58 protein-coding genes, 2 tRNA genes and 1 pseudogene (1 of these 61 running past the window's edge) are annotated in these 56441 nt (G+C 71.6%); 48 read left to right on the forward strand and 13 right to left on the reverse strand.

Annotated features, from left to right (window positions below):
* Window positions 1–417: 417 nt before the first annotated feature.
* Window positions 418–954 (reverse strand): MarR family transcriptional regulator, encoded by a 537-nt coding sequence (locus tag ACFWBW_RS22780; RefSeq protein WP_327253600.1) that lies wholly within the window; start codon window positions 952–954, stop codon window positions 418–420.
* A gap of 123 nt (window positions 955–1077) precedes the next feature.
* Between ACFWBW_RS22780 and ACFWBW_RS22785 the strand changes: the two genes are divergently transcribed.
* Complete coding sequence (locus ACFWBW_RS22785; protein WP_385375335.1) at window positions 1078–2358, forward strand: MFS transporter; 1281 nt, start codon at window positions 1078–1080, stop codon at window positions 2356–2358.
* A 72-nt stretch (window positions 2359–2430) separates the two neighbouring features.
* On the opposite strand, the gene ACFWBW_RS22790 is transcribed toward ACFWBW_RS22785, so the two are convergent.
* On the reverse strand, window positions 2431–4251 hold the full coding sequence (locus tag ACFWBW_RS22790; protein ID WP_385375337.1) for a SpoIIE family protein phosphatase: 1821 nt from the start codon (window positions 4249–4251) through the stop codon (window positions 2431–2433).
* Between the two features lie 147 nt (window positions 4252–4398).
* Window positions 4399–5805, reverse strand: a complete 1407-nt coding sequence (locus tag ACFWBW_RS22795; protein ID WP_385375149.1) for an NAD(P)/FAD-dependent oxidoreductase — start codon at window positions 5803–5805, stop codon at window positions 4399–4401.
* Between the two features lie 330 nt (window positions 5806–6135).
* Here ACFWBW_RS22795 and ACFWBW_RS22800 point away from each other — a divergent pair, with 330 nt between their 5' ends.
* Window positions 6136–6936 carry a TetR/AcrR family transcriptional regulator gene (locus tag ACFWBW_RS22800; protein ID WP_385375151.1) on the forward strand — a complete coding sequence of 267 codons (801 nt, stop codon included), beginning with the start codon at window positions 6136–6138 and terminating at the stop codon, window positions 6934–6936.
* A gap of 317 nt (window positions 6937–7253) precedes the next feature.
* Window positions 7254–9281, forward strand: a complete 2028-nt coding sequence (locus tag ACFWBW_RS22805; RefSeq protein ID WP_385375153.1) for a sigma-70 family RNA polymerase sigma factor — start codon at window positions 7254–7256, stop codon at window positions 9279–9281.
* 250 nt (window positions 9282–9531) lie between these two features.
* Here the strand turns inward: ACFWBW_RS22805 and ACFWBW_RS22810 are convergent, their stop codons facing one another.
* Window positions 9532–11856, reverse strand: a complete 2325-nt coding sequence (locus ACFWBW_RS22810) for an asparagine synthase-related protein (protein WP_385375155.1) — start codon at window positions 11854–11856, stop codon at window positions 9532–9534.
* 683 nt (window positions 11857–12539) lie between these two features.
* Between ACFWBW_RS22810 and ACFWBW_RS22815 the strand changes: the two genes are divergently transcribed.
* The 4 genes from ACFWBW_RS22815 (at window position 12540) to ACFWBW_RS22830 (ending at window position 18207) form a co-directional block, all read left to right on the forward strand.
* A complete protein-coding gene (locus tag ACFWBW_RS22815) occupies window positions 12540–14090 on the forward strand; it encodes a sporulation protein (RefSeq protein ID WP_385375157.1) in 1551 nt (516 codons plus the stop codon).
* Window positions 14091–14171: 81 nt separating this feature from the next.
* Window positions 14172–15371, forward strand: a complete 1200-nt coding sequence (gene lhgO / locus ACFWBW_RS22820) for an L-2-hydroxyglutarate oxidase (protein WP_385375340.1) — start codon at window positions 14172–14174, stop codon at window positions 15369–15371.
* A 621-nt stretch (window positions 15372–15992) separates the two neighbouring features.
* Window positions 15993–16814, forward strand: coding sequence for a tRNA (guanosine(46)-N7)-methyltransferase TrmB (gene trmB, locus ACFWBW_RS22825; protein ID WP_385375159.1), 822 nt, complete (start codon window positions 15993–15995; stop codon window positions 16812–16814).
* A gap of 43 nt (window positions 16815–16857) precedes the next feature.
* A complete protein-coding gene (locus ACFWBW_RS22830; RefSeq protein WP_385375161.1) occupies window positions 16858–18207 on the forward strand; it encodes a PrsW family intramembrane metalloprotease in 1350 nt (449 codons plus the stop codon).
* Here the strand turns inward: ACFWBW_RS22830 and ACFWBW_RS22835 are convergent.
* The 3 genes from ACFWBW_RS22835 to ACFWBW_RS22845 all read right to left on the reverse strand — a co-directional run bounded on the left by ACFWBW_RS22835 (window position 18158) and on the right by ACFWBW_RS22845 (window position 20940).
* Window positions 18158–19219 (reverse strand): M23 family metallopeptidase, encoded by a 1062-nt coding sequence (locus tag ACFWBW_RS22835; RefSeq protein ID WP_385375163.1) that lies wholly within the window; start codon window positions 19217–19219, stop codon window positions 18158–18160. The two genes, ACFWBW_RS22830 and ACFWBW_RS22835, sit on opposite strands and share 50 nt — an antisense overlap.
* Window positions 19220–19511: 292 nt before the next feature.
* The gene (locus ACFWBW_RS22840; protein WP_385375165.1) at window positions 19512–20693 is read right to left on the reverse strand and encodes a PP2C family protein-serine/threonine phosphatase; all 1182 of its coding nucleotides are present in this window, start codon (window positions 20691–20693) and stop codon (window positions 19512–19514) included.
* 173 nt (window positions 20694–20866) lie between these two features.
* A tRNA-Met gene (locus ACFWBW_RS22845) sits at window positions 20867–20940 on the reverse strand.
* Window positions 20941–21120: 180 nt separating this feature from the next.
* Between ACFWBW_RS22845 and ACFWBW_RS22850 the strand changes: the two are divergent.
* Window positions 21121–21360 (forward strand): annotated as a pseudogene (locus ACFWBW_RS22850) (response regulator transcription factor); the annotation flags it as partial.
* A 59-nt stretch (window positions 21361–21419) separates the two neighbouring features.
* Here ACFWBW_RS22850 and ACFWBW_RS22855 read toward each other — a convergent pair.
* Window positions 21420–21521, reverse strand: a tRNA-Lys gene (locus ACFWBW_RS22855).
* A gap of 835 nt (window positions 21522–22356) precedes the next feature.
* Between ACFWBW_RS22855 and ACFWBW_RS22860 the strand changes: the two genes are divergently transcribed.
* On the forward strand, window positions 22357–23328 hold the full coding sequence (locus ACFWBW_RS22860; RefSeq protein WP_385375167.1) for a LuxR C-terminal-related transcriptional regulator: 972 nt from the start codon (window positions 22357–22359) through the stop codon (window positions 23326–23328).
* Here ACFWBW_RS22860 and ACFWBW_RS22865 read toward each other — a convergent pair.
* Window positions 23325–23729 (reverse strand): hypothetical protein, encoded by a 405-nt coding sequence (locus ACFWBW_RS22865; protein WP_385375169.1) that lies wholly within the window; start codon window positions 23727–23729, stop codon window positions 23325–23327. The genes ACFWBW_RS22860 and ACFWBW_RS22865 overlap by 4 nt on opposite strands.
* A gap of 207 nt (window positions 23730–23936) precedes the next feature.
* On the opposite strand from ACFWBW_RS22865, the gene ACFWBW_RS22870 reads away from it, so the two are divergent.
* From ACFWBW_RS22870 to ACFWBW_RS23020, 31 genes are all read left to right on the forward strand, one after another.
* On the forward strand, window positions 23937–24224 hold the full coding sequence (locus tag ACFWBW_RS22870) for a hypothetical protein (RefSeq protein WP_385375171.1): 288 nt from the start codon (window positions 23937–23939) through the stop codon (window positions 24222–24224).
* Window positions 24225–24443: 219 nt separating this feature from the next.
* The gene (locus tag ACFWBW_RS22875; RefSeq protein WP_385375173.1) at window positions 24444–25205 is read left to right on the forward strand and encodes a hypothetical protein; all 762 of its coding nucleotides are present in this window, start codon (window positions 24444–24446) and stop codon (window positions 25203–25205) included.
* Window positions 25202–26020 (forward strand): hypothetical protein, encoded by an 819-nt coding sequence (locus ACFWBW_RS22880; protein ID WP_385375175.1) that lies wholly within the window; start codon window positions 25202–25204, stop codon window positions 26018–26020. The genes ACFWBW_RS22875 and ACFWBW_RS22880 overlap by 4 nt, the downstream gene beginning before the upstream one ends.
* Window positions 26021–26258: 238 nt before the next feature.
* Window positions 26259–26450 carry a hypothetical protein gene (locus ACFWBW_RS22885; protein ID WP_266533264.1) on the forward strand — a complete coding sequence of 64 codons (192 nt, stop codon included), beginning with the start codon at window positions 26259–26261 and terminating at the stop codon, window positions 26448–26450.
* Complete coding sequence (locus ACFWBW_RS22890) at window positions 26447–26791, forward strand: hypothetical protein (protein WP_385375177.1); 345 nt, start codon at window positions 26447–26449, stop codon at window positions 26789–26791. The genes ACFWBW_RS22885 and ACFWBW_RS22890 overlap by 4 nt, the downstream gene beginning before the upstream one ends.
* On the forward strand, window positions 26788–27570 hold the full coding sequence (locus ACFWBW_RS22895; RefSeq protein WP_385375178.1) for a hypothetical protein: 783 nt from the start codon (window positions 26788–26790) through the stop codon (window positions 27568–27570). The genes ACFWBW_RS22890 and ACFWBW_RS22895 overlap by 4 nt, the downstream gene beginning before the upstream one ends.
* A 4-nt stretch (window positions 27571–27574) precedes the next feature.
* Window positions 27575–27724 carry a hypothetical protein gene (locus ACFWBW_RS22900; protein WP_385375180.1) on the forward strand — a complete coding sequence of 50 codons (150 nt, stop codon included), beginning with the start codon at window positions 27575–27577 and terminating at the stop codon, window positions 27722–27724.
* 155 nt (window positions 27725–27879) lie between these two features.
* Window positions 27880–28323 (forward strand): helix-turn-helix domain-containing protein, encoded by a 444-nt coding sequence (locus ACFWBW_RS22905; protein ID WP_385375182.1) that lies wholly within the window; start codon window positions 27880–27882, stop codon window positions 28321–28323.
* Window positions 28323–29555 carry a PBSX family phage terminase large subunit gene (locus tag ACFWBW_RS22910; RefSeq protein WP_385375343.1) on the forward strand — a complete coding sequence of 411 codons (1233 nt, stop codon included), beginning with the start codon at window positions 28323–28325 and terminating at the stop codon, window positions 29553–29555. Before ACFWBW_RS22905 ends, ACFWBW_RS22910 begins: the two co-directional genes overlap by 1 nt.
* Window positions 29556–29628: 73 nt before the next feature.
* Window positions 29629–30048 carry an HNH endonuclease signature motif containing protein gene (locus ACFWBW_RS22915; RefSeq protein WP_385375346.1) on the forward strand — a complete coding sequence of 140 codons (420 nt, stop codon included), beginning with the start codon at window positions 29629–29631 and terminating at the stop codon, window positions 30046–30048.
* Window positions 30035–31510, forward strand: coding sequence for a phage portal protein (locus ACFWBW_RS22920; protein ID WP_385375184.1), 1476 nt, complete (start codon window positions 30035–30037; stop codon window positions 31508–31510). The genes ACFWBW_RS22915 and ACFWBW_RS22920 overlap by 14 nt, the downstream gene beginning before the upstream one ends.
* Window positions 31511–31527: 17 nt before the next feature.
* Window positions 31528–33783: a phage minor capsid protein gene (locus ACFWBW_RS22925; RefSeq protein WP_385375186.1), complete on the forward strand. Its 2256-nt coding sequence runs from the start codon at window positions 31528–31530 to the stop codon at window positions 33781–33783.
* Window positions 33784–33792: 9 nt separating this feature from the next.
* Complete coding sequence (locus ACFWBW_RS22930; protein WP_385375188.1) at window positions 33793–33963, forward strand: Rmf/CrpP fold protein; 171 nt, start codon at window positions 33793–33795, stop codon at window positions 33961–33963.
* 45 nt (window positions 33964–34008) lie between these two features.
* The gene (locus tag ACFWBW_RS22935) at window positions 34009–34641 is read left to right on the forward strand and encodes a hypothetical protein (RefSeq protein ID WP_385375190.1); all 633 of its coding nucleotides are present in this window, start codon (window positions 34009–34011) and stop codon (window positions 34639–34641) included.
* A gap of 18 nt (window positions 34642–34659) precedes the next feature.
* Window positions 34660–35670, forward strand: a complete 1011-nt coding sequence (locus ACFWBW_RS22940) for a major capsid protein (RefSeq protein ID WP_328620806.1) — start codon at window positions 34660–34662, stop codon at window positions 35668–35670.
* Window positions 35670–35918, forward strand: coding sequence for a hypothetical protein (locus ACFWBW_RS22945; RefSeq protein ID WP_385375192.1), 249 nt, complete (start codon window positions 35670–35672; stop codon window positions 35916–35918). The genes ACFWBW_RS22940 and ACFWBW_RS22945 overlap by 1 nt, the downstream gene beginning before the upstream one ends.
* 2 nt (window positions 35919–35920) lie before the next feature.
* Window positions 35921–36319: a hypothetical protein gene (locus ACFWBW_RS22950; protein ID WP_385375194.1), complete on the forward strand. Its 399-nt coding sequence runs from the start codon at window positions 35921–35923 to the stop codon at window positions 36317–36319.
* Window positions 36313–36633: a hypothetical protein gene (locus ACFWBW_RS22955; protein ID WP_385375196.1), complete on the forward strand. Its 321-nt coding sequence runs from the start codon at window positions 36313–36315 to the stop codon at window positions 36631–36633. Before ACFWBW_RS22950 ends, ACFWBW_RS22955 begins: the two co-directional genes overlap by 7 nt.
* Window positions 36630–36977, forward strand: a complete 348-nt coding sequence (locus ACFWBW_RS22960; protein ID WP_385375198.1) for a hypothetical protein — start codon at window positions 36630–36632, stop codon at window positions 36975–36977. Before ACFWBW_RS22955 ends, ACFWBW_RS22960 begins: the two co-directional genes overlap by 4 nt.
* Window positions 36974–37405 (forward strand): minor capsid protein, encoded by a 432-nt coding sequence (locus ACFWBW_RS22965; RefSeq protein WP_385375200.1) that lies wholly within the window; start codon window positions 36974–36976, stop codon window positions 37403–37405. The genes ACFWBW_RS22960 and ACFWBW_RS22965 overlap by 4 nt, the downstream gene beginning before the upstream one ends.
* Window positions 37406–37416: 11 nt before the next feature.
* Window positions 37417–37938: a phage tail tube protein gene (locus ACFWBW_RS22970; protein WP_385375202.1), complete on the forward strand. Its 522-nt coding sequence runs from the start codon at window positions 37417–37419 to the stop codon at window positions 37936–37938.
* On the forward strand, window positions 37938–38426 hold the full coding sequence (locus ACFWBW_RS22975) for a hypothetical protein (RefSeq protein ID WP_385375204.1): 489 nt from the start codon (window positions 37938–37940) through the stop codon (window positions 38424–38426). Before ACFWBW_RS22970 ends, ACFWBW_RS22975 begins: the two co-directional genes overlap by 1 nt.
* 233 nt (window positions 38427–38659) lie before the next feature.
* Window positions 38660–41068 carry a phage tail tape measure protein gene (locus ACFWBW_RS22980; protein WP_385375349.1) on the forward strand — a complete coding sequence of 803 codons (2409 nt, stop codon included), beginning with the start codon at window positions 38660–38662 and terminating at the stop codon, window positions 41066–41068.
* Between the two features lie 3 nt (window positions 41069–41071).
* Window positions 41072–41980 (forward strand): phage distal tail protein, encoded by a 909-nt coding sequence (locus tag ACFWBW_RS22985; RefSeq protein ID WP_385375207.1) that lies wholly within the window; start codon window positions 41072–41074, stop codon window positions 41978–41980.
* A gap of 12 nt (window positions 41981–41992) precedes the next feature.
* A complete protein-coding gene (locus ACFWBW_RS22990; protein WP_385375210.1) occupies window positions 41993–42976 on the forward strand; it encodes a hypothetical protein in 984 nt (327 codons plus the stop codon).
* An 81-nt stretch (window positions 42977–43057) separates the two neighbouring features.
* Complete coding sequence (locus tag ACFWBW_RS22995; protein WP_385375213.1) at window positions 43058–44095, forward strand: hypothetical protein; 1038 nt, start codon at window positions 43058–43060, stop codon at window positions 44093–44095.
* Window positions 44095–44976 (forward strand): hypothetical protein, encoded by an 882-nt coding sequence (locus ACFWBW_RS23000; protein WP_385375216.1) that lies wholly within the window; start codon window positions 44095–44097, stop codon window positions 44974–44976. Before ACFWBW_RS22995 ends, ACFWBW_RS23000 begins: the two co-directional genes overlap by 1 nt.
* A 35-nt stretch (window positions 44977–45011) precedes the next feature.
* Window positions 45012–46559, forward strand: a complete 1548-nt coding sequence (locus ACFWBW_RS23005) for a phage tail protein (protein ID WP_385375219.1) — start codon at window positions 45012–45014, stop codon at window positions 46557–46559.
* 111 nt (window positions 46560–46670) lie between these two features.
* Complete coding sequence (locus ACFWBW_RS23010; RefSeq protein WP_385375222.1) at window positions 46671–47552, forward strand: peptidoglycan-binding protein; 882 nt, start codon at window positions 46671–46673, stop codon at window positions 47550–47552.
* Window positions 47553–47630: 78 nt separating this feature from the next.
* Window positions 47631–47894 (forward strand): hypothetical protein, encoded by a 264-nt coding sequence (locus tag ACFWBW_RS23015; RefSeq protein ID WP_385375225.1) that lies wholly within the window; start codon window positions 47631–47633, stop codon window positions 47892–47894.
* Complete coding sequence (locus ACFWBW_RS23020; protein ID WP_385375228.1) at window positions 47891–48145, forward strand: hypothetical protein; 255 nt, start codon at window positions 47891–47893, stop codon at window positions 48143–48145. Before ACFWBW_RS23015 ends, ACFWBW_RS23020 begins: the two co-directional genes overlap by 4 nt.
* 597 nt (window positions 48146–48742) lie before the next feature.
* Here ACFWBW_RS23020 and ACFWBW_RS23025 read toward each other — a convergent pair.
* Together ACFWBW_RS23025 and ACFWBW_RS23030 are read right to left on the reverse strand one after the other, a co-directional pair.
* Window positions 48743–48949, reverse strand: coding sequence for a hypothetical protein (locus tag ACFWBW_RS23025; protein WP_385375230.1), 207 nt, complete (start codon window positions 48947–48949; stop codon window positions 48743–48745).
* Window positions 48946–49383: an ATP-binding protein gene (locus ACFWBW_RS23030; RefSeq protein WP_385375233.1), complete on the reverse strand. Its 438-nt coding sequence runs from the start codon at window positions 49381–49383 to the stop codon at window positions 48946–48948. The genes ACFWBW_RS23025 and ACFWBW_RS23030 overlap by 4 nt, the downstream gene beginning before the upstream one ends.
* Window positions 49384–49634: 251 nt before the next feature.
* On the opposite strand from ACFWBW_RS23030, the gene ACFWBW_RS23035 reads away from it, so the two are divergent.
* From ACFWBW_RS23035 to ACFWBW_RS23065, 7 genes are all read left to right on the forward strand, one after another.
* Window positions 49635–50486 carry a Scr1 family TA system antitoxin-like transcriptional regulator gene (locus ACFWBW_RS23035; protein ID WP_385375236.1) on the forward strand — a complete coding sequence of 284 codons (852 nt, stop codon included), beginning with the start codon at window positions 49635–49637 and terminating at the stop codon, window positions 50484–50486.
* 13 nt (window positions 50487–50499) lie between these two features.
* Complete coding sequence (locus tag ACFWBW_RS23040; protein WP_385375352.1) at window positions 50500–50691, forward strand: DUF397 domain-containing protein; 192 nt, start codon at window positions 50500–50502, stop codon at window positions 50689–50691.
* Between the two features lie 308 nt (window positions 50692–50999).
* The gene (locus ACFWBW_RS23045; RefSeq protein ID WP_385375240.1) at window positions 51000–51446 is read left to right on the forward strand and encodes a hypothetical protein; all 447 of its coding nucleotides are present in this window, start codon (window positions 51000–51002) and stop codon (window positions 51444–51446) included.
* Window positions 51443–52282 carry a hypothetical protein gene (locus ACFWBW_RS23050; RefSeq protein ID WP_385375243.1) on the forward strand — a complete coding sequence of 280 codons (840 nt, stop codon included), beginning with the start codon at window positions 51443–51445 and terminating at the stop codon, window positions 52280–52282. Before ACFWBW_RS23045 ends, ACFWBW_RS23050 begins: the two co-directional genes overlap by 4 nt.
* On the forward strand, window positions 52239–53738 hold the full coding sequence (locus tag ACFWBW_RS23055; protein ID WP_385375246.1) for a B12-binding domain-containing radical SAM protein: 1500 nt from the start codon (window positions 52239–52241) through the stop codon (window positions 53736–53738). Before ACFWBW_RS23050 ends, ACFWBW_RS23055 begins: the two co-directional genes overlap by 44 nt.
* Window positions 53735–54385 (forward strand): dTMP kinase, encoded by a 651-nt coding sequence (locus ACFWBW_RS23060; RefSeq protein WP_385375249.1) that lies wholly within the window; start codon window positions 53735–53737, stop codon window positions 54383–54385. The genes ACFWBW_RS23055 and ACFWBW_RS23060 overlap by 4 nt, the downstream gene beginning before the upstream one ends.
* On the forward strand, window positions 54382–54825 hold the full coding sequence (locus ACFWBW_RS23065) for an NUDIX domain-containing protein (protein ID WP_385375252.1): 444 nt from the start codon (window positions 54382–54384) through the stop codon (window positions 54823–54825). The genes ACFWBW_RS23060 and ACFWBW_RS23065 overlap by 4 nt, the downstream gene beginning before the upstream one ends.
* A gap of 58 nt (window positions 54826–54883) precedes the next feature.
* On the opposite strand, the gene ACFWBW_RS23070 is transcribed toward ACFWBW_RS23065, so the two are convergent.
* Window positions 54884–55084, reverse strand: a complete 201-nt coding sequence (locus ACFWBW_RS23070) for a hypothetical protein (protein ID WP_385375254.1) — start codon at window positions 55082–55084, stop codon at window positions 54884–54886.
* A gap of 148 nt (window positions 55085–55232) precedes the next feature.
* Here ACFWBW_RS23070 and ACFWBW_RS23075 point away from each other — a divergent pair, with 148 nt between their 5' ends.
* The gene (locus ACFWBW_RS23075; protein ID WP_385375258.1) at window positions 55233–55931 is read left to right on the forward strand and encodes a hypothetical protein; all 699 of its coding nucleotides are present in this window, start codon (window positions 55233–55235) and stop codon (window positions 55929–55931) included.
* Between the two features lie 407 nt (window positions 55932–56338).
* Here ACFWBW_RS23075 and ACFWBW_RS23080 read toward each other — a convergent pair whose 3' ends face one another.
* Window positions 56339–56441, reverse strand: the 3' portion of a protein-coding gene (locus tag ACFWBW_RS23080; RefSeq protein ID WP_385375261.1) for a hypothetical protein. It continues 458 nt past the right edge of the window; 103 of the gene's 561 nt are visible here — the last part of the coding sequence; the start codon falls outside the window, past its right edge; its stop codon occupies window positions 56339–56341.

Below are 56441 nucleotides of genomic sequence, written 5' to 3' on the forward strand. Positions count from 1 at the left end.
TGGCGTTGATTTTTGGCACGCTGTTGAGTTCTCAAGGAACGGACGCTTCCTTTGTACTCACCCTCAGTAACAATTACTGGGGCTTTCCTCCGGGCGCTTCCTTCGTTCTTGTGTCTCCGACTCTATCAGACTCTTTCGGGCCTGACTCCCAGTCAGCGGGGTTTGCCTTCCGGGCTGTTGGGCCCTTCCGACTCCCGAACTCTAGTGGATTTCCCGGGCGATTCATAATCGACCTTCAGGAATGAATTCGGGCATGCCGAATGCGTTCCCAGTGGGAGATCTTGCTGAGTTGGGTGCCGCAACGAGGCGGCGGGATTCGCTGTCTCCGAAACCTTTCGGCTCAGGGACAACTCGAAGAACCTTACGGATCCACGGGGGCCGTGTCAACCCGGCGGTCAGGGCCGGGTGACTAGGCGGTCAGTGCGGGGACTGGAGGTCCTCCACGCGGTCCAGGAGGCGGGTGAGCATGTCGCCCAGTACGCCTCGCTCCGCAGTGGAGAGGTCCTGGAGGAGGTCCTCCTCGAAGACCGTCGCCGCGCGCATCGCGTCCAGCCACTTGCTGCGGCCTTCCGCGGTGAGCTCCACGATCACGCGGACGCGGTTGTTCTCGTCCCGCTCGCGCGTGACCAGTGCTTCCGCCGTCATGCGGTCGATCCGGTGGGTCATCGCCGCCGGCGTGAGGCCCAGCTGCTTCGCGAGCTCGCTCGGTCCCATCCGGTACGGGGCTCCGGAGAGGACGAGGGCCTTGAGGACCTCCCACTCCGCGTTGCTGATGCCCAGGGCCGCCGTCTGGCGGCCGTAGGCGACGTTCATGCGGCGGTTCAGGCGGCTGAGGGCCGAGACGACCTTCTCGACCTGGGGGTCGAGGTCCTGGAACTCGCGCTGATAGACGGCGATCTGTTCGTCGAGGCTCGGCTCGTGGACGGGCGCAGTGCCGTCGGGGGTGTCACCCATGGTTCGAAGTATGGCACGGGGCCGTTGGCGTCTAACTCCTTCGGTGTGTAGTGTTAAGGATCGAACTTTAGGTATGAAGTCTTCAGGCTTCAGTAATCAAGGTGGTGAGAAGTGACCAGGGTGATGGGCGCTGCGATGCGGAGGATCCAGGCCGGGAACGCGTTGACCGCGTTCGGTATCGGCTTCACGGTTCCGTTCCTCTACGTCTACGCGGCGAAGGTGCGAGAGCTGGACCCCATGTGGGCGACGGGAACGTTCATGGCGTTCGCCCTCGGTGCGCTTCTCGCGCTGCCCTTCACCGGACGGGTGATCGACCGGCGCGGTCCGGTCCCCGTGGTCATCGGTGCGGCCGTCGTCGCCTCGTTCGGCGCACTGTCGCTCGGGCTCTCCACCGGTGTGGTCGCGATCCTGCTCTCCGCGCTCGCGCTGGGCGCCGGCCAGGCCGTCATGCAGCCCGCGCTGGCCACGATGATCGTCCGGTGCTCCACCCCGTCCACCCGGACCCGTGCCTTCGCCCTGCAGTTCTTCATGCAGAACCTGGGTCTGGGCATCGGCGGTCTGATCGGCGGGCTCATCGTCGACGAGAGCCGTCCCGGCAGCTTCACCCTGCTCTTCAGCATCGAGGCCGTGATGTTCCTGGTGCTGGCCGGGGTCATCGCCACCGTGCGGATGCCGCAGGTGCCGGGCATCAGCACGGCGCTGGCCAAGGACGCGGCCCAGGCGGGCGGCGGCTGGAAGCGGCTGATGCAGCACAAGGCGATGGTGCAGTTCTGCATTCTCGGGTTCGTTCTGTTCTTCGCCTGTTACGGACAGTTCGAGTCGGGTCTCGCCGCCTTCGGTACCGAGGCCGCCGGGATCTCCCCGTCCACGCTCGGTTTCGCGCTCGCCGCCAACACCGGTGCGATCGTGCTCGCGCAGTTCGTCGTGCTGCGGCTGGTGGAGAACCACCGCCGGTCCCGTGTGATCGCGCTCGTCGGTCTGCTCTGGACCGTTGCGTGGATCATCGCCGCGTTCTCCGGGCTGGGACACGGCAGTGCGGTCATGGCCGCCGCCGCGTTCGTGACCACGTACGCCCTCTTCGGCATCGGCGAGGCCATGCTGTCGCCGACGCTCGCGCCGCTGGTGGCCGACCTGGCGCCGGAGGGTTCCGTGGGGCAGTACAACTCGGCCTTCGCGCTGGTCAAGCAGCTCGCTCTGGCGCTCGGGCCGCTCGGTGTGCCGCTGGCCGCGGGTGTGCCGATGCTCTACATCGGGATCTTCGTCCTGGTCTCGCTCGGCATCGCCGTGCTGGCGCTGCGGCTCGGCAAGCAGCTGACCCCGGTGCAGGACAACCCGTCGCTGGCCGGTAGCACCATCGTGGTGAAGCGGGTGAAGGACGCCGCGCCCGAGCCCGTACACGCGTAGGGAAGTAGAAGTAGGAGTAGGAGAGAAGGCCCCGGTCCTTTGGACCGGGGCCTTCTTCGTTTTGGTGTGCGGTTACGGGGCCTTGTCCGGGAGGGCGAACTCGCACCAGACGGCCTTGCCGCCGCCCGGGGTGCGGCGGGAGCCCCAGGCCGAGGCGATGGTGGCGACGATGGAGATGCCGCGGCCGGTCTCGTCGGCCGGTTCGGCGCGGCGGCGGCGCGGGAGGTGGTCGTCCCCGTCGGTGACTTCGATGATCAGCCGGCGGTCGGTGCGGCGCAGGCGCAGGCGCATGGGCGGGGTGCCGTGCTGGAGGGAGTTCGCGACGAGCTCGCTCGCGGCCAGGACGCCCAGGTCGCAGAGCTCCACCGGGAAGCGCCAGGAGGCGAGGACTCCCTGGGCGAAGGCGCGGGCGCGCGGGGCTGCCTCGATGCCGCCGAGGAGCTCCAGGGCGGCGTTGTGGAAGAGCTCGGCGTCGGCGCCCGTGCGGGCCGGCTGCTGGAGCACCATCACGGCGACGTCGTCGTCGTGGTCGGCGTCTACCCCGAGGGCGCGCATCAGGCGGTCGCAGATGACGGCGGGGGTGCCCTGGGCGCCGGAGAGGGCACGCTCCAGGGCGGCGACGCCTTCGTCGATGTCCTCGCCGCGGCGCTCGACCAGGCCGTCCGTATAGAGGACGGCGGTGGAGCCGGGGCCCAGCGCGATGGTGCCCGAGGTGTGGAGCCAGCCGCCGGTGCCGAGCGGCGGACCGGTGGGGTCGGCGGCGCGGCGGACGGTGCCGTCCTCGTCGCGGACGAGGATCGGGAGGTGGCCGGCGGAGGCGTACGCGAGGAGGCCCTCGTTGGGGTCGTGGACGGCGTAGACGCAGGTGGCGATCTGGCTGGCGTCGATCTCGGCCGCCAGGCCGTCGAGGAGCTGGAGGACCTCGTGCGGTGGCAGGTCGAGGCGGGCGTACGCACGGACGGCGGTGCGGAGCTGGCCCATGACGGCGGCGGCGCGGACGCCCCGGCCCATGACGTCGCCGATGACGAGGGCCGTGCGGCCGGCCCCGAGGGTGATGACGTCGTACCAGTCGCCGCCCACGGCGGCCTCGGTGCCGCCGGGCTGGTAGGTGGCGGCGACGCGCAGGTCGTCGGGCTGTTCGAGCTCCTGGGGGAGGAGGGAGCGCTGGAGGGTGACGGCGGCCTCGCGCTGGCGGCGCTCGCTGGCCCGGAGGCGTTCGACCGCCTCGGCGTGGTCGGTGACGTCGGCGAGGTGGATCAGGACGCCGGTGCCGGTGTGGGCATGGGCTTCCGGTTCGCTTTCGGATCCTGTGCCGGTGTTTGTGTGGGCGTGGGATCCGTCGGCCTTGGTCTTGGGGAACTCGATCGGGGTGCAGGTGACCGTGTACGAGCTGGTGCCGCCGGGTGCGGTGCGGTTCTTGGCCGTACGGGACTTGCCGCTGCGCTGGACCTGGTCGAGGAGCGGGAGCAGGCCGAGATCGCCGAGCTCGGGGAGGCCCAGGTGCGCGGGGGCGCCGGGGGCGCGGGCGCCGAAGCCGGCGGTGTAGGCGTCGTTGACGTAGGCGACGCGGTGCTCGGGGCCGTGCACGAGGGCGACGAGGGCCGGGAGGCGGTCGAGGACGTCGCGTACGGAGAGCTCGTCGAGGGAGGGTGCGGGGGTCGCCGTACCGTCGGCGGCGGCCGGGACGCAGCCGACGCCGGGGACGGAACCGGTGCCGCGGACCGTGGGGTCGGCGGGGCAGCCGTCCGGGCCGGTCGCGGAATGGCCCACGGCGCCGCGGGCGGCCGGGACCGAGCCCTCGCCCCGTTTGGCCTGGGCGGCGGCGTGTTCGGACCGGGCGGCGGCGCGACGCTGCGTTCCGGGGAACCGGGCGCTCCAGCGCGTGAAGTTCACTGCGTTCAAGCCTCGTGGTGTCGCTCGTGGTCGCTGTGTCACTCGGTGGCGATCGGGTGGCACTCGGATGTCACGCTGATGTCACTCTGTGCAGGTGTGAGCCCACCTATGGTCACACGTCCAGTGTGACCGAGGGGACTGACAGCATCAGCCTTCGCTCTTCTTCGGGGGGTCCTTGGGGCCTCCGCCCGCTGCGAGTTCGAATTCTGCCCTGGGGTGTTCGAGGGATCCCAGCGAGACGATCTCACGCTTGAAGAGTCCGGAGAGCGTCCACTCGGCGAGCACGCGCATCTTGCGGTTCAGGGTCGGGACGCGGCTGAGGTGGTAGGCGCGGTGCATGAGCCAGGCCGGGTAGCCCTTGAGCTTGCGTCCGTAGATGTGGGCGACGCCCTTGTGGAGCCCGAGGGAGGCCACGGATCCGGCGTACTTGTGGGCGTACTCGGTGAGGAGTCCGCCGCGCAGGGACGAGACGAGGTTGTCGGCGAGGACCTTGGCCTGGCGGACGGCGTGCTGCGCGTTGGGGGCGCAGGGGACGCCCTTCTCCGGGGCGGTGATGTCGGGGACGGATGCGGCGTCCCCAGCGGCCCAGGCGTGCTCGACGCCTTCGACGGTGAGGAAGGAGGTGCAGGCGAGGCGGCCGCGGTCGGTCTTGGGCAGGTCGCTGGCGGCGAGGATCGGGTGCGGTTTGACGCCGGCGGTCCACACGACGGTGCGGGTGGGGAAGCGGGCGCCGTCGCTGAGGACGGCGATCCGGTTCTCGCAGGATTCGAGCCGGGTCTCCAGACGCAGGTCGATGCCGCGGCGGCGCAGTTCGCGGATCGTGTACGTGCCCATCTCCGGGCCGACCTCGGGGAGGATCCGGTCGCTGGCCTCGACCAGCACCCACTTCATGTCCTCGGGCTTGACGTTGTGGTAGTAGCGGGCGGCGTAGCGGGCCATGTCCTCCAGCTCGCCGAGCGCCTCGACGCCCGCGTAGCCGCCGCCGACGAAGACGAAGGTGAGGGCGGCGTCGCGCAGGGCGGGATCGCGGGTGGAGGAGGCGATGTCCATCTGCTCGATGACGTGGTTGCGCAGGCCGATGGCCTCTTCCACGGTCTTGAATCCGATGGCGTACTCGGCGAGGCCCGGAATGGGGAGCGTGCGGGAGACGGAGCCGGGGGCGAGGACCAGTTCGTCGTACTCGATCTCCACCGGGCCGCCGCCCTCCTCGTCGGTGGCGAGGGTGGTGACGGTCGCGGTCCGGGCGGCGTGGTCGATGTGCCGGGCCTCGCCGATGACGATGCGGCATTTCGGCAGGACGCGGCGGAGCGGGACCACGACGTGGCGCGGGGAAATGGAGCCGGCGGCCGCTTCGGGGAGGAAGGGCTGATACGTCATGTACGGCTCGGGAGTGACCACCGTGACCTCGGCCTCGTCGGTTCTCAGCTTTCGCTGGAGCCGGAGCGCCGTGTACATGCCTACGTAGCCGCCGCCGACGATGAGGATCCGCGTACGGGGCGGGGTACCGGGGGCCGTGCCCCGGGAGTTAGCAGCCTTCACTGTCCCATGACGCATCGTGGCCGGGAGTTTGTCCACAGGCCCGACAAATTGTGTGACCGGAGAGGACGGCGGGGCGAGGTGGTCGGGGGGTGCGGATGGAGGGGAAGGTGCGCAGGTCAGGTGGTACGGAATGAGTGATTCCGGAGGCTTCGAACGGAAAATTGGGGGTGAATGCTCCGATCGGGCGGTGGTCCGTCCGGGGCTGCCTCTTCTGAATTGACTCTGGCTCAACTATGTTCGTAACTCGTCGAGGAGTAGGACCAGGGCCCTCATGACCGTGGCCCCCCTCGACATGAAGGCGGGGAGTGTCTCCGGGGGGAGACAAATGATTACCGGGGGATACATATGAACATTTCCGATTTCCATGCTTCTGCCACCGCTCTGTCGTCGGCCGCTTCCGCGACCGACGGCCATGGACGGCTGATGGCCGGCGGCGCCACCACACACGGCGTGGGTCGCTCCACGCCGCTGCGCGTCGACGCACAGCGCAATCTCGAACACGTACTTCGCGCGGCCCGCGAGGTCTTCGGCGAGCTCGGTTACGGGGCTCCGATGGAGGACGTCGCACGACGCGCGCGGGTGGGCGTCGGCACCGTGTACCGGCGGTTCCCCAGCAAGGACGTCCTGGTCCGGCGGATAGCCGAGGAGGAGACCTCGCGGCTGACCGAGCAGGCTCGCACGGCTCTCGGCCAGGAGGAGGAGCCGTGGCAGGCGCTGTCGCGCTTCCTGCGCACCTCTGTCGCCTCGGGTGCCGGGCGGCTGCTGCCTCCGCAGGTGCTGCGGGTCGGCGGGCCCGGTGAGGACGGGGCCGACGGGGTCGACGGCGAGGCCGCACGGGTTCCGCACCAGCGTCAGGTCGTCGCGGTCGGCGGTGCGCCCGACCTGCGGGTCGTCGGCGCAGCGCGGACCGGCCTGGACGACGAGCCTTCGGAGGACGCGGGCGCGGGCGAGCTCCTCGAGGTCGTCGGCCGCCTCGTCGACCGGGCCCGGGAGGCCGGTGCGCTGCGCGCCGACGTCACGGTGGCCGATGTGCTGCTGGTGATCGCGACGGCCGCGCCCGCGCTGCCCGACGCGGCTCAGCAGGCGGCGGCTTCCGCCCGGCTGCTCGACATCCTGCTCGAGGGGCTTCGGTCCCGGACGGCGTAGGGCGGGGGCAGCGTAGGCCTGGGGCGATGTAGGCCTGGGGCGATGTAGGCCTGCGGCAACGTAGGCCTGGGGCGGCGTGGGTCGGCTCAGGCGGCGGGCGGCACAGGCTCGGCGCACGTCGGCGGGCTTGTTCCGGTGGTGGGCGTCAACCGGCTCCTTCCTGGGGAGCTCTCGCTCGAACGGGTGAGGCTCCGTACGGCGATTCGTCGGGGCTTGCCCGGATGAGTGGAAGGTGTGGAGACCGGTTCGGCGCGTGCCCGCCGTGTGACACGCTGGATCGGTGGACCGGTTGAGTGTGTCGTGCGAGGGCTTCCGCGATGAGCGTTGACGGGCGGGAAGAGCCACACGGTGGCGCCGGCGGCGAAGTCGAGGCGGGCAGCCTGCCCGCGCGCCAGGTCCCGGCGCAGCGCGAACCGGGCGGCCGCCATGCCGCCGGGGCGAGCGGAGAACTCCCGCCCTCCGACGGGGACTTGATCGCCCGGATGCGCGGGGGTGACGACGGCGCCTACGAGGAACTGTTCCGCCGCCACTCCGATGCCGTGCGCCGCTATGCCCGCACCTGCTGCCGCGACGGGCACACGGCCGACGATCTGACGGCCGAGGTGTTCGCGCGGACCCTCCAGGCCGTACGGGGTGGTGCGGGTCCGGACCAGTCGGTGCGCGCCTACCTGCTGACCACCGTGCGCCGGGTCGCCGCCGCCTGGGCGAAAACGGCCAAGCGGGAGCATCTGGTCGAGGACTTCGCGCTGTTCGCGGAGCAGGCCTCCGGGTCCGGCGACGGCGCGGTCGGGCTGCCCGGTCGGGCGGGGGACGACACCCTCGAACTCGGCGCCGATGTGCGCGCCATGCACGAGGCCGAGCAGACCCTCGCGATGCAGGCCTTCCGTAGCCTGCCCGAGCGGTGGCAGGCGGTGCTCTGGCACACCACCGTCGAGGAGGCTTCGCCGAGCGCGATCGCCCCGCTCTTCGGGCTGAGCGCGAACGCCACCGCGGTCCTGGCCAGCCGGGCCCGCGAGGGCCTCAAGCAGGCGTACCTCCAGGCCCATGTGAGCACCGCGCTGAGCTCCGGCGGGGACTGCGCCCGGTACGCCGACCGGCTGGGGGCCTACGCCCGCGGCGGCTTGCGGATGCGGGCGGAGCGGGGGCTGCGCAAGCACCTCGAGGAGTGCGCCCGCTGCCGGCTCGCCGCCGGGGAGCTCAAGGACGTCAACGCGGGCATTCCCGCGCTGCTGCCGGTCGCCGTCATCGGGTGGTTCGCCGCCGGGTACGCGGCCAAGGCGGCCGGAGTGGTGGCCGGCGGGGCCGTCGCCGCGGGTGGTGCCGGGGCCGCTGCCGCAGCCGCGGGCGGGTCCACCACGGCCGGGGCCGGAGCCGCCGGGGCCGGGGCCGCAGGTGGAGCCGCCGGGGCCGGGGCCGCAGGTGGAGCCGCCGGGGCCGGGGCCGCGGGTGGAGCCGCCGGTGGAGGCGGGGCCGGTGGGGTCGGCGGAGCCGTGGCTTCGGAGGGCCTGGGGTTGCCGGCCAAGGCGGCCATCGCCGCCGGGGTCGTGGTGGCCGCGGCCGCCGGCGTGGTGTTCGCGCTGGCCGGTGACGACGCCGCTCCGACCGTCCGTGCGAACCCGGCGCCGGGCGTGGCCGTGCCGGTGCCGCGGAGTCCGGACCCCTCCGTGCCGGAGCCCGGCCCGTCGCAGGCGGAGCCGCCGGCGGCGCGGGGATCCGTACCGCCCCCGAAGAAGCAGACGCCCCCGCCGCCGGCGGCCGTCGCGCCGACCGCACCCAAGCCCTCGCGGAGCGCGGAGCGGTCCTCACCCGCTCCGAGTCCCAGCCGGGCTCCGAGTCCGAAGCCAAGCCCCACGCCGAGTCCCGTACCGCCGCCCAGGCCGACGCCGCCCAAGCCTTCGCCGCAGGCCCCGGAGGGGTTCCGGCTCTCCTCGCTGGGCCAGTCCGCCTACGGGAACCACGACGGCCCCGAGATCGAGACCTGGCGGAGCAGCTGGGTGTGGCAGCGCTGGGCGCCGGTGATCGGCGGACAGCGCTTCACGCACGGGATCACCGTCAACTCCCGCTCCTCCGTGGAGATCACCCTCAACCGGAGGTGCGTCGGCTTCTCCGCGCGGGCCGGCGTGGACGGCATGTCGCTGCTCACGAACGGCACGGTCCGCTTCTCCGTGTACGCGGACGGGCAGCGGCTGTGGCAGTCCGGCGCATTGGGCTACGAGGACCCGGCGGCGAAGGTGTCCGTCTCGCTCTCCGGGCACGAGACGCTGCGCCTGGTGGTGGAGCGCGCCGGGGGCGGCCGCCTGCCGACGCTGGCGAGTTGGGCCGACTCCGTCATCAGCTGCCGCTGAGGTTCCTCGCGGTCGAAGGCCGCGGTTCCGCCACGCACCATGCGCGCCCGTGCAGGGAACTCGGCCGGGGCCGTCGCACTCAGGGACCGAGGGGGTTGCCCGCCCGCCCCGGCCGGGACAACCGTGAACGTGCCCGGCCCAGCACTGGTCGGGCTCGCAACCGGCTTACGGCGCAACTCCGTTGGGGTGTCGGCGCCGGCCCGGTGGCCCCGCCGACGGTGGTCCCTCTGGCGAGCCTTGGGGCCCGCGGTCAGGACAGCGCCGGGCGGCGGAGGGGGACTCCCGTGGGCACGGCCCGGCGGCGGGGGGTGGAGGTGCCGGTCCAGCAGGTGCCGCGGCGGGCCAGGAGGCGGGTCAGCCACAGTTCCATCGAGACGAGTTCGGCGAGGCCGTCGAGCGGGACCGGGCGGCCGTCCGCCGCGTCGAGGAGGGCCTGGCGGACGACCCGGGCTTCGATCAGGCCCGCGTCCGCCAGGAGGGGGGACGCGAAGAGGGTCAGGAGCCGCGGAAGGGCCGCGCGCAGTCCCAGGCGGGTCGCCGACTCGTTCGGGGCGTGGGTCGTCGCGCCCCACCCCGGGGGGAGGTCCCGGACCCCGGCCGAGGACAGGACCCCGCGCAGGACCGCGGCCCTGGCGCCGGGTTGGACGCGGAGGGATTCGGGCAGGGCCCGGGCGGCCCGTACGACCTGGTTGTCCAGGAACGGGGCGTGCAGCCGCTGGCTGCGGACCTCCACGGCCTGCTCGAAGACCCGGTGGTCGGCGGCGTGCCGGGCCAGGACGGCGCGGGCCCGCGCCTCCCCGGGGCGCAGCGCGAGCGGAGGGCGGCCCGCGGCGGCGGTGAGGCGGATCGATACCTCGGCCAGGGCCTCGCCCGTCAGCCAGGCTGCCGCCGGGCCGGGCCGGGACCAGGTCAGGGCCGCGAGCGAGGCGTCCACCGGGGAGGTCGGGCCCGCGGCCGGGATTCCGTCGCGCAGGCGGGCCGCCGCCGCTTCCATGCCGGCGCGGTAGGGCGTACGGGCCAGGCGGCGGGCCGCCGAGTACACGGTGAGGGGGACCAGGAGGGGGACGAAGAGGGAGTCGCCCTGGGAGGGGGCCGAGCGGGCGAGGGCCAGGGTGGGGCGGAGCAGGTGGCGGCGGCGCCGGTCGAGGAGCAGGTCGGCGAGCCGGGCGGGGTGGGCGTCGAGGACCTGGCGGGCTCCGTGGCCGGTGAAGTGGTCGGCCGAGCCGGCCGCGAGGCGGCGCCGCTCGCGGGCGGCGAAGACCAGGGAGGGGCCCGGCTCGTCGGTCAGCGGCCCGTCGAGGTCGGCGTAGGGGAGGGCTTCCTCGGCGGCGGCCACGACCACGTGGTGCAGGCGGGGGTCGGTGGCGATGGCGTGGGCGCGTTCCAGTTCGGGTTCGCGGCCCTCAGGGGTGGCCAGGTCGTTGAAGGTGACGGCGAGGAGGCGTTCCCCGGTGCGGCCGAGCAGGGCGCCGGGTGCGCCCGGGAGGCCGGCCGCGAGCAGGGCGAGGGTCGCGGAGGCGCTGCCTCCGGAGAGGTCCGCGCCGACTCCGGGGACGGGCGCGGGGGCGCCGCGCGCGGCCCTGCGGTCGGCCGGGCCCATTCCGGGGACGGGCCCGGGGTCGTAGGGCAGCGTCTCGGGAGCATGCCGCGGAGCCGTGAGCCGGGCGCGCACCGCGTCGACCAAAGCTTCCCGTACGCCCTCCACCGCGAGCTCGGGGTCGGCCGTGGGGGCGGCCACCGCGAGGGAGGCCACCGGCTCGTACCCGGTGATCTCCCGCGAGCCCTCGCGCAGGATCAGCGCGTGGCCGGGCGGGATGCGGCGTACGCCGACGTACGGTGTGCCGTCGCCCAGCGCCTCCGGGCTGTCGGGGCAGGCGAGCAGGGCGGCGAGATGGCCGATGTCGAGCTGCGCCTCGATCAGGTCGGCGAGCGGGAGGGCGGCGGTGGCGTAGGCGGTCCCGCTCGCCCAGGGGGTGTAGAAGACGGGCCGCGCGCCGGCCAGGTCGCCGACGACGGTGATGCGGCGGCCGGCCTGGACGACGGCGGTGTAGCTGCCGGGCCACTGGGTGAGGTGGCGCAGCGCGCCGCCGCGGGCCGCGTAGAGCGCGCGGCGCAGTTCCTCGTCGGTGGCGCCGCAGCAGCCGAGGACCGCGAGGCGGGTGAAGGGGTCCGCGGGGTCGGCGGTGAGGGTGCGGATCTCGTCCGGGCGCCAGTCGCCGACGGCCCACAGGGGGTCGGGGTCGCCCCAGAGGAGCTGGGCGCCGACGGGGACCACGGTGCGGTCGGCCGCGGCGGCGCCCGGTTCGTCGGGGTGGGCGGCGTCGGCGAGCCCGCCGCGGACCGGGCCGTCGCCCCATCCGTCGGGGTGGGAGCCGTTCGGGGAGCGGTTCGAGGAGCGGTTTCCGGAGCCGTTCGCGGAGCCGTAGCTCGCGGCCGAGCCGTAGCCCGCTGCCGATCCGTAGCCGCCCGATCCGTATCCGCCCTGGTCGGAGGCGTACGCAGCGCCGTGCCCCGCGACCCGTCCGGCCGTGCCGAAGCTCGCGGCGATACTGCTCCAACCCACCAACCAGCGCACCGCCGCCTCCCCAGCCCGTGGGCACCTGACCGGGGTGCGAACCGCGCGGCCGGCGCTCTGCGCGCGGCCGGAGGGACCCCGGGTGGCTCGGGGTCCATGCTGCCACGAGACAGGCGTGCGGGAGTGGGTATGGGGGGCGCACGTACAAACGAACACGCCCCGGCCATGCGGTATTTGGCGTTCCGTTCCGACCGCCCCATAGGTCGGTTTCGGCCATTCTTCGGCCGTACTGAGAGCCCTGCGCGGAGGCATGCGCGGAGGCATGCGCGGAGGCTCGAGAGCAGCCCCGCGGGTCCGCCGCCCGGGTCGGCCCGGCGGAGCGCGGTCCGGGGGGCGGGATCCACCCCCCGGACCGTTCCGCCACCCGCGGGGATTGAGGCAGCGGCATCCCCCGGCCCGCCCGGTCCACGCGGCGGGTCGACCCACGCACCGCACATCGAATCGCCGGGCCCCCGCAGCGGCCAGAGCGCACGGGCGGGCGCACGGCCACACGGGTGGAGCACGCGCTGACACGTGCGCCCCGGTCCCGGGCCCCCGCCCGACTGTGCATACGGACAACAATCCCGCCATACGGAACAGGGGGCCTTAACGCTTGGGAGGCGGGGAACTACGCTGGGTTTACGAAATGCCGGGCGCCTATGCCCCGGCGGCGTCTGCGTTCCGCGTGTGACGAGGGGTGGCGCATGTCCAGGGAGCTCCGCGAGCCCAATGAGAAGCTCGGCGCCGTCCTCGCCCTCGCGGGCATCAGCAACGCCGGGCTGGCCCGGCGGGTCAACGACCTCGGCGCTCAGCGCGGTCTGACCCTCCGCTACGACAAGACGTCGGTGGCCCGGTGGGTGTCGAAGGGGATGGTGCCGCAGGGCGCCGCCCCGCATCTGATCGCGGCCGCCATCGGCGCGAAGCTCGGCCGGCCCGTGCCACTGCACGAGATCGGGCTCGCGGACGCGGATCCGGCGCCCGAGGTGGGGCTGGCCTTCCCGCGCGATGTCGGCGCGGCCGTGCGCTCGGCCACCGACCTCTACCGGCTCGACCTCGCCGGCCGGCGCGGGGGTGGCGGGATCTGGCAGTCGCTCGCCGGTTCCTTCTCCGTGTCGGCGTACGCGACGCCGGCCTCACGCTGGCTGATATCTCCTGCCGACAGCTCCGTGGCACGCGAACCGGTGGCACGCGAGCCGGTACCGGGCGCGGCCCCGCCGGAAGGCCTGCCGGCGCCGCCCGGCGCCCTTGTCGGGGGTGTGCCCGCCCAGCCTTCGGGTGAAACGCCGCCGCAAGCGCCACCGCCGCCCGCTCCGTCCGCGCCCGAGGCCGGGGGCCCGCAGCGCGTGGGCCACAGCGATGTGACCAAGCTGCGCGAGGCCGCCGAGGACGCCCGCCGCTGGGACTCCAAGTACGGGGGCGGCGACTGGCGTTCCTCGATGGTCCCCGAATGCCTGCGGGTGGACGCGGCGCCGCTGCTGCTCGGCTCCTACACCGACGAGGTGGGCCGCGCACTCTTCGGCGCCACCGCCGAACTGACCCGGCTGGCCGGCTGGATGGCCTTCGACACCGGGCAGCAGGAAGCCGCCCAGCGCTACTACATCCAGGCACTGCGCCTGGCCCGCGCCGCAGCGGACGTACCGCTCGGCGGGTACGTGCTGGCGTCGATGTCCCTGCAGGCCACCTACCGGGACTTCCCGGACGAGGGCGTGGACCTCGCGCAGGCCGCCGTCGAGCGCAACCGGGGCCTGGCCACCGCACGGACGATGAGCTTCTTCCGCCTCGTCGAGGCCCGGGCGCACGCGAAGGCGGGCGATTCGGCGGCCGCCGGGGCCGCGCTGCGGGCCTCCGAGGGCTGGCTAGAACGGTCCCGGGACGGCGATGCCGATCCGACCTGGCTGGGCTTCTACTCGTACGACCGCTTCGCGGCGGACGCGGCCGAGTGTTATAGCGACCTCAAACTCCCGCGCCAGGTAAGGCGTTTCACGGAACAGGCACTGTCCCGGCCGACGGAGGAGTACGTACGATCACACGGGCTGCGGCTCGTCGTGAGCGCGGTGGCCGAGCTGGAGTCCGGGAACCTCGACGCGGCGTGCGCGGCGGGGACCCGGGCGGTGGAGGTCGCGGGGCGGATCTCGTCGGCGCGGACGACCGAGTACGTACGGGACCTCCTGCACCGGCTGGAACCGTACGGGGACGAACCGCGCGTCGCCGAACTGCGCGAGCGGGCCAGGCCTCTGCTGGTAACCCCGGCATAGGCCCCGCGTGGCCCCGTTGTCAGTGGCGGGGTGCACTATGCAGGGGTGGGAGGTGTCAGTGTGGGCGGCGGCGTGGGCGGCATGGGCAGGCTGGACTGCGACGTGCTGGTGATCGGCGGTGGGATCGTCGGCCTGTCGACGGCGCATGCCCTCGCGGGGCTCGCTCCGGGGACCCGAGTGGTCGTCCTGGAGAAGGAGGACGGCCCCGCACGGCACCAGACGGGCCGCAACAGCGGTGTGATCCACAGCGGGATCTACTACAAGCCGGGCTCGCTCAAGGCGCGCTTCGCGGTGCGCGGCGCGGCCGAGATGGTCAAGTTCTGTGCGGAGCACGGCATCCCGCACGAGGTGACGGGCAAGCTCATCGTCGCCACCGAACGGGACGAGCTGCCGCGGCTGCACGCGCTCGTACAGCGGGGCCGGGAGAACGGCATCCCGGTGCGGGAGCTGGGGCCGACGCAGATCTCGGAGTACGAGCCCGAAGTGCGCGGACTCGCGGCGATCCACGTCGGGACCACGGGCATCGTGGACTACGGGCGGGTCGCCCAGCAGCTCGCGGAGTCCTCCGGGGCGGAGATCGTCTACGGCGGGGCGGTGGATCTGATCTCGCGGCGGGCCTCGGGCGTGGCGGTGCGGACGAGCAGTGGGCTGGTGGTGCGCGCGCGGGCGCTCGTGAACTGCGCGGGGCTGCAGTGCGACCGGATCGCGCGGCTGGCCGGGGACGACCCCGGGATGCGGATCCTGCCGTTCCGGGGCGAGTACTACGACCTGGCCCGGCCCGGGCTGGTGCGCGGGCTGGTCTATCCGGTACCGGACCCGGCGTTCCCCTTCCTCGGTGTCCACCTGACCCGGGGCATCGGCGGCGGGGTCCACGTCGGGCCGAACGCGGTGCCGGCCCTGGCGCGCGAGGGGTACGGCTGGGGCGTGGTCCGGCCGCGGGACCTCGCGGACGAGCTGGCCTGGCCGGGATCCTGGCGGATGGCCGCGCGGCACTGGCGGTACGGAGCGGGCGAGGTGCGGCGGTCGCTGTCGAAGGCGGCGTTCGTCGAGGCGGTACGCAGGCTGCTGCCCGCGGTGCGCGCGGAGGACCTGGTGGCTGCGGCGGCGGGGGTGCGGGCGCAGGCCGTGCTGCGGGACGGGACGCTCGTGGACGACTTCCTGATCCGGGAGGGGGAGCGGGCGGTGCACGTGCTGAACGCGCCTTCGCCTGCGGCTACCGCTTCGCTGCCGATCGGGCGGGAGATTGCTGGGCGCGTGCTCAAGGTGTTGCGCAGCGCGTAGCCTGCGGGGCTTGGCCCTGGCCTTGGCCTTGGCCTTGGCCCTGGCCCTGGCCCTGGCCCTGGCCCTGGATCGCCGCTGCGCGGGGCTGCCCTCTGCGCCGGAGCGCGGCTGACGGGGTGTGCCGCTGCGCGGGGCCTGTCCCCTACCCGCCCTTCCACCGTTCCCCGGGCGCTGCCCGGACCCGCGCCTCAAACGCCGGCGAGGCTGGGTGTGCCCCGGGCTCTGCCCGGACGCGATCGTCAAACGCCGCACGGGCTGGGTGCGCCCCGGGCACCTGCCCGGACCCGATCGTCAAACGCCGCACGGGCTGGGTGCGCCCCGGGCGCCTGCCCGGACCCGATCGTCAAACGCCGCACGGGCTGGGTGCGCCCCGGGCACCCGCCCGGACCCGATCGTCAAACGCCGCACGGGCTGGGTGTGCCCCCGGGCACCTGCCCGGACCCCGGGCCTCAAGCGCCGGACGGGCTGGGAAGGGGTACCGGGCTGCGCCCGGGCCCTGGGGCTCCGCCCCGGACCCCGCGCCTCACACGCCGGCGAGGCTGGATTGGTGCCGGACCGTCGGTGCGGGTGGATTGGTGGCGCGCCGTGGGTGGGAGTGGGCGCGCGTAGAATCCGGGGATTGTGTCTGAGTCTCTGAGTCCCCAGAATCCCGCCGCCGAGCCCGCGCCGGAGGCGACCTCCAGTTACGTGCCCCCGAAGTGGCGTACCGAGCCGCGGTTTCCCGACGGGCCCGCGCCCGATCCGGCCGGGTCGCACCACGAGCGGCGGATCCGGAGCTTCCAGCCCCGCCGCAGCCGGGTGACCACCGGGCAGGGCGAAGCCCTGAAGCGGCTCTGGGGGACCTGGGGGCTCGACATCGACGGGCACGACGTCATCGATCTGAAGGAGATGTTCGACGGGCTCCCCGTCGTCCTGGAGATCGGCTTCGGCATGGGCGAGGCCACCGCGCAGATGGCCGCCGCCGACCCGGGGACCGGGATCCTCGCCGCCGACGTGCACACCCCCGGGCAGGGGAATCTGCTCGCCCTCGCCGAGCGGGGCGGGATGACCAACATCCGCGTCGCGAACGGGGACGCCATCATCCTGCTCCGCGAGATGCTCCCGCCGGACTCCCTCGCCGGGCTCCGCGTGTACTTCCCGGACCCCTGGCCCAAGGCCCGCCACCACAAGCGGCGCCTGATCCAGCCCGAGTTCCTCGCGCTGGCCGCCACCCGCATGGCGCCCGGGGCGATCCTGCACTGCGCGACCGACTGGGAGCCGTACGCCGAGCAGATGCTCGAAGTGCTGACGGCCCAGCCGGAGTTCGAGAACACGCAGGCAGACGGCGGCTACTCGCCCCGGCCCGACTTCCGGCCGCTCACCCGCTTCGAGGGCCAGGGCCTCGACAAGGGGCACGTCGTACACGATCTGCTGTTCCGGCGCACGGATAACGCCCAGAACTGAGCACATCACTCCGTGTGTCGGGTCCGCTCGGTAGAGTCATCACGTGCTCCGAGCGACCCGGCCGCCCCGGCTGCCGCACCGCGTGCCGCGTACCCCCGGCGCCGTGCGTACCTGTGTACTCGTCGTGCTGCTCGGTGCCTGCGGCATCGCGATCCTGGAACTCGTACGCGAACAGACCGGTACGCCCGGGTTCTTCGTCGGTCTGGGCCTGGCCCTGCTGCCGGTGGCGCCGCTCCTTGCGGCGTTCCGCTGGGTGGGGCGGGCCGCGCCGCATCCGTGGGCGCAGTTGTCGTTCTGCTTCGGCTGGGGCGCGTGCGCCGCGGCGCTGATCGCCATACTGGCCAACAGTTTCGCGACCCAGTGGATAGCCGCGGCCACCGCCAATCCCTCGGACGCCGACCAGCTCGGCTCGGTGGCGATCGCTCCGGTGGTCGAGGAGAGCGCCAAGGCGGCCGCCCTGCTGCTGGTGTTCCTGTTCAGGAGACGCCAGTTCACCGGCCCCTCCGACGGTTTCGTGATGGCCGGTTTCACCGCCACCGGCTTCGCCTTCACCGAGAACATCCTCTATCTCGGCAACGCCTTCTACGAGGACGTGGAGAACGGCACCGGCGTGCTGAACTCCGTGACGGCCGCGACGTTCTTCGTCCGGGGCGTCATGTCCCCCTTCGCGCATCCGCTGTTCACCGTGGCCACCGGTCTCGGCTTCGGCGCCGCCGCGCTCTCCGTGCGCCGTACGCGCCGGATCGGTCTGCCCGTGCTCGGCCTCGCCTCTGCCATGGGGCTGCACGCGCTGTGGAACAGCTCCTCGGACCTGGGCGAATCCGGCTTCTACGTGGTCTACGGCTGTGTGATGGTCCCGGTGTTCGGGCTGCTGGCCTGGCTGGCCGTGTGGATACGGCGCCGCCGACTGCGGGCCGTCGCCGGGGAGCTCGCCCTGTACGCGGCCGCCGGCTGGCTGAGCCCGGCCGAGGTGCCCGCACTGGTGTCGATGCCCGCGCGCTCCCTGGCCCGCGCACTGGCCCGGAGCACCGGGGGCCGGCCCGCGGGACGGGCGGTCGCGCTGTACGAGGCCGACGCCGCGGCCCTGGCCCTGCTACGTCACCGGGCGCGCAGCGGCGGCCCGACCCGGGAGCCCGACTTCGCGGGGCGGGAGCGGGAGTTGCTGCGCCGGCTCTGGCTGCGCCGCGCGACGGCGGGCCCGGCGCTGTCCCGCGCCGCGGTGCTGGAGGACCTGCTCCCGCCCCGGTTCGACCCCCTGGGCCCGCTCGGCGGGCTCGACCGGCCGTTCGCCGGGCCGGCGCTTGGACGCGTGCCCGGCCGCGCACCCGGCCGCGTACCGGGTCCTAGACGTTCAGGCCCCGTGCCGTCAGCCATGACAGCGGGTCCACCGTGACGCCGCCCTGGCGCACTTCGAGGTGCAGGTGGGGGCCGGTGACGTTGCCGGTCGCACCGACCCGGCCGATGGTGTCGCCGCCGGCGACCGAGCCGCCGGTCACCGACATCGAGGACAGGTGGCAGTACCAGATCTCGGTGCCGTCGGGGAGCTCCAGCACGATGCGGTAGCCGTACGCCCCGGACCAGCCGGCCGAGATGATCTTGCCGGCGCCGACCGCCTTGACGGGGGTGCCGGTCGGGGCGGCGAAGTCGAGGCCGGTGTGGTGGCCGGAGGACCACATCGAGCCGGAGTCGCCGTAGTGCGAGGTGAGGGTGTAGGCCGAGGTGGGCAGGAAGAAGGATCCGGCCGACCGGGCGGCGCTCTCCGCTTTGGCCTTGGCCTCGGCGGCCTCCTTGGCCTCCTGCGCCTTGCGCGCTTCCTCGGCCGCGGCCTTCTCGGCCGCCTCCGCCGCCGCCTCCGCCGCCGCCTTCTCGGCCGCCTCCTTGGCCGCCCGGGCGTCGCGGGCCTGCTGCGCCGCGGCCTCCTGCGCCACCCGCTCTGCCTCGGCCCGCTCCTGGGCCGCGGCGGCCTCCTGCTGGTTCTCGGCCTGCTGGAGGATGCGGCTGCGCAGCAGCTCGCCCGCGTCGGAGCGGCGGTCGGCCTGCTGCGGGATGATCCCGGTCCGCGCCTGCGCCGCCGACGAGGCGGTGCCCGTGTCCCCGTCGGCGGTGTCCTGATCCGCACCGCCCAGCGACTCCGGGAGGGAGGGCAGGGGCGGCAGCGACGGCAGGGATATGGCGACCTGAGGCCGGTCCTGCGCGGTGGCGATGCCGCCCGCGCCGACTGCGGCGATCACGCCGACGCCGAGGACGGTGGAGGAACGGGCCAGTCCCCCGCGCTGCTTGAGCACGCGGTGCTTGCCGCGTGGCGGCCGCGCCGAGTCCTCGGTGGGGTTCCACTCGCCCCAGGCTCCGGCGGTGGGCTGCTCCTGGACGTCGATGCCTTCAGGGGCAGGCGAGTTGGAGGCCACCGGGGCACACTCCTCATGGGCGAGCACGCGCACGGTGCCGTCTCTTGCGACGGCTGGGACGACCGCTCTGCGTTATCGAACGGTAATAGAGAAAGGGGAGTGATTCCAAGCAGTTGCGATTGATCGTTAACGACAATCAGCCACTGCTTGCACAGCTCTGGCCAGGACTTATCGTCGCAGTCATGGATCAACTCGGGCAAAAAACGGCCACCCCTCCCACCCCTCGCGCCACATCTTCACATTGACTGTCCGTCAGATTGCTTGCCCAGCGCGCTCCTTCGGTTACGTGCGGTCACACTCCCTCTCCCTTCGGGACCACGCGCACCGTCCGGCGCCGGATCGGCTGCCCCACCCCCGGTCTGGCCACCGCCAGCAGGGCCATGTCGTCCGTCGCCGCGCCGCCCGTGTGGCGGCGGACATCCGTGGCGAGCGCGCTCAGCAGTTCGTCGGGCCCGGGGAAGACCCGCCCGCGCAGCCGGGCCGCCGGATCGTAGAAGGCGCCCGCCCCGTCCCGGGCCTCGGTCAGGCCGTCCGTGTAGAGGAGCAGGGTCGCCCCTTCCGGGAAGGCCCACTCCTGCACCTGGTCCGGCCACCCGCCGAGGTCCCCCATGCCGAGCGGCAGCGCCGGCTCGGCGGGGGCCAGCTCCGCGAGGCCGCCGTGCGCGTAGAGCAGCAGCGGCTCGGGGTGGCCCCGGTTGACGAGCCGCAGCAGGCCCGCGCCCGGCGGGATCTCACCGAGCACGCACGTGGTGAACCCTTCCACCGCGTCCAGGCTGTCGCGCCGGTTCCCTTCCCGGGCCAACGCCCGCTCCAGCCGCCGGGCCACCCCCTCCAGCGTGGGCTCGCTCTCGGCCGCCTCCCGGAACGCCCCGAGCACCACGGCGACGGCCTCGACCGCCCCGAGCCCCTTGCCCCGTACGTCGCCCACCGCGAGGCGCACTCCGTACGGGGTGTCCTGCACGGCGTAGAGGTCGCCGCCGATGAAGGCGTCCGCCTGCGCGGCCTCGTACGAGGCGGAGACCTGGAGGCCGCCGATCCGCTCGGCGGGCGTCGGCAGTACGGCGCGCTGGGCGGCCACCGCGATCCCGCGCGCGGAGGCGAGCTGCTCCGTACCGCGCCGCACGACGAGGTTGATCAGCGTGGCCAGCCCGGAAACGGTCACGACGGTGACCAGCTCGGTCATGGCCTCCACCTTGAAGGTGGTGCCGTTGTAGAGGTGCAGGACGACCACGGCGAGGGTGGCGAGGATGCCGGTGAGGACGGTGGCCCGGAGCGAGAAGAGCGGGGCCGCGATGAGCGGGGCGGCGGAGAAGAAGGGAGAGCCGGTGAAGCTGGGCGGGGTCAGCACGTCGAAGAGGAAGCCGAGGACGATCAGGGTGCCCGGGAGCGTCTTGACGATCCGGCGGACCACGACGCTGCCCGCGACCGCGCCGAAGGCGCGCTCGCCCCTGCCCTGCCGGCCCAGCCCCGCCACGCTGCTCTCCTGCCGCCCGGTCCGCCTCGCCCCCCAAGGCTGGGGGCAGGAGGGCCCGTACGGCGAGCCGGGCGGACCGTTCGAGTGACGGGTCGCGCACCGCGGACACACGAGCGCACTGCGGACACGACGAAGGCCCGGTCCCCCAAAGGGGACCGGGCCTTCGTACTGAGTAGCGGGGGCAGGATTTGAACCTACGACCTCTGGGTTATGAGCCCAGCGAGCTACCGAGCTGCTCCACCCCGCGTCGGTAAACCCAACTCTACGCCATCCGGGGGGAGGCCTCCGCCAATTAACGTCCGAGCCACCCCTGGAGTGGACATAACTCCTGGTCAGAGGCGCTAAACGCGGCGGTGGGGGCCTCCGGTCAGGACCTCGTCGGCCCTGGCGGACTGCTCGGCGGCAGCGGCGGCGGCGGTTCCACCGCGCCCAGCCGCTGGGCACGGTCCGCCCCAAGGACGTCAACGGGCTGGACGGCCAGGAAGCGATGGCCCTGCGCCTGCTCGCCCAGGGGCACACGGACGAGGCGATCGCGACACGGCTGGGCGTCTCCCACCGCACGGCCCGCCGGATCGCGACCCAGCTGATGGAACGCCTGGGAGCGCGCAGCCGCTTCGAGGCCGGCGTCCGGGCGGTCCAGCACGGCTGGCTCCCGCACCACCCCTGACAGGCCGTCACGACGAGAAGCGCCCCACCCGGAGGACCGGATGGGGCGCTTCGAGCAGTAGGCCATGTCGGACTCGAACCGACAACCAACGGATTAAAAGTCCGGAAGATGAAGTGCCGGAGGGTGGTAGCGAGTGACGTCTCGTGCCGTTTCTGCTGGCCAGGGGGAACGCCGCCGGTCAGCCGTGACGTCTGCTGCCGCTTCGTCCGTACCCATCCGGGCACGCATCGGGCACGCACGGGGCACGCAGTCACTGCAAGGGATCAGCGGCCTGACGTGCGTAAACAGCCCGACCACGGGTCACGCTACATCTCCGCTCTGACACACGAAAGGGGCCGCCCGGCAATGCCGAGCGGCCCCTCAGTCATGCAGCCCGGGGGGCGTCGCCCGCGGCTCCGGGCGCTTCGATCCCGCTCTCGCGAAGATCGTTGAGTACCCGTTCGAGCGCGTTCGCGCCGGCCGGTGTGACGTGTCGGTCATCGAGCGCGACGTACGTAGTCCCGTCGTGCGAGGTACCGACGGCCCACACACCATCATCGAGCCGAGTCCGAATTACCGAGATCATTACCGCCCCCCGCGGTCGCGCCCCCCTGCGAGCGCTCCCCATGCTTATCTGCGTGCGCTGTTCGTCCTTCGTTGAGCCCGCCGTACCGAGCGCTGTCTAGTCCCAAGAGCTATCGAGCGGCGCGGCCTCGGCCGGCGGCTCCACCGGCACGGGGGCGACGTTCCAAGAGCTGTCAGCCCGAACGGCGTCACCCTGTCCCGAAACTGCACCCGCGCCCACAACGGCCGCGGCGGCGAGCAGGGCGACAGCAGCGCCGCGCCCAATCCACTTCATGATCATTTGCGAGTTCCCTCCCCAGGTGTTGGATATGCCACTTAGATACACCGGCGGCATGCTTCCCGTAAGGGATACGCTGCCTGTTCGAACGAGGATCGAACAAGCTTTTACCAGGTCAAAGGTAGGAACTTCCAAGATCCGAACCGGGGGACAGCGTGGAGACGTCAAGGCTGACCGAAGCCGAACTGTGCGTATATGGGCAGATCGCCGAAGGTGCTCAGATCGCCGATGACGCCCAGCCAACCGCCGAACGACTGCTCGCCTCGGGCCTGATCCTGCAAGATCATTTCCAGCCGAGCGGATACGTTGCGGTCCCATTCAGCGAGATCGAGACGCGCCTGCGCGAGACGGCGCAGCACCAACTCGAAGAGACCGCCCGGCAGCTTGCAGAAATCCCCGCACTGGTCGAGCAGTTGCGAACATGCCGGCATGCCCAGACCGGTAGCGGCATCGCCCAGTGGGTTGACGGCAAGGACGCTGTAAACGCCGCAATCTCCCTCGCCGTTCAGTCCTCCCGGCACGAGCTGCTGTCCGCCCAGCCAGGACCCCGGCCCAAACGCGTGATCAAGCTGTCGACTGACCGGGACCGAGCCGCTGTCGAGCGTGGCGTCGCGACGCGCACCATCTACAACGCGAGCAGCCGCGCGAACCCCGCGGCGGTCGACCGCGTGAACGAGTTGACGCCGCTTGGCGCCGAGTTCCGCACGCTTCCGCGCGCCTTCATGCGGCTGATCATGATCGACCGAGAAATTGCGATCATCGAGGACCACGCCGACGGGCGCCCGAGCTTCGAGGGTGCCTACCTCGTGAGGGACCGGGCGGTGTGCGGGTACTTGGCCGCGGCGTTCGAAATCGAGTGGCAGCTCGGGCTCGACTGGCACAGCGAGGAAACCGCCGCGCAGTCGCGCCCTACCGTGACCACTCCCCTACAGCGCACGATCCTTCGCGAGCTCTGCGCGGGGAAGGATCAGCAGCAGATCGCAAAGGTCCTCGGGTACAGCGCGAAGACCGTCAACACCGCGTTGAGCGACCTGCGGACACGGCTCGGAGTAGCCACCGTCTATCAGGCCGTCGCATGGTGGGCCGGCCCTGAGGGCGTAGCCGAGCATTCAGCCGATCAGGGCTAGCTCGCCCCGGACGTACCGCGAAGCCTGTTCAGCAACTCATGCACGAGCGGCATGTCGTCCGGCGACAAGCCCGGGGCGTGCGCGACGGTGGCAGCGCTCCCGGAGTGGTCTCCCTCGGCCGGTATGCGTGTCGTGACGAGCCCGACGTACTCAGCGGCGGCAGCGATCTGCAAGTCGCGCACGGACACCTCGGCCGCGACCGCGAGGGCACGAACCAGAGCGGGCGAAATCTTCACCGGGTCGCCGTCCTCGATCTTGTGCACGAGCGTGTACGACGGCGTGTACCCGGTTTCCGGGTCGACGGCGAGGGCGGCATAGACCCGGTACGGGCGACCTCGGCGCCCCCTGCGCACTAGATCCGCGAACGGTGTGCCGAGCTCGGGCTCGGTCGGGTTAGTCACGTCCCCCACCCCCACTCATGTTTCGTAACAAGAACAGCTTAGGGCCATCTAATCAGCCAGCATGCCCCGGAGCGCAACCCCCAATCCCGTTGACGTGCTGTTTCTCTCCTCTTAGGGTCGTGATTGTTCATGAACGTGAACAACCCACCTGCCGGTTTTACCGTGCTGTGATCAGGGTTGTTCACGTCTGCTGACAGGGGGTTGAACATGGCAAGTGCAGTTGAGTACCTGGGGCCGCCGCCCGCGCAGCGCAACACAAAGCACGCGCGGATCGCTGCGGACCTGCGAACGCACCCGGAGGTGTGGGGGGTCATCCGGCGCCCCGCGTCCCTCGACAGTGCGGCGTCGGCCGCGCGGGCGATCCGCGAGGCGAGACTGCCCGCGTACTCCCCGGCCGGCACGTTCGAGGCGGTCGCCCGGACTGTCACCGAGGGAGACCGCACCGAGTACCGCGTCTATGCCCGGTACGTCGGCACCGCTGAATCTGCTGCGTGATCTGCGAGCACTGGAGCGGCGCCGCCCGCGCCCACTGTCGAGCGGTCGGCGCCCGCCGCTACATCGTCGGCAACCGGTGCCCTGCTCACACACCCGCAGCACTCGCCGGCCTGCCCGAACCTCCGGGCTCGCCGATCCCTGTAAGGAGACGTTCCGTTGAGCCTCGCCGCGACGGATTGGGTTTGGTCCCAGTCCGACAGCCGAGGCGCCGCTCGTCTGGTGCTGCTCGCGATTGCTGACCGGGCCGACGCCGACGGCGTCGCCTACGCCGGTACCGCCTCGCTCATCCGGCGCACCCGCGCCGCCCGGTCCACCGTCCGCGACGCCGTTGACACCCTGCTTGTCTCGGGTGAGCTCGCCGTCGTCGAGGGCAGGCTCGGGCCCGGCGGCGAAACGGTTTACCGCTTCCCGCTGCTCGACGCGAGGGGGGCCGGTGAGCGGTCCGGGCCGACTACCGGCCCGGACCGGAGATCGGCCCCCGGGGGGCCGGTGAGCGGCCCCGGGGAGGGCCGGACATCGGCCCCGGGGGGACCGGCTACCGGCCCGGGGGAGGGCCGACTACCGGCCCCCGGGGGGCCGCTCACCGGCCCCCAGAACAAAAGAAGCTCTCTACAAGACAAAGAACAGCAGCAGCCGCGCGCGACGAACACCGCGGCAGCGCTGATTCCCGAACTGCGTCCGCTCGACGCCGCTCTCGTCTCCGCCTCGATCACCGTCCGGTGGTCGCTCGGTCTCGGCGAGCAGCGCGACGTCTACCGGCTCGTACAGGCGCACGGCGTCGAGGCCCTGGTCGACCTCGCCGCCCGCCGCACCAATCCGGGCGAGGCACCGAAGAGTGCCCGCTACTGGCTCAAGGTCTGGAGCGACCTCGACCGGCCGGCGCCGAGCGCGCCGCCTCGGGCGCCCGCCTCGACCGCGAGCTACGCCGACAACCTCGCCGCCGGCCTCGCCCTGCTCGCCCAAAAGGAGAGCCGCACATGACGCCCGAACAGATCGCCGCCCTGCTCGCCTTCGCCGGAACCCTCGACAGTCGCGTGCGCCGCGCCCTCGCCGACCCGCAGCAGTCCGCCCGCACCATCTCGGAGTGGACCGCCGCCGTCGCCGACGTGCCCGCGACCATGCCCGCCACCGGATGGGACGCCGCCCGCGCAACCCGCCGCTACTACGAGCAGCAGGGCGGGAACAAGAGCTCGCAGTACCGGCCGATCGAGCCGCACGACCTGCTCGCCGCATGGGGGCCGCACCGCGCCGAGGTCATGGCCCGACACACCGACCCCGTGCCGGCCGCGGACCCGGACAACCCCGCCGCGTGGCGCGAGGAACTACTCGGCACCCGCGCGTCGGTCGCCCGCGGGCACAGCGCGCCCGCGCAGTACCGGGCCGAGATCAACGCAGCAGGGCAGAAACGTCTCGCCGCGCTCATGTCGGGAGTCGGCACCGGCCCGCGCCGGTACGTGCCCGCGCACGTGGCCGCCGAGTTGCGCCAGTTCCGGCCGGCCCGCGCGCACCGCGAGCAGCTCGTCGACGAGGGTCTGCCCGACCCGCTCGGCGTCCGGTGCCCGTACTGCCTCGCCACGGTCGACGAGCAGTGCCGGCGCAGCTTCCGAAACCGAGGAAGTCGGCGCCCGCTCCCCGGCGTGCACCCGTCCCGGGTCGAGGCGCTGCTCGCTCACCTCAACAACGGCGAGCAGGCCGACGACGAGCAGGTGCGCCTCGCCCGGATCATGTGCCAACCGCCCGCACCTCGACGGGACACCCGTGCTCGGCACACCAGCGGCGGGGGCGAGGCCCGATGATTCCCGCCGCCGCGCGCGCCGTGATCGCCGCCCACCTGACTGACGAGCTCGACGTGCACCCCCATCTCGCGACCGCCGTCGTTGCTGGTCTCGCCGACCGACTCGCCCGCGACGGATGGCACATCAACGACGAGCCCCCCGCGCGACCGGTCGCGCCTCGCGCGCGGGAAACCCGCGGCGCTCGGCGCGCCCTCGACCGACTGCTGCGGGTTTCCCGAACGAACGAGGAAGGGACCCCATGAGCGCCGCCCTGCTCGCCCTCGCCGTGACGCTCGCGCTCGCCCTCGGCGCCTCCCTCGCGTACGCGGTCCGGATCGACGACCGCCTCGACCGCGAGCTGCGCCGCCTCGACCGCGGCCCCTGCCCGACCACCTGCACCACCTGCTCGACGACGCCGCGCCGAGCCGAGAACGGAGAGACCACACCATGAGCCTGAACACCACCACCCGCACCCGGTCTCGGCGCGGCCGGAGCGACGCCCGCGAGGCCGTGCGCGACGCCCGGCGCGCAGCGATTCGAGTCCTGCTCGCCCGCGCCGACCGAGGGGTGCTCGGCCCCGAGGACACGGTGAAGCTGCGGCAGCTCGTCGAGGCCGAGGTCGCCGACGGCGACGCGTTCCGGCGCTCGGCCGCGGGACAGCAGGCCGCGGCGCTGCGGCTGACACACCGCGTCGTCGCCGCCGAGCAGGCCATCGTCGAGGCCGAGGCCGATCGCGACCGCCTCGCCGCCGAAGTCGAGGCGCTGCGCGCGGGCGAGGGGGTGCGCGCATGAGTTACGCACAGGCTGTGCACGAGACCGTGCGCGCGCTGCTGACGATCCGCGGCCGGTGGGCCGAGCTGCTGCTCGCGATCGAGGAACCGCCGGCCGATCACTGGCCGCCGCGGCAGCTCGCCCACATCATGCGCGAGGGCGACGACGAGCAGCTCGTCGTCGAGGACCGGGCGCCGCTCGTCCTGCGCGAGCACCCCGCCCCGCTCAACCTCGGCGCGCTCGACACAGCCCTCGCGGTTGAGCGGCTGATGTTCGGTCTCGCCGACACCCTCGCCGCCGCCGTACAGCGCACCGAGCAGGGCGACCCCCGCGCGTGGCTGTCCCCCGACCCGAGCGCACCGGACACTCGGCGCGCGGCCGGATCGCGGGCGCACGGGCTGCACTGGGCGTGCGTGTGGATCGATGGGCGCGTACAGGATGCCGACACCGCCCCCGAGCACGAGCTCGACGGCGCGGTGAGCGCGCCGCCGTTCGAGGTGCTGCCCCTGTACCTGCTGCACGAGGCACGGCGTACCGCGCGGATCGCCGAGGCCCGGGTGCTGCGCGCGCTCGGCCTCGACCAACGCGAGACCCCGCTGCCCGAGCCGTGCCCGTGGTGCGAGGGCGAGCTCACTCTGCACAGCGCCCCCGACGGGCCGCCGATCGTGACCTGCTCGGGCGGGCGCGACTGCTCGGCGCCCGTGCCCCTCGACAGCAGGGAGCGGTCGCGGGTGTGGGAGTGGGACGACCTCCCCGACCTGATCGCCGCACTCGGGGTCGACCTTGCAGCCGCGGCGTGATGCGGTGCTCGACGAGCAGCTCGTCGACGAGGCCGCGGCCGGCGAGGGCCGCGGTACGTGGCGCGGGGGGTGGCTCGTCGTCGAGGCACCGCCGAGCGCCGAGGCCCTGCTCGACCTCGGCGACGACGTCGAGCAGGGCGCGCTCTTTGAGTGATCGAGATCCGTACCGATAGAGGCTTGCGCCGTTATGCATTCGTGACCTAGAGTCGGGAGCGCCTCCGGCGTGCCCGGAAACGAAGCCGCTCCTACGCCCCGCCACCATCCCCCGGTGGCGGGGCGTTTGCATGCCCGCCCCCGGGAGGTGATCCCGTGGCCGACCCGATCACGGACGCCGACCGAGCAGCGGTCCGCCGCCTGCACGGCGCAGGCAAGTCCCGTAACCAGATCGCTCGCGAGCTTGGGCGCGGCGCCGCAACGGTGTCCAAGATCGCCGCCGCCGAGGGGCTCACCTTCTCCGGTGGCGCGCGGGTCGCCGCCGCCACCGACGCCCGACGAGCCGATGCCGTGGCCCGGCGCGAGCAGCTCGCCGACGACGCCCTCGACGGCGCTCTCGCTCAAGTCGAGCGGGTCGGCGCCGCCGACTCGGCACGCGATGCCCGCGACTACGCGACCGCCGCCCGCGCCTTGACCGAGGTACACGCCAAGGTCGCCGAGCTCGCGCGCTCCAACAAGACGAGCAGCGCCGGCGGGATGCTCGACCGCCTCGCCGACGCGCTGCTCGGCACACAGGACGACGCACCGGGCGGGGGGTGATCCCCTCGGCCGATCACCTCTCCGACAAGCAACTGCGCAGCATCCGCGAGGCCACCGCCCGTATCAACTTGTGGCACGGGTCGGTGCGCTCCGGCAAAACGATCTCGTCACTGCTGCGCTTCCTGCTCGCCGTCCGGCGGGCGCCCGCCTCGGGCCTGATCCTGATCGTGGGCCGCTCGCTCGCCACGATCGAGCGGAACGTGATCGAGCCCCTGCAAGACCCCGAGCTCTTCTCGGACACCGCGGCCGAGGTCCACCACACCCGCGGCGCAACGACCGCCGTCGTTCTCGGCCGCGTCGTCCACCTGATCGGCGCAAGTGACTCTCGGTCCGAGGGCCGGTTGCGTGGTCTGACCGCCTCGGTCGCCTACGCGGACGAGGTCACACTGCTGCCCGAAGCGTTCTTCACGCAGCTACTCGCCCGCCTCTCCGTCGCCGGCGCGATCCTGATCGGCACGACCAACCCCGACGGGCCGCGGCACTGGCTCAAGGCGAAGTACCTCGACCGCGCCGCCGAGCTCGACCTCGCTTCCTGGCACTTCAAGCTCGCCGACAATCCCGCCCTGTCGCCCGCCTACGTCAAGGCCCTGTCCACGGAGTACACCGGCCTCTGGCGGCGCCGGATGATCCTCGGCGAGTGGGTCGTCGCCGAGGGCGCGATCTTCGACATGTACGACGAGCAGCAGCACGTCGTCGACGAGCTGCCCGAGATGCAGCGCCATTGGGTCGGCATCGACTACGGCACGAGCAATCCTTTCGTCGCGATCTTGCTCGGCCTCGGCGTCGACGGCCGGCTGTACGCGGTGAGCGAGTGGCGCCACGACTCCCGCCTCGCACACCGCCAGATGACCGACGCGCAGTACAGCCGCGCCGTCCGCGGCTGGATCGACGAGCTCGGCGTGCAGCCCGCATGGACGCTGATCGACCCGTCGGCCGCGAGCTTCTCAACTCAGCTATGGGCCGACGGGTACCCGAACGTGGCGCGCGCTAATAACACCGTCCTCGACGGCATCCGCACCATGGCGAACACCCTCGACGCCGGCGCGCTGCTCATACATCGCTCGTGCGAGGGGCTGCTCGCCGAGCTCCCCACGTACGTGTGGGACGACTCGGCCGCGGCCCGCGGTGAAGACAGGCCAGTAAAGGCGGCCGACCACAGCCTCGACGCACTTCGGTACGCGCTGCACAGCACCGTGCACGAGTGGCGCGCGCTCCTCGCGACCGCCGCCTGAACACCCCCGTTCCCCGAGGCGCTGCGCAGCGCCTCGGGCCCGAGCAGGCCGAGGGGGTGATCGCGTGCGAGGAATGACCGACCGGTTCCTCGACAAGGTCGCCCCCGGCCCCCTCGGCTGCTGGGACTGGACCGCCCACGTCAAGCCGAACGGGTACGGGCAGTTCAAGGTCGGCGGTCGGCAGCAGTACGCCCACCGCGTCGCCTACGAGCTCACCCGCGGGCGCATCCCGCACGGTCTCGTGATCGACCACCTGTGCCGCCGGCGGCACTGCGTGAACCCCGACCACCTCGAAGTGGTGAGTCACCGGACCAACATCCGGCGCGGGATCTCCCCCGCCGCACGCCGCGCGCGTCAGACCCATTGCACCCGCGGGCACCGGTTTGACCGATCGAACACCTACCTCGCGCCGAACGGCACACGGCACTGCCGGCCCTGCTCGACGCTGCGAGCCCGAATCCGTCGCCAGGGGGTGAGCGGTGCCCCTGCCTGACAACAACGTCCCGTGGCCCCCGCCGCACCTCGCCCGCCCGCTCGCAGAGATGCGCGTCGATGACGCTTGGTACTCCGGCGACGCCGCCAAGCTGACCGCCGTCTACGCCAACAACCCGAGCAGGACGAGCGGCGCATCCCGCTTGTGGGGGCGCCGTCGAGCACCGCAGCCCGGCAAGCGCGACAACCGCCTGCACATCCCCCTCGCCGGCGACATCGCCACCGCGAGCGCCGACCTGCTGTTCAGCGAGCCGCCCACGTTCACCGTCGCCGACACGGCGACGCAGGACCGGCTGAACGAGTTGAACGACGCCGACGGCATCGCGAACACCCTGCTCGAAGGTGCCGAGGTCGCCGCCGCCCTCGGCGGCGTGTACCTGCGGATCACGTGGGATCGCTCGCTCGTCGACCGACCGCTGCTCACCACCGTGCACGCCGATGCCGCCGTGCCCGAGTTCTCGTTCGGTCTGCTGCGCGCCGTGACCTTCTGGCACGAGCTCGCCTCGGACGGCGCGAGCGTGCTCCGCCACCTTGAACGGCACGAGCGCGGTCGCATCCTGCACGCGCTCTACCAGGGCACCGCCGACAACCTCGGCCGACGCGTCCCGCTGACCGAGCACCCCGCGGTCGCACCGCTCGCCGAGGCGCTCGGCCCCGACGGCGAGTCAATCGAGACAGGCATCGACCGGTTGACCGCCGCCTACGTCCGCAACATCGGCCCCAACAGGAAGCACCGCGGCTCGGACCTCGGCCGCTCTGACTACGCCGCCCCGCTGTACGACCTGCTCGACGCGCTCGATACGACGTGGACCTCGTGGATTCGCGACATCCGCCTCGCCCGCGCCCGCCTGATCATCCCCGACGCCTACCTGCGCGACCACGGCCCCGGCCGCGGAGCGAGCTTCGACGAAGATCGGGAAATCTGGCAGCTCCTGAACATCCCGCCCACCGAACAGGGCGGCATCACCCTGTCGCAGTTCGCGATCAGGGTCGAGGAACACGAGCGGACGTCCGAGGCCACCACACGGCAGGCCGTGCGGTCGGCCGGATACGCCGCGCAGACCTTCGGCATCGACGACCAGGCCGCCGCGATCACCGCGACCGAGGTCAAGGCCAAGGAACGCCGGAGCATGACCACCCGCGGGAAGAAGCTTCGGTATTGGTCGCCGCCCCTCGGCGAAATGCTGCACGTCATGCTGCTGCTCGACCGGGTGCTGTTCGGTCGGGGCATCGTGCCCGAGCGTCCCCGGATCGACTTCGGGGGCACCGTGAGCGAGGACCCGGCCACCCTCGCGCAGACCCTTTCCCTGTACCAGCAGGCGCAGGCCGTAAGCGTCGATACCAAGGTTCGGATGCTCCATCCCGGTTGGGACGAGGCCGAGGTGCAGGTCGAGGTCGCCCGCATCCTCACCGAGACCGGGCAGGCCGTGCCCGACCCGATGCAGGCCGGCGCCCTCGTCTGACCGTGTGAGGGGGTGCGATGCCCATCCACCCCGGCATGGTCGAGGATCTCTCGGCCGGTGTCCGCGACCTCTACGCGGACGCCGAGCAGCGGCTGCTCGGCATCGTGGCCCGCCAGTTGATCGACGGGTTCGAGGCCCCGGGGTGGGCGACCAACAAACTCAGGGACATTCAGGCGCTGCGCCGCGGGGCGCAAGGTGTCGTCGACGCCCTCGCCGAGGCGGTACAGCTGGAGGTGTTCGACGCCGTCGCCGAGGCGTACAGCATCGGCGCCCGATCCGGGCTCGCCGAACTCGGCGCGCTGCACGACACCGACCTGCGCCGGATCGCCGACACCACGCCCAACACCCGCGCCGTCGACCGCCTCGCCGCCGAAACCCTCGATCTCGTCACCGCCACGCACCGCGGGATTCTCCGCGGCGTCGAGGACGGATACCGGCAGGTGATCGCCGAGGTGTCCGCAACACCGCTGCTCGGCATCGACACCCGCAGGCAGGCCACCCAATCCGCCATGGACCGATTTGCCGACCGTGGATTGAGGACGTTCGTCGACCGCGGCGGGCGCGCGTGGCAGATGACGAGCTATGCCGAGATGGCCGTACGGACCGCGACCGGCAGGGCCGCCGTCGAGGCGCACGGCGACAAGCTGCGCGCGGCCGGCCTCGACCTCGTGATCGTCAGCAACGCCCCGCACGAGTGCCCGCTCTGCAAGCCCTTCGAGGGCAAGGTGCTGTCACTCGACGGACCGGGCGGCGCCCGCACGGTCGAGGTCGAGCACGCCGTCGAGGACGACCGCACCGTGCAGGTGCACATCGCGGGCAGCCTCGACGAGGCCCGGCAGCACGGTTTCCAGCACCCGAATTGCAGGCACTCGGTCGCCGCCTACCTGCCCGGGGTCACCCGGCCGGCGGCCGAGGCATCCGAAGACCCCGACGGATACGAGGCGACACAGAAGCAGCGGGCGATCGAGCGCGGGATCAGGAAGTACAAGAACCGTTCAGCCGCGGCGACGAGCCCCGAGGCCCGTCGGGCGGCCGAAGCCAAGGTGCGGCAGTGGCAGGCCAAGCAGCGCGCCCACCTCGCCGAGCACCCCGAACTCATCCGACGCCGCGAGCGCGAGCAGCCCGGCGCCGGCAACCTGCCGAGCACGGCACCGCACCCGCCGCAGGACGCTTTCGAGGCTGCGCGCGTCCGCTCCGGCGACGAGCGCACCCTGCCCGAGATGACCGACGAGCAGCTCGGCGCGGCGATCCGGCCCGGCGTGCTCGATCAGCGCGACCTCGACCGCATCCGCGGCGAGGCCGGCCGGCGCGACGAGCAGGTGCTGCTCTACCGCATCCGGCCGAACGGCAAGCTCGCCGACAACCTCGCCGAGTTCAGCGACGACGAGCTCGCCGCCGTCGCCGGCCACCTCGGCGACGACGACATGCTGCGGATCATGGGGGAGATGGACCGGCGCGACATCGACGCCGCCATGCCCGGTATCCGCCGCGACCTCGTCGGCATGTCCGAACGCGACCTCGCCGCCCGCGCCCGCAACGTCGAGGGCGACCGGGCGGCGATCGGCGCCGAGATCCACCGCCGCCGAGCGCTTAGCGAGCTGTTCCCCGCCGGCCGCCTCGCCGGTGACCTCTCCGCCCTCGGCGACGACCTGCTCGTCTGGGGAGTGCGCTACGCCTCCCCCGAGGACGCCGCCCGGATCGCTGCCGAGATCGACCGCCGGTACCCGGCCGCGCCGCCGCCCGCCCCCGCGGGCGCACGCGTCGCCGACACCCTCGCCACCCGAGCAGCCCTCGACGAGGCCATGCAACCCGTGCCCCTCGACGACCCGCCGCCGGCCGACCCCGACGAGTGGGGCGCCTACGGACGCGACCTCGAAAAGGGCCCCGACGGCACCGAGCACATGTCCGCCGCCGAACGGTGGGCGTACGAGCGGGAGATCGAGGCACGCTCGGCTCGCTCGGCGTACAGCCGCGAAGAGATTCGCGAGATGTACCAGGAACACATCTACCTGCAATGGCTCGCCGCCGAGGACGCGACCCGAGGTCACATGCTCAGCCGCGCGGCCGAGGCCGCCGACGTCGACCCCCGATCGCTCTTCACCGGACCGGCGCACGTCGCCTACGCCCGAGCCTCGGAAGACCTCATCAGGTGGTGGGCCGACACGAGCCCCAGGGTCACGCTCGCCGAGTTCACCGAGCAGGTGACCGGCGTCAAGAACGCCGCCGCCGAGACCGCCCGGCAATCCGCCCACGGCCAGCAACTCAAGCAGTAGGGGGTGCCGATGGGATTCCGCGAGGCCGCGGTGCGCGCCCGGCAGGACGGCTCACACGCCGCCCTGACCGGACGGCCCGCGACCGACTGCCCGTACCGCGGCGACGAGCCGCTGCTGCGCGCCGCATGGGTGCGCGGCTACGTCGCCGCCGAGCAGCAGCTCGCACCGGCCGAGCCGTAGCCCCTCTCCCCTCTATAGGGCCGCCGATCCGGTGGCCCTTTTTTCATGCCCGCACGAGCCCCGGAGGGCTATCCCGTCATGCCCGAGAACCCCGTCGACCCCGGCACCATCACCCCGCCCGCAGGCGACCCGGCCGCGCCGCCGAACCCCGCCCCGAGCGCTCCGCCCGCCCCGGCCGCGGGTACCGAGCAGCAGCTCGCCGAGGCGACCACCCGCGCCGACCAGGCCGCGGCCGAGCGCGACGAACTGCGCTCGGCCCTCGATGCCGTGACCCGCGCGCTCAACCCCAACGATCCCGATTCCGAGCAGGACCCGACCAAGCTCGCCGCCGCGGTCGCCGAGCGCGACCGGCTGCTCGCCGACCACGCCGCCGAACTGCGCTCCGCCCGCGTCGAACTCGCCGTCGCCCGCGCCGCCGCCGATGCGGGGGCCCGCGGCGACCGCCTGCTCAACTCCCGCAGCTTCCTCGCCGGCCTCGCCGACCTCGACCCGAACGACGTCGGGTTCGACAGCAAGCTCGCCGCCGCGATCACCGCAGCAGTCACGGCCGACCCCGACCTCTACCGCGCCGCGCCCGCAGGGCCGCCTCGCGGCGGCGCCGAGTTCCACGGCGCACCGGCCGGCGAGCGCCGCGCCGCATCCCTGCACGACGCCGTCGCCGCCCGCCTCGGCGGCTGAACGATCTAGGAGAAACCTTTGCCCACCTCCCTCAGCGAGGCCCGGAACAATGCGACCGATGACGTAGACGTTCAGGTCATCGACGAGTTCCGCAAGTCGTCCGACATCCTCGACCGACTCACCTTCGACAACGTCGTAAGCCCGACCGGCGGCGACACCCTCACCTACGGATACCGGCGCCTGATCAGCCAGCGGTCGGCCGACTTCCGCGCAATCAACAGCGAGTACGTGCCGGCCGAGGTCTCGACGCAGCGCTACACCGTCGACCTCGTGCCCCTCGGCGGGTCTTTCCAGATCGACCGCGTGATCGCCCGTATCGGGCCGGCCGCCTCGGGCGCCGTGACCCTGAACATGCAGCAGCTCATCAAGGCGAGCCGCGCGCGGTTCGCCGACGCCGTGATCAACGGTGACAAGGCCACCGACGCGAAGGGCTTCGACGGTCTGTCGAAGATCCTGACCGGGTCGAGCACCGAGTACCTGCCGCTGAACAACGGCGTCACGGCCGGTTTCGTCGACTGGACCACGATCACCGACAAGGGCTCGGCCCTCGCCGCGCAGCGCCACATCGACGACTGGCTCGCCACGATGGATGACGCGCCCGATGTGATCTACGGCAACCGCAAGACCTTGTCGCTCTTCAAGACCATCGCCGCGTGGACCGATCAGCTCGACAAGGGCACCGACGTGTTCGGCCGCCCGGTCACCGCGTACAACGGAATCCCGCTCGTCGACCTCAAGAGCAAGGCCGGCGCGAACGTGGACGTGATCGGCCTGGTGACCCGCGACCCGGACGGCGCCGGCGGGGGCGGGAACGTGACCGGCCTCGGCGATCTGTACGCCGTCCGGTACGGACTCGACGGATTCCACGGCGCTTCGGTCGGGGGCGGCGCCCCGCTCGTCTCCACGTGGCTTCCCGAGTTCGACCGCTCCGGCGCCGTCAAGACGGGTGAAGTCGAAATGGGGCCCGTGGCCCCCGTCCTCAAGGCGACCAAGGCCGCCGCCGTGTTCCGCAACATCAAGAGCGCGTGATGCCCGTGATCATGCGCATCACGGCTCCGGTCGCCGACTTCACCGGTGAGGGACCGGCCGGCGTCCAGTTCACCGAGGGCACCGCCACGACGAGCGACCCGGCAGTGATCGGCTACTGCCAGGGGGCCGGCTACACGGTCGAGCCCCTCGGCGGCGATCCGCCGGATACCGAGCAGAGCAGCGAGCAGGACGGCCCGTCCGACGAGAAGTCGGCGGGCCGTTCTGCTGCCCGCAGCAAGAGGGGGTGATCGTGGCGCGACAGCCGTACGCGACCCCCGAGCAGTTCGCCACCTACACCGGGCAGCCCGCGCCGGCCGACGCCGAGCGGCTGCTCGCCCGCGCTGGCGAGGACATCGACTCGGCCCTGCTCACCGCGGTCTATCCCGTCGACGAGGACGGCGACCCGCTCGACGCGAAGATCGCCGCCGCTCTGGCCGCGGCGAGCTGCGCGCAGGTCGAGTACTGGGTCGCTGCCGGCGACGACGGCACTGGGGCGCAAGGCAGATGGGACTCGGTCTCGATCGGCCCCGTGTCCCTGTCGGGGCGCGCTGCCTCGACCTCGGGCGCGTCCGGCGTCGAACTCGCCCCGCGCGCGGCCAGAGAGCTGCGACGAGCAGGGCTCACCCCGGGGTGGGTGGCCGCGTGGTGACCCGCGTCCCGCCCTCTCTGCTCCGCCACCGGATCGGCGTCGAGCCGTACCTCGGCGACGGCGCGTACGGCCCGGCGTACGGGCCGCTCGTCGTGCACCCCGCCCTCGTCAGTCCCACCGTCCGCATGATCCGTGCGGCCGACGGCCGAGCCGTCACGAGTACCGCGCAGATCATTGCCGCGCCCGGTCTGGACTGCCCGCCCGGATCGCGGGTCACCCTGCCCGACGGGCGGATCACGACCGCCCTCGTCTCCACCGGCCACACCGCCCCCGGCCTACCGGTCCCCACATCCACGGAGGTGATGACCGAGTGAGCCGCGCCCGCCTGCGCTGGAGCGGCGACACCGCCACCGCGGCGATCCGGCAGGCCGCGGTGCGCGGACTGCTGCTCGGCGCCGAGCACGTGCTCGGCGCGAGCAGGCAGCGAGTGCCGATCGCCGAGGGCACCCTCGAACGCTCCGGGGCTACCTCGGTCGACGAGGCCACCATGACCGCCGCCGTCTCCTATGACACCCCATACGCGCGCAGGGTCCACGAGGACTTGACCGCCCGGCATTCCCCCGGCCGCTCCGCGAAGTACGTCGAGAGCGTGCTGCCCGAGAGCGCCGACGCCGTGCAGGAACTGATCGCCGCGCAGATTCGGCGCGCGCTGAGATGACCTATTCCGTCGACCTGCTCGACGGTCTCGCCCGCCTGCTGCACTCCGCCGGCGTCGGCATCTATCGCCCCGACGGCGTGTACGCCGCGGGCGAGACCGCGATCACCATCGCCGCTCTTCCCCCGGTCCCCGACCGCGTGATCTGCCTCGCCGCCTACCCGGTCACCGACTCCCCCGTGCTCACCGACACGACCACCGGGATTCAGGCGCGCACCCGTGCGGGGGCCGACCCCCGCGAGGTCGACGCCCTCGACGACCAGGTGCACGAGGTGCTGCACGCGTCCGGACCGCACCGCTTCGGCGCCGTCCCCGTGCAGCTCGTCTACCGCGTCTCGGCCGCCCCGATCGGCGCCGACTCGGCCGGCCGCTGGGAGCGCTCCGCCAACTTCCACGCCCGCGCCCACCGCGCGCACCCCAACCTCGAATAGGAGGCGCCCACTTGAGCACCCCGACGCCCCCGGCCGAGACCGTAACCGCCCTCGCGCGCCGCTACCGCCTTGAGCTGGACATGGGCACGACGCCCAATACCCCGGTGTGGACATTGGTCCCCGGGATCACGGAATTCACGCCGAAGATCGAACCGACGCAGCAGGAGGTCACCACCTACGACGCCGACGGATGGGCCGAGCAGGCGGTGACCATGCTCGCGTGGTCCATCGAGACCACGATCGCCCACCGCGCGCACCCGACGACCGGCATTTTCAACGCCGCGCAGGAAGCTCTGCGAAAGGCGAGCAGGTCGTTCGGCGCCAAGTCCTATGTCCGCGTGCGGTACTACGACCGCAACGGCGCCCCGGACGCGCAGGAAGGTTCCGCCCTTGTCACCTGGGAGCCGGACGGCGGGGGCCCCGACGAGGTCGACACGATCAAGGTGACGCTTACCGGGTCCGGTCCGCTCGTCGAGATCGTCAACCCCGCGGCCGGCGGGGGCACCTTCGCCGTCAAGGGGGGTGACAGCTAGTGGCGTTCGAGGAACTCGGCGAACTGCTCGACGAGTCGATCGAGCTACCGATCGCCGGCCGCCTCTACACCGTGCCCGCGCCGTCGGCCGAGATCGGCCTGCGGACACAGGCGCTCATCCACGCCGCCGCGGTCGCCGCGGACGGCGGGCGCGCCGACGAGCAGGTGCTCGGCGACGCCGCCGAGCGCGACCTCTACCGCGACGTACTCGGCCCCGCGCACGACGAGATGATCGCCGACGACGTGAAGTGGCCGACCCTCAAACATGCCGCGATCACCGCCATGGTGTGGATCGCGCAGGACAAGACCGCCGCTGAACGCTACTGGACCGCGGCCGGCGACCCTTCTCGTCTGGCCCCGAACCGGGCGGCCCGCCGCAGCCAGTCGGGTGCGGCGAGTTCGACGCCGAGTCGGGGCTCTTCGAGTGGTACGAGTACCCGCCCGGCGCCCGCCCGCGGCGCGGGCAAGAAGGCCCGCAAGCGTCACTGACGTGGGCGGCGATCCTCGCCGAATGGCCTCTTGTCGAGGCTGATCTGCACGAGGTCTACGGGATCGACCTCAGCACTCCCGGGCTGCTGCAAGCCCGGTCCTGGCGATGGCTGCGCGTGCGCATCCTCGCTCTTCTCTCGGCCGAGTCTCGCCTCGCCCGGGTGCTCACCCCTCCGCCTGACTCCTCCCCCACGGGAGGCACGACCGCCAGGAGGTGACCACCCGTGGCCCTCATGGTCGGCGAACTCGCCGCAACGATCACGATCGACACCTCGGGCGCAGATGCCGGAATGGCGCGCGCCCGCGCGGCTGTGCAGGCGGGCGGCGACCAGATCGCCGCCGCCGCCGATCAGGCCGGACAGGAGGCGGGCGACCGCCTCGGCGACGGTCTCGCCGAGGGCGCGGCCGACGGCGGCGAGCGAGCGTCCTCCGGCATGGGCGCCGCGCTGAAAGGCTTCGCCGCCGCAGCGGTCGGCGGGGCGATCGGCAGCGCGCTCATGGGCGGCATCGCCGAAGCCATGGACCGCGGCAAGGTCGCCGGCAAGCTACAGGCGCAGATGGGCAGCTCGGGCCCCGTCGCCAAGGAATACGGCAAGGCCGCGGGCGCTCTGTACTCCGGGGCGATCGTCGAGTCGGTCGCCGACGGCGCCGACATCCTGCGCGGCATCGCACAACAGGGTCTGCTGCCGCCCGAGGCGACGCAGAGCCAGATCAAGACCATGGCGACCCGTGTCTCGGACACGGCCTCGGTCATGGGCGAGGACGTCGGCAAGGTGTCCCGCGCGGTCGGCGTGATGCTGAAATCCGGCATCGCGAAGAACGCCGAAGAGGCAATGGACGTCCTGGTAAAGGGCAGCCAGTCAGGCACCAATGCCGCCGAGGATTTGCTCGACACATTCTCTGAGTACCCGATTCAGTTCAAGGATTTGGGGCTTGACGCTCAGACCGCGATGGGCCTCATGCAGCAGGGTCTGCAAGGGGGCGCCCGCGATGCCGACACCGTCGGCGATGCGCTGAAAGAATTCGCGATCCGCTCGAAGGACATGAGCAAGGGAAGCGTGGACGCTTTCAAGTCCATCGGGCTCAACGCGGACGTAATGGCGAAGACGTTCACCAAGGGTGGACCGGAAGCCTCGAAAGCCCTGGGGGAAGTCCTTACCCGCATCAAGGCGATTAAGGACCCTGCCGAACGCAATGCGACAGCGGTCGCCCTTTTCGGAACCAAGGCCGAGGATCTGCAATCCGCGCTTTTCAAGCTCGACCCGAAAACCGCGGTCGCCGCCCTCGGCAACGTCAAGGGCGCGACGGACGCGGCGGGCGATGCCATGCGCGACAATGCCGCGACCAAGTTCGAGGTATTCAAGCGTGCGGCAATCGACAAAGTCGTTACCGTCCTCGGGAACTACGTTGTACCCGCCCTCGAAAAGGCCGCAGATTTCATCGGCGAGGGTGGCCTCGGCGGCGCGCTCCGGACGTCGGTCGGGTGGATCTCCGAGCACTCGACGGCGCTCTCGATCGCCGCCGGCGTGATCACGATCCTGATGATCCCGACGCTCGTCGCGCTCGGCATCACCGCGTGGACAACGGCCACCGCAGTTGTCACCGGATGGGCCGCTCAGACCGCGGCCGGCGTCGCCGCTGCAGCCCGGTTTGTGCTGGTCAACGCCATGATGCTTGCGGGTTGGGTGTCGCAGGGTGTGAGTGCCGGCGCCGCGGCTCTACGGGTGGTCGGGGCGTGGGTCCTCATGGGCACACAGTCCCTGATTCAGGGCGCCCGGATGGCTGCTGCGTGGCTTCTCGCGATGGGCCCGGTGGGGCTGATCATCGCCGCCGTGGTCGGCATCGTCGCCCTTGTCGTTGCCAACTGGGACACCATCGTTTCGGCGACCTCGGCCGCGTGGGATTGGGTGTGGGGAAAGCTCAAGTGGGTCGGTCAGATGATCCTCGACTTTTTCCTGAACTGGACGCTAGTCGGGCTGATTATCAAGCACTGGGACGCCATTAAGAGCGGCACCGTATCCGCCTGGAATGCCACCGTCGAATGGGTTCGAGGCATCCCGGGGCGCATCCTCGATTTCTTCCTGAACTGGACGCTCGTCGGCCTGATTATCAAACACTGGGATTCCATCAAGTCAGGCACCGTCCGCAAGGGCGGCGAAATGCTGGATTGGGTCCGAGGCTTGCCCGGAATGATCGCAGGCTACTTCGGCAATTTCGGCTCGATGCTCTACGATCGCGGCCGCGATCTGATCACCGGCCTGTGGAATGGCATCAAGGGAATGGGCCCCTGGCTCAAGTCAACCTTGATGTCTTGGGCCAAGAATCTCATTCCGGGGCCGATCGCTAAGGCGCTCGGAATTCACTCTCCGAGTCGCCTTATGCGCGACAAGATCGGAAAGTTTATTCCCGCGGGAATCGTCGAGGGCATCAAATCCGGTGCCCCCGCGATCGACCGCACCATGCGCCGACTCGTCACCGTGCCCGCCCCGCAGTTCGCCACCGCGGGCGCGCCCGCCAACGGCGCGACCGCGGGCGGGGGTTGGGGCGGCCCTGCTGTCCACATCGAGAACTGGCACTCAGGAGCGGCGACCGCGGAACAGACCGCGGCGGCGCTCGCCTGGCACGCCAAGGGCAGGGGGTGAGCGATGGCAGCAGGTGATCGCGTCGCCGTCCCCGGGCATGTCCAGTTCGGCGACGAGCTGCTGCTCGGCCCCGGCACCCCCTACCGGTGGCGGACGCTCACCGGGTGGGAGGACTCCCCCGGCGTCGACTCGGGCACCGTCGCCCGATCCGACGCCCACGGGGCGTACCTCGGCCGGCTGCTCGCGCAGCCTCGGACGATCACCCTCGACGACATGGTGATCCGTACCGAGCCGCGCCGGATGGGCGCCGCCGTGCGCACCCTGCGCGCGGCGACCGCCCTACGCGATGACGAGCAGCCGCTCGTCGTGCAGCTCGACGACGAGCCGCCCCTGCTGAGCTTCGCCCGCTGCCTGCGCCGCTCGATCCCCGTCGGAGTAGGCGGGTACGCGATCGGCGTCGTGCAGGGGGCGGCGCTCCAGTTCGAGGCCACCGACCCGCGCCGGTACAGCCTCGTCGAGCAGCAGGTCGAGACGGGCCTACCGGCGGCCGAGCCCGGCCTCGACTGGCAGGTGCCCCCGGGCCCGGAACGGCTGCTCTACCCGATCACCTTCGGCGCCCCGGGCAGCACGGGCTCGCTCCTCGCAGTCAACGAGGGCGACGCCCCCGCGCATCCCGTGATCTCGATCCGAGGCCCCCTCTCCCTCCCGTCTGTAACCAACTTGGCCACGGGCGCGGCGATCGAATACGACATCGACCTCGCGCCCGACGAGGAACTCGTGATCGACACCCGCGACGGCACGGTGACGCTGAACGGGACCGCCGCGCGGCTCTACACCGCGACCGCCCGCAGCACCCCCGAGAGCCTTTTCACCCTCGACCCGGGCACGACCTCGCTCCTGTTCCGCGCGGCGCCCGGCGCCACCGACCCCCGCGCCTCGTGCTCGATCCGATGGCGCTCCGCTCACTGGTAAGGAGGTACCCCCTTGACCGTCCGTGCCGGATGGCTGCTCCCCAACGGACAGACACGCGAAGACACCCGCCTCGTACCGCTCGGCGTGATGTCCCCCGAGACCGCGATGGGCTCTCGCGACGGCGTGATCGCCGGCGGAACCGCCCTCGCCGCGACCGGCGCCGCCGCCATGCAGGTACAGCTCGCCGTCGGCCGCGCCCTCGTCCAAGGGGCCGACGCCCAAGGGGCATACCCCGTCGCCGTCACGGCGCCCGAGACCCTCACGGTCGCTGACGGACACGCCCAGTACGGGCGGATCGACTCCGTGGTGCTGCGCGTCTACGACACGGCGTACGACAGCACCGGACAGACCCTCGCCCGCGCCGAGATCGTGCAGGGCGCCGCCACCGCGACCCCCGTCGCGCCGACCCTGCCAGCCGCCGCGCTGCGACTGTGGGACATCACGGTTCCGGCCGGTACTTCCGCGGGAACGGGCGGGATCACGTGGGCGTCGGCGCTCGCCGACCGGCGCCGCTACACCGCGGCGTACGGCGGGATCATCCCCCGAGGGTGGGGCCTCGGATTCTCCGGCGCTTACGCGGGTCAGTACCGCGACAACGGGACCGGCCTCGACCGGTGGGACGGCGGATCGTGGCAGCCCCTCGAACCTAGCGTCGGGTGGACGCCGCTCGCCCTCGCCTCGGGCTTCACCAACAACGGCAACGCCCAGGGCGACGTCAAGTACCGGCGGATCGTCGTCGCCGGCGTCCCCCACCTACAGCTGAGAGGCGGCGTGTCCTGGGCGACCTCGGGCTCACCGCCCAACACCGGAAACCTGCTCGCAACCGTCCTCCCCGCGAACTGCCGGCCGGCCGCTCTCACCTCCGTACCGATCGCCGCGGGCGGCGCCGCGATCAAGCTCGACGCGTGGACCAACGGGCAGCTACGGCTCATCTCCACCACCGGACTGACCACGTGGGCCGCACTCTCCGGAGTGACGTACCCCCTCGACGCGTAAGGGGGTGATCGTCTGACCGCCCCCGCGTACCGCGTTGTCCTGTGCGACCTGCGCACCGATCAAGTCCTCGACATCCTTCCTGTGAGCGACGTGTCGCTCGACGACTACCTCGGCAAGATCGGGTCGGCCGCCGTGACCGTGCCCCTGCCGAACGCGCAGATCGCCGCCCGCGTCCGCGCCGCGCTCGACCTCGGCCGAACCGCGATGTGGATCGAGCGCGGCCCTGACATCTGGTGGGGCGGCATCCCGTGGACCGCCAACCTGACGAGCGGCGCGCGAGGTGACCTCGGCCTGCGGATACAGGCGGGCGGGTGGGCGAGCTACCTCGACCATCGCGCGATCCTCCACACGCAGCAGGCCGTCGCGGTCGACCAGTTCGACATCGTGCGAGGGCTGATCGACTACAGCGCCAGCCTCGCCGGCGGCGACATCGGCATCGAGTACGACACCGAGCAGCTCTCAGGCACACCGCGAGACCGAACGTACCGGCGCTATGACCAGCCACGAATCCGCGAGGTCATCGACCAACTCGCAAGTACCGAGGGCGGTTTCGAGTGGCGGATCGCGAGCTACCGCGACACAGGCAGCGGCCGGCGCATCAAGGGCTTGCAGCTCGGCACTCCCGTGATCCGTACGGGCGAGTCCGAGATCGTCCTCGACCACCCCGGGCCGATCCTTTCCTACGACTGGCCGATCGACGCGACCGTGCGCGCGAACGTCTGGCAGAGCAGGGGAGCCAGCGACAACAAGAACCAGGCCGCCGAGTCCCTGCCGTTGATGACCGAGCTACTCGTCGACAGCCAGCAGCTCGCCGCCGGATGGCCGCGCCTCGACGGGACCTCGGACTACACCACCGTTACTGATCCGGGCACCCTCGCCGCGCACGCCCGCGCCGACCTCGCCGCCGCGCTCACCCCGCGGCCGATTCCCGAACTGACCGTCGCGCTCGACCGCGTGGCGCTCTCGCCCGCGCTGCTCGGCGCCACGGTCCGCGTGCGCATCCGGGATCTGTGGTGGGCCGAGGGACTCGACCGCCGATACCGCGTGGTCGGCCTCGCGATCAGTCCACCCCTGCGCGGCCGACCCGAGACCGCAAAACTTCTCCTGGAGGCCGCCTAGTGGCAGCAATCCCGCTCGACCTGCTCGACCGAATCCGCGAGCTCGAACGGCGCGTGCGCGAGCTCGCCGGCCGCGCCCAAATCCGCCCCGCCCTCGATCAGATCCTGCACGGCGACATCACCATCGGCGAGGGCGGACAGCTCATCGCCCAGACACCCGAGGGCGTCGCGACGTTCAAGGTCGGCCAGACACCCCAAGGTGACTGGGGGCTCTTCCTCCGCCGGGCCAACGGAACGCGAGCCCTGACCGTCGGCGACGACGTCCTCGAAGACGATCAGATGATCCGCATCTGGAGCCGCGACAAGGAACGGCCGACCCCGATCCTCATGGATGACGCGTTCAGCGATCGATTCCTCGGCCGCCCCATGCTCCCCCTTCAACTCCACCCCACCGAAAGGCAGAACACCAGCGAGACCGCCTATCAGCCCGCATGGTGGGGGGCCGGCCCGGTATCCCACGCAGTCGCCGAGATCGAGCTGTACACCTACGCCAACGCCGGGGGCGGGCAGGTCAAAGTCACCATGCGGCCCGAGGGCGGGACCGCGATCACGGTCGCCGAGTACGACTGTCCGGCCGGCCAGTGGACCAACCGATTCATCACGCAGCCCATGCACGACATCGAGTTCTTGCAGTGGGTCGAGTGGATGGTCGAGCACCGCAACGTGCAAGCAGGCCGCGACGTCGAGACCCGTGTCTACTCCGCTCTCTACCGCCACACCTACAACCCCGACGAAGCCCCGCGCGTACCGACCCGCCCCCCGACAGCCACCGCCACCGCACAGCGGGGAACCGGGCCTGCGGTGACCGAGGCGCCGTCCGAACCCAAGCGGCGGCCGGACCCCGTGCGCACCCCATCAGGGCTGCGCACGATCGAAGACTAGGAGGCCCCGCACTGCTGCCCCCGTCCATACCCACCGTGACCGTGCGCGCCCGCTTCCTCGCCCCCGACGGCACGCCGCTGTCGGGGGCGCTCGTTTTCCGGGCCCCCGCGACCCTCACCTTTCCGCAGGCCGACGTCATCCTCGGCGGCCCCGTCTCCGTACCGCTCGACGCGCAGGGCTCGGTCGAGGTCACCCTGCCCGCCACCGACGCCCCCGACATGGACCCCCGCGGGTGGGCGTACATCGTGACCGAGCAGCTCTCGGGTATCCCCGTCGGCCGCTCGTACAACGTCCTGTTGCCGCGCGCGCAGCCCGAGGTCGACCTCGCCGACATCGCCCCCACCGACCCTACGAAGCCGAACTACGTCGGGGTACCGGGGCCCGTCGGTCCGCAGGGCGCCCCCGGATCGCGGATCTACAGCGGCACCGCCGCCCCCGCGGCCGGCCTCGGCACCGACGGCGACCTATACCTGCGCTACGAATCCTCGACGGTCCTCGGCGTCACCTCGACGACCGTCTCGACATGGCAGCGCAGCGCCGGAACATGGGCGCAGCTCGGCGGCGACGTCCGCGGCGCTGCCTGGTACGTCAACACAGCGAGCACCCCATCGACCGGGACCAAGCCCGGCGACATGCTGCTGCGGACCGATACCGGCGACCTGTGGCAGCGCGGCGCGTCCGGGTGGGGAACGGCCGTGGGGAACCTGCGAGGCCCCGTCGGCGCGACCGGCGCGGCCAGCACCGTACCCGGGCCGCAGGGCCCGAAGGGTGATCCGGGCACCGGCTCAATCGCGACCGTCAACGGGTCCGCCGGCCCCGACGTCGTGATCACCGTCGCCGGCAAGACCGGAACGACGATCACCCTCGCCGCCGCGGACGTCGGCGCGCAGGCCACCGGTACCGCCGTCCTGCTCACCGGGACGCAGACCGTCGCCGGCGCCAAGACGTTCAGCAGCGTTCCCTCGTCGAGCGTCGCGCCGACCGCCGACACGCACCTCGCCCGCAAGAGCTACGTAGACGCGTTGGGCGGGGGGTCGTGGCTCCCGAGCGATCTCGGTTTCAGCGGGTGGACGTTCGACCCTGCCGTGTCCAACAGCGGGCAGAACCTGCTCGCCGGATACGTCTACCTCTGCGGAATCAACCTCCGCGCGGCAAGCACCGTGACGAACGTCGTCTTCTACTCCTGCGGGTACGCGGGCGGGACGCTGAACGCGAGCAGCTTCGCCGGCCTCTACACCGCCGCCGGCGCCCGCGTCGGAGTGACCGCCGCACTGTCCGGCATCTTCACCGCGAACGAGGGCGCGACCGTGGTCTGCCCCCTCACCGCCGCCTACTCGGCCCCGGCCGGTAACTACTGGGTGGCCATCGTCACCAACGGGCAGACCCCGAGCCCCTACAACGGGCCGGTACTCGCGCGCGGCGCCAACCTCGGCACCAGCCCGGCGGGCGCCGCCGCCATGCCGGGCGCCTTCCGCCGCGCCGCGCGACTCACCGCGACCGGACAGACCAGCCTGCCCGCATCCTTCACCCCCGCCTCGGCCCTCACCTACGACGCAAACGCCCTATGGGCCGCAGTCAGCTAAGGACTGGCCACCTCGACCGAGGCCGAGGTCGCCCGCCGGTAAGCCCCGCCCCAACCGCTTGATCCGCAGCCCCCTTGATGGGGGCTTTTTTCATGTCTGGAGACATCCCACATGGCACAGCCTCTGTCCCCCGATCGGCTCGTCGAGGCCCTGCGCGCCGAGGGCGTGCGCGTCGTCGAGTACGGCTCGTGGCGCACCCACAACCGAAACCACAAGGGGGCGTTCGGGCCGATCCACGGGGTGATCGTCCACCACACCGTTTCCAGCGGCACCGACGCCTCGGTACGCCTCTGCGCGGACGGTTACTCGGAACTCCCGGGGCCGCTCTGTCACGGCGTGATCGCGAAGGACGGCACGGTCTACCTGATCTCGGCCGGCCGCGCGAATCACGCCGGCGGGGGCGACCCCAGGGTTCTCGACGCCGTGATCGCCGAGGGCGACCTGCCCGCGACCGCCAAGCACGAGGGCTCGCCCGGCGCCGTCGACGGAAACGCACGGTTCTACGGGTTCGAGTGCGTGAACCTCGGCAACGGCGCCGACCCGTGGCCCGAGGCACAGCTCGACGCGATCGAGCGCGCCTCGGCCGCGATCTGCCGCGCGTACGGGTGGTCGGCCGCATCCGTGATCGGCCACAAGGAGTGGTCGGATTGGAAGAGCGACCCGCGCGGGTTCTCCATGACCACGATGCGCGAGCGCATCGACCGCCGCCTCGGCACCAAGCCGGGCAACGAGGTACCGGCCCCGAAGTTCGAGCCGTTCCCCGGGGTCGACTTCTTCCGCAGCTACCCGCGCAGCCCGATCGTGACCGCGGTCGGTCGGCGCCTCGTCGAGGTCGGGTGCTCGGCCTACGCGTCCGGCCCCGGACCGCAGTGGACCGCGGCCGACATCGCCTCGTACGCGAAGTGGCAGCGCCGCCTCGGCTACTCCGGCCGCGACGCCGACGGCATCCCGGGCCGCACGTCTTGGGATGCCCTGAAGGTCCCCAAGGTCTGACGCCCACCCATCCCACGGGGCCGCCGCCGCCTCCGCCGCCGGCGGCCCCGTACCCTTCTCTCGAAAGAGGTACGCCCAATGACCGACGCACAGCGCCGGACTGCCCGCACCATCGTGCAGACCGTGCTCGCCCTCGCGTCCGGCCTGCCGCTCATCATCGACGCCTCGGGCATCCCGCAGACCGCGGCCGGCGTCGGTATCGCCCTCGCCGTCGCCGGCGCGATCACGCGCGTGATGGCGCTGCCAGTCGTCGACCGGCTACTGCCCGCGTGGCTGCGGACCGGCCCGGACCGCGACGCCGAGCTGCTCGACCTCGCCCGCCGGCCGGACGGTCGCCCGTGACCGATCCCTCTCCGTCCGACGTCGCCCTCGAACTCGAAAGGCTGCGGGCTACCGTCGAGGCAGGGTTCGCCCGCATCGACGGTAGCCTCGCCCTGCTCGTGCAGCGGTCCGACCAAGTCGACCGGCAGCTCGCCGACCACGAGGCCCGACTCGACGCCCTCGAAAAGTCCCGATGGCCGCTCCCAAGCGTCCTCGCCCTGGTGGCCGTGATCGGCCTCGCCCTCACCCTCTGGCAGACCGCCGCCCGCTGAACATCGCGCGCCCCCGCCCCGGCCTCGCGGCCGGCGGCGGGGGCGCCTTTTCGCGTTTCAGGGACGGCGAGGGGGCCCTCGACGAGTGCACCGTCGAGGGCCCCCTGCTCGGGGTCACCGTGCGGGCGATCTACACGACCGCGTGCACGGGAGGTGCCCCCATTCCACCGCCGCCCGCCCCCGCGTGGGAGGCACTATCCGGGCGGGCGGCGTGGTCCGTGGTGCGCGGCTTGGCATGGCGCCCGCGCGGCGCGACCGAGATCCGTGGGCCCTCCGCCTCACCGAACTCCGGTGGCTGTGATGCCACCCTGAGCGGCGGGGGCGCCACGACCCCCGAGGCCGGTGACGCTTCCACCCTGGGGAATGGCGACACCTCTACCCGAGGGGACGGCGGCGCCTCAGCCTTCCGCGGCGGCGCCGCGATGAAGACGACAACGGGCTCTTTCCAGCAGTAGCACCGGTAACGCTTCCCCGGCCGGTCCGGCGCGGGGGTGACTGCGCGCTGCGCACTCGGCATCGAGGCCCACACCCAAGTCAGGGCCAACAGCCCGAGACTGACGCACACAGCGATTGTGCCGACGACCATCCGATCGTTGATCATCCGGTCACCTCCCCAACGGCGCCCCGGTCACCGACGACCAGCCCGAGCAGGTCGGCGAGTTCGCTCGCGAGGCCGCGCGCGCCGTCGTCGGGCACCTCGCAGATCAGAGTGCGCTGCTTGTCGGTCAGCCGCACGGCGGGGGCCCCGCCGCCGTCCCCCGGCTGGTGGGCCGTTCCGATGCTCGGTTCGCGACTCAGCCTCATGCCGCCCCCTCGTAACCGATGCTGAACTCAAGACGCGGCGCACCCTCGTCGGTGGCGCCCGTATCCAACCGGTCTGCGAACCTCGACACGAGGAAGAGGCCCCGGCCCGACTCGTCGCTCCATGGAGGCGCCGAGTGTGGCGCCCGAGGTAGCCACTCCGGCCGGCCGTCGTCCACCCACACGGTGACGCTGTCCGAACCAAGCGATACGTCCACCGTGATTTGGGCCGTGCGTGTGTACTTGTAGGCGTTCGTCACGACCTCGGACACGCACAGGCGCAGCTGATCGGCGATGTCCTCGTGCCCGAACGCGATCACGAGTGCGGCGATCAAGTCACGCAGGATCTTCGGCGTCGTCGCGGTGCGAGGCGCAACGAATCGGTAGCTGACGCCCAGGTCAGGCGGGGGTGCGGGGGGTAAAGCGCTAATGGTCATGTCCTCGTCTCCCAACGCGGTTGTGCTCGCGTCACGCCATGCGTGGCAATGGCCGCTCCCCGGGGTGACGCCACGTCAAGGCGCGCGTCAGCGGCTGCACTTCGGTCTTATTGGCGTGTGACGCGGTGCTGTGAAGACGGTAGCGCGTCCGTCTCACATGTTGTACCCCTTCGCCTAAAACGTAGGACATGGTGGACCGTGCATCCGGCCACGGGCCACACTGAGACCAAACGGAGGGGAAGGAAAAACCGATGCCACCGAGGAAGGCACCGACCGCGCGACAGCAGCGGTTGGGTTCCGAGCTGCGAAAGATCCGGGAGCACGCCGGCCTCACACTCGTTGAAGCGGCGTCCCAACTGCGCACCGACCGAACCACCATGAGCAACAGCGAGTCGGGGCGCTTCGGCGTGAGCCCTGAACGCGTCCGAGCCTGGACCAGTCATTACGGCTGCCCCGACACGGCGTACGTCGAGGCGCTCGTCGCCATGGCCGCGGAGCGCGGGGGCGGGTGGTGGGACGAGTACCGAAACGATCACTCAGCCGCGACCCTGGATCTTGCCGAACTTGAACACAACGCGAAGGCCCTCCGCGCCGTGCAGATCATGCACATGCCCGGCCTGCTCCAGACAGAGGAGTACGCCCGCGCAGTATTCGAGGAGGCCGTTCCGCCGTTGAGTCCGATAGACCTACGACGGCGCCTCTCCTACCGACTCAAGCGTCGAGACGTGCTCGATCGCGATCCGGCGCCAGCGTGCACGTTCCTGATCCACGAGGCCGCGCTGCGCATGAGGTTCGGCGGTCGAAAGGTTGCAGCCGACCAGCTCGACTACCTGCTGAAACAATCCGAGCGCGACAACGTGACCGTACGGGTGATCCCCTTCCGAGTCGGCGGTTTCCCGAACGCCGGAAGTTCGACACTCTATGTGCATGGCCCCGTAGCGCAGCTCGACACGGTGCAGACGGACACCCCGCACGGCCCCGCGTTTCTCGACGCCGAGACGCGGCTCGCCAACTACCGGGCAGTTCTCGACCGGACCGAAGAAAGGTCGTACGACCCCACTCGGTCCCGCGATTTCATTCACGAAATGGCGCAACAAGTATGAAGGCGTGGGAATAGTGGAAATTCAGTGGCGAAAGTCCTCGAAGTCGACGGATTCGGAGGGCAACTGCCTCGAAGTCGCAACGCAGGGTGGAGAGGTTTTCATCCGGGAGAGCGACGACCCCGGGGTGATCATCAGGACGACACGGGCCAAGCTCCGAGCGTTCATCGACGGAGCGGCCGACGGCGAGTTTGACGACCTCGCCTGACGGTTCCGTGACTCGAACCAAGCCCCCTGCCCAGCAATGGGCGGGGGGCTTCCGCGTGCCGTACTACGCGTTGGCATATGCCGTCTCACCCGTTAGACGTCAAACGGTTGATACCGATCTGTAGCTCACGCTACCGTCTGAGGGCGCCGCCAGGCGGGTACTTCCGTCGGCAAAACCGTGCCCCCTTGGCGTCGTAACTCCTCCCAGTCCTGCGCCAGTTGGGGGGAGTCGTCGGCCGCTCTCTTGTCGCACTGCTCGTCACAGAGCTTCAAGGGAGCGACCTCCGGCAGCGGCAGGAGGGGCTAACCGTGCTCGCTCAATTCTCAGCACTGACAGAACGCATCGGCACCTCATCGCAGAGCACCGGCGTTGCAGCGGAAGTGCGCTTAGGCGTCGCCATCGAACGGGTCCGCTACAACCCTCGTGGCGGACCGGTGGAGCTGCGCGCCCCCGTGCAGTTGGTTGCGAACCCCCGCGCCGCGATTCGAGCCCTGCGCATCGACATCCGCGGCGTCCACGTCACCCTGACGCGACCCGAGATAGCGCGCGCTCTGGAATGGGTCGATGGAAGCGGATGGATACAAGCCGTCGCCGCCCTGTACCGCGGTGAAGAAACGGGCTTCACGATCATCCTTCGCGACGGGACGTGCGCCGAGTGGAGGGTTCGGCCCGTCCGGTTTCTCTCGCTCACTCCCACGCAATCAGCAGACTGTGCAGTTCAACCACAGCACCAGCGACGGGAATTGAGCACATGAGTACCACGATCATCACGGAACACCCCGGCTGGCACGAGACCACGGCCGGCGAGCCTGTACGCGTCGTCGAGCACCAGGGCGCCGCATGGCTTGCCCACTGGGAGAGCGGGCGCGAGCACCTGCTGCTGCGCCCCCTCGACGCCGACGCGGCCGAGCAGCCCCTCGTCGCTTACACGTCCGCCGTCGACCTGCCTACGGCCGCCGAGGGGACCCTGCTCCTCGACGAGTTGGTGTCCCTCGGCACGGTGGCACGGCTCACCAACCCGTCGTTGTGGGACGCGATCACGACCGCACTGCTCCGGCAGGTGATCGGCGCGCCGCAGGCACGCAGGAAGCACCGCGCCTACTACGCCGCCTACGGGCGCACGTTCGACACCCCCGCCGGCCCGCTCCCTCTCGCCCCCGCCCCCGAGGTCGTGCTCGAACTGAGCGACGAGGGATTCGCCGCGATCGGCTGCAAGTTCAACGCCAAGGGCCTGCGCGCCGCCGCAACGGCCTATCTCGACCGCGGCGACCACTGGACCACCCTCGACCCCGACAGCCTCATCAAAGAACTCGTCGAGGTCCCGTACATCGGCCCGTGGACCGCAGCAGCAGCCGCGGCCGACTTCACCGGCGACCACGCCATCTACCCGCACGGCGACCTCGCCGTGCGCACATGGGCCGGCCGCGCCGCGCCCGGCCTCGCCCTGCCGAGCGCCGAGCGCGAGTTCGAAGCCATGTGGCGCCGTTGGGCGCCCGCCCGCACCACCCTGCACGCCCTGACCCTGTTCACTCTCACTTGGGGGAGCCATGCCCGCATTACCCGCGCAGGAGGAACACCGCACCACCCCTGATCTGATCGCCGGCGCCGACCCGAACCGCGTCCTCGACGCACTGTTCGTCAACGCACCGCTACGCGACTACGGCCTGCGCCCCCGGACGAACGACTACACCCTGCCCGTCCTCGGCATGGCCTACATCGCCACCTACGCGCAACAGGCCGGTTTCAACGTCGGCGTACTGGACGCCGAAGCACACGGCCTCGGCATCGAGGAGACCGCCCGCCTCATCAACCACCACCGGCCCCGATGGGTCGGCATGAATCTACTCGCCCCCACGTACGAGATGTCGGCCCGGATCGCCGCCGCGATCGACGACGGGATCGCCCTCATGGTCGGCGGACACCACGCCAAGGCCATGCCCGACCGCATCCTCGCCGACCCCCGAATGCGCAACCTGCGCGCCCTCGTGATCGGCGAGGGCGAGACCCGCGTCGCCGCGCTGCTCGCCGACGAGCGCCGCCGCGCCGACCTGCCCGGGGTGATGTGGCGCGACCGCATCCTCGGAACGCACGCCGCCGGCATCGCGCACGGCGACAGGGAAAAGTGGTTGAGCCCGGATATCAACGCTCTGCCGTTCGTGAACCGCGAGTTCCTGCCCCAAGATCCGTACGTCGCGGACGACGGCCGGATCGAGGCGAACATCGTCGGCGCCCGCGGGTGCCCCTACGACTGCTCGTTCTGCGGCGCCGCCGTCTCCGCGAACCCCGACGTCAAGATCCGCACGCGCTCGCCCGAGGGCATCATCACCGAACTCGACCACCTGCATAACCTCTACGAGACCACCGCATACCGGTTCGTCGACGACCTGTTCCTCGGCGCCAAACGGGTGATCGTTCCGCAGATGGAAGCATTCACCCGGCACAAGATCGGCGACCGGTACGTGTGGGACGCCACGGGCCGGATCAACGTCCTCGATCGCCTCGACGACACCATGCTCGACACCCTCAAGACCAACGGGCTCCGCGAGGTCGCCCTCGGGATCGAATCGGGCAGCGACCGCGTGCTCGCCGGCATGGACAAGCGGATTACGGCCGAGATGACCGAGCGCGTCACCGGCCGCCTGCTCGAACGCGGCATCGGCGTGAAGGGCTATTTCATCCTCGGCTACCCCGGGGAAGAGCAGACCGACCTCGACGCGACCGTGCGCCACATCCACAACCTGTGGACCATCGCCGACCGGCACGCCGACGCCCGTTTCCGCGCGTCCGTTTTCGAGTTCCGTCCTTACCCCGGTACCCCCGTCTGGCACACCCTCACCGCGGCCGGCCACGACCCCGACAAGCTGCTCGCATACTCCGACGTCGACCTCACCGCGGACGGCGCCAACGAGTCCATGCGCCAGCGCGACGAGTTCAATTTCTCCGTCGGCATCCAGTTCGGAACCGTCCCCCTGCCCAAACTGCGCGCCACCCTCGCGACGCTCACCCGCGAGCAGCACGCCCGAAACCGCATGGGGGTCGCCGCATGACCGCCGGAACGTTCGTCACCCTCGACGGCCCCGGCGCCGTCGGTAAATCCACCACCCTCGAAGAACTCGACCGCCTGCTGCGCAACGAGGGCCGCCTCGTCTACCGCACGTGCGAACCGTCGCACAGTGCCCTCGGACAGTTCACCCGCGCGAGCGCCGCATTCCTCCGCGGACACGCCCTCGCCTGCCTCGTCGCCGCCAACCGATACGAGCACGTCGAGGTCGAGCTGCGCCCGATGCGCGAGGCCGGTTTCACGGTCATATCCGACCGCTACGTCGCCTCGTCGCTCGTGCTGCAACGGCTCGACGGCGTCGCCGAGCAGTTCCTGCTCGACCTGAACCGCGCGATCATGCGGCCCGACCTCGCCGTGATCCTCACCGCCGAGCCGGCCGTGATCGCCGCCCGCCTCAAAGCCCGCGGCGTGCGCCACCGCTTCCACCACGACCCCGACGCCCCAAGCCGCGAGGTACGCCTCTACGCCGAGGCAGCACAGATCCTCAAGGGTATGGGCGTACCGGTCCTCGTCATCAACTCCACCGAGACCGCCCCAAAGGATGTAGCGCGCCGAATCGCCGACGCGCTGCCCCCGGCCGGCGGTACCGTCGCACCCGTCCCACACGACGACGACCCCACGGTGACCCCATGAGCCCCACACCCGCAGCCCCCGTCATCGACACGCACGTGATCGTGCGCGACGGCGACATGATCCTGCTCTCGCAGCGCGGCGGACCGTACGGCCACGGCCGGTGGCACGCCCCCTCCGGCAAGCTCGACCAGGGCGAGCCCCTCACTGCCGGCGCCGCCCGCGAGCTGCACGAGGAAACCGGGGTCAAGGTAGACCCCGAGCACCTGCGGCTCGTGCACACCGTGCACCACAAGCAGAGCGAGCAGGTCGAGCGCATCGGCCTGTTCTTCCTGGCGACCGAGTGGGAGGGCAAGCCCGAGAACCGCGAGCCCGAGAAGTGCCTCGCGCTCCGCTGGTTCCCCGTCGACGCCCTGCCCGAGGACATCATCGAGTACCCCGCCGCGGGCCTGTACGGCTACCTCAAGGGCGCGGAGACGCTCACCGAGCACGGCTGGTCGTAGACCGCATGACGCCGCCCGCCGGCCCCTTCTGGGGCCGGCGGGCGGCGCTGTCTCGGGCCTACGCCTCGCTGTCCGCGTACACGTCCGCGGCGATGCCCAGGTGTCGGTACAAGTCGTAACGCGAGATCCGGTAGCCACGGCCGCCAGGCAGGAGCCGCACGGGGTAGGCGCCTCGACGAGCGAGCGCGTATCCAGCCGTGCGGCCCATGCCGAGCACAGAGTTCGCCGTGTCGAGCCCGACCGTGGGCGGCAAGCTCATGAGTTCAGCGTGTGTCATTGCACCTTTCATGGTCATTAGATCCCCCTCATGTCTGTCTGCGCCGGTACGGGAGCGGACGGAACAACCTAGATCGACAACCTAGCGATATCCCTTGATCCTGCGCAATACGCATTGATAGCTTGTCGATATGCACAGTAACGATAGGCCGAGTGATGTCGTCGGCGCACAGATCCGTCGGCATCGCGGCCGACTCGCCCTCAGCCGCGAGCAACTCGCCGACCGCTGCGCCGAGCTCGGCGCCCCCGAACTGACGTACTCCGCGATCGTCGATATCGAAGGCGGGCGCCGAACCAAGGAGGGGCGACGCCGCCGAAGTGTCTCGCTCGACGAGTGGCTCGTGCTCGGCTTGGCCCTCGGCGTCCCGCCTTTGCTGCTGGCCTGCCCGCTCGACACCGCGCAGCCCGTACCCGTCACCCCCGGCACCGACCCACAAGCCCCGTACACGCTTTGGCGGTGGATCACCGGGCAGGAGGCCCCCGCCCTCGGCAAGACGGCAGGAGGGCACGCCCATGTCGATACCCGGCCGATCGGCGAGAACGGCCCCCGGTGGGCGACCGCATGGGCCACCGCCGCGTACCCGGCCAGCCTCTACCCCGAGGCCGAGCGCCGAGTCGCCGCGGCAGAAGCCGCACAGCGGCATGCCGCAGACCCTGCCGGCCGCCGCGAGTACGTCGAGCGTCTCGGCGACCTCGCCGAGTTGGTCAACGAGCTGATCCGGGCCGGGCTCCCTGTTCCGCCGATCCCGCCCTCACACGCCCGCGAACTGGACGAGCTTGGCCTGCTCGACCGCCCGCCCACCCCGAATCACGAGGAGACCAGTTCATGAGAGCAGGCTCGGTATCGCGCCGCTGCTACTGCCGCGACAAGCAAGGCAGGACCCTCAACAGCAAATGCCCGAAGCTCACCAGCACGAAGCACGGCGTCTACAGCATTCGGCAGGAGCTGCCGGCCGACACCGACGGCGCCCGCCGCACCTTCCGCCGAGCTGGATACACGACCAAGACCGCCGCGCAGGCCGACCTCGATAAGATCCGCACCCTGCTCGCGATCCCCGGACAGGCGGACACCCGGGCGCAGCAGGCGCTCGGCGAGCTGCTCGCCAAGGTCTCGGCCGAGCAGGGCGAGATCCCGTCCGTGGACGAGGTGAAGCGCCGCATCCGATCGAAGCGGAGTGTCACCGAGACCGTGACCCTCGCCGACCTGCTCGACGAGTACATGACTGCCCGCAAGGCTCTACGGACCACCACCCGCAACGGGTACGAATCGCACATACGCGTGCACCTCAAGCCGCACGGCGGGCACATGGTTGTCGACGACAGTCTCGGCGTAGGCGACA

It is taken from the genome of Streptomyces sp. NPDC059957 (assembly GCF_042730015.1).
Classification (GTDB): domain Bacteria; phylum Actinomycetota; class Actinomycetes; order Streptomycetales; family Streptomycetaceae; genus Streptomyces.

Bases quoted from the DNA above. Each gene is read 5' to 3' on its own strand.
- ACFWBW_RS23070 (WP_385375254.1), bottom strand. From the start codon at position 55,084: ATGAGCTTGCCGCCCACGGTCGGGCTCGACACGGCGAACTCTGTGCTC.
- ACFWBW_RS23065 (WP_385375252.1), top strand. From the start codon at position 54,382: ATGAGCCCCACACCCGCAGCCCCCGTCATCGACACGCACGTGATCGTG.
- ACFWBW_RS23050 (WP_385375243.1), top strand. From the start codon at position 51,443: ATGAGTACCACGATCATCACGGAACACCCCGGCTGGCACGAGACCACG.
- ACFWBW_RS22985 (WP_385375207.1), top strand. From the start codon at position 41,072: ATGGCAGCAGGTGATCGCGTCGCCGTCCCCGGGCATGTCCAGTTCGGC.
- ACFWBW_RS22895 (WP_385375178.1), top strand. From the start codon at position 26,788: ATGAGTTACGCACAGGCTGTGCACGAGACCGTGCGCGCGCTGCTGACG.
- ACFWBW_RS22805 (WP_385375153.1), top strand. From the start codon at position 7,254: ATGAGCGTTGACGGGCGGGAAGAGCCACACGGTGGCGCCGGCGGCGAA.
- ACFWBW_RS22980 (WP_385375349.1), top strand. From the start codon at position 38,660: ATGGTCGGCGAACTCGCCGCAACGATCACGATCGACACCTCGGGCGCA.
- lhgO (WP_385375340.1), top strand. From the start codon at position 14,172: ATGGGCAGGCTGGACTGCGACGTGCTGGTGATCGGCGGTGGGATCGTC.
- ACFWBW_RS22965 (WP_385375200.1), top strand. From the start codon at position 36,974: ATGACCTATTCCGTCGACCTGCTCGACGGTCTCGCCCGCCTGCTGCAC.
- ACFWBW_RS23030 (WP_385375233.1), bottom strand. From the start codon at position 49,383: ATGACCATTAGCGCTTTACCCCCCGCACCCCCGCCTGACCTGGGCGTC.
- ACFWBW_RS22800 (WP_385375151.1), top strand. From the start codon at position 6,136: ATGAACATTTCCGATTTCCATGCTTCTGCCACCGCTCTGTCGTCGGCC.
- ACFWBW_RS22795 (WP_385375149.1), bottom strand. From the start codon at position 5,805: ATGCGTCATGGGACAGTGAAGGCTGCTAACTCCCGGGGCACGGCCCCC.
- ACFWBW_RS22780 (WP_327253600.1), bottom strand. From the start codon at position 954: ATGGGTGACACCCCCGACGGCACTGCGCCCGTCCACGAGCCGAGCCTC.
- ACFWBW_RS22925 (WP_385375186.1), top strand. From the start codon at position 31,528: ATGCCCATCCACCCCGGCATGGTCGAGGATCTCTCGGCCGGTGTCCGC.
- ACFWBW_RS22870 (WP_385375171.1), top strand. From the start codon at position 23,937: ATGGCAAGTGCAGTTGAGTACCTGGGGCCGCCGCCCGCGCAGCGCAAC.
- ACFWBW_RS22890 (WP_385375177.1), top strand. From the start codon at position 26,447: ATGAGCCTGAACACCACCACCCGCACCCGGTCTCGGCGCGGCCGGAGC.
- ACFWBW_RS23010 (WP_385375222.1), top strand. From the start codon at position 46,671: ATGGCACAGCCTCTGTCCCCCGATCGGCTCGTCGAGGCCCTGCGCGCC.
- ACFWBW_RS22945 (WP_385375192.1), top strand. From the start codon at position 35,670: ATGCCCGTGATCATGCGCATCACGGCTCCGGTCGCCGACTTCACCGGT.
- ACFWBW_RS23055 (WP_385375246.1), top strand. From the start codon at position 52,239: ATGCCCGCATTACCCGCGCAGGAGGAACACCGCACCACCCCTGATCTG.
- ACFWBW_RS23025 (WP_385375230.1), bottom strand. From the start codon at position 48,949: ATGAGGCTGAGTCGCGAACCGAGCATCGGAACGGCCCACCAGCCGGGG.
- ACFWBW_RS22815 (WP_385375157.1), top strand. From the start codon at position 12,540: ATGTCCAGGGAGCTCCGCGAGCCCAATGAGAAGCTCGGCGCCGTCCTC.
- ACFWBW_RS23015 (WP_385375225.1), top strand. From the start codon at position 47,631: ATGACCGACGCACAGCGCCGGACTGCCCGCACCATCGTGCAGACCGTG.
- ACFWBW_RS22930 (WP_385375188.1), top strand. From the start codon at position 33,793: ATGGGATTCCGCGAGGCCGCGGTGCGCGCCCGGCAGGACGGCTCACAC.
- ACFWBW_RS22885 (WP_266533264.1), top strand. From the start codon at position 26,259: ATGAGCGCCGCCCTGCTCGCCCTCGCCGTGACGCTCGCGCTCGCCCTC.
- ACFWBW_RS23060 (WP_385375249.1), top strand. From the start codon at position 53,735: ATGACCGCCGGAACGTTCGTCACCCTCGACGGCCCCGGCGCCGTCGGT.
- ACFWBW_RS22785 (WP_385375335.1), top strand. From the start codon at position 1,078: ATGGGCGCTGCGATGCGGAGGATCCAGGCCGGGAACGCGTTGACCGCG.
- ACFWBW_RS22915 (WP_385375346.1), top strand. From the start codon at position 29,629: ATGACCGACCGGTTCCTCGACAAGGTCGCCCCCGGCCCCCTCGGCTGC.
- ACFWBW_RS23075 (WP_385375258.1), top strand. From the start codon at position 55,233: ATGCACAGTAACGATAGGCCGAGTGATGTCGTCGGCGCACAGATCCGT.
- ACFWBW_RS22880 (WP_385375175.1), top strand. From the start codon at position 25,202: ATGACGCCCGAACAGATCGCCGCCCTGCTCGCCTTCGCCGGAACCCTC.
- ACFWBW_RS22935 (WP_385375190.1), top strand. From the start codon at position 34,009: ATGCCCGCACGAGCCCCGGAGGGCTATCCCGTCATGCCCGAGAACCCC.
- ACFWBW_RS23035 (WP_385375236.1), top strand. From the start codon at position 49,635: ATGCCACCGAGGAAGGCACCGACCGCGCGACAGCAGCGGTTGGGTTCC.